General features: G+C 36.8%; 62 protein-coding genes and 1 pseudogene (1 of these 63 running past the window's edge). 22 read left to right on the forward strand and 41 right to left on the reverse strand.

What is annotated here, in order from left to right; translation table 11 throughout:
* Together NMG63_RS06625 and NMG63_RS06630 are read right to left on the reverse strand one after the other, a co-directional pair.
* Nucleotides 1-1,278: the 5' portion of a DUF885 domain-containing protein gene (locus NMG63_RS06625; protein ID WP_254006738.1), read on the reverse strand. It extends 441 nt beyond the left edge of the window; the window shows 1,278 of its 1,719 coding nt (coding positions 1-1,278); it begins with the start codon at nucleotides 1,276-1,278; its stop codon lies off the left edge, out of view.
* Between the two features lie 3 nt (nucleotides 1,279-1,281).
* Complete coding sequence (locus NMG63_RS06630; RefSeq protein WP_254006739.1) at nucleotides 1,282-2,088, reverse strand: alpha/beta hydrolase; 807 nt, start codon at nucleotides 2,086-2,088, stop codon at nucleotides 1,282-1,284.
* 179 nt (nucleotides 2,089-2,267) lie between these two features.
* Here NMG63_RS06630 and NMG63_RS06635 point away from each other — a divergent pair, with 179 nt between their 5' ends.
* Complete coding sequence (locus NMG63_RS06635; RefSeq protein ID WP_016357322.1) at nucleotides 2,268-3,029, forward strand: putative ABC transporter permease; 762 nt, start codon at nucleotides 2,268-2,270, stop codon at nucleotides 3,027-3,029.
* An 18-nt stretch (nucleotides 3,030-3,047) separates the two neighbouring features.
* Here NMG63_RS06635 and NMG63_RS06640 read toward each other — a convergent pair whose 3' ends face one another.
* From NMG63_RS06640 to NMG63_RS06670, 7 genes are all read right to left on the reverse strand, one after another.
* Entirely contained in the window at nucleotides 3,048-3,560 is a 513-nt protein-coding gene (locus NMG63_RS06640) for an ECF transporter S component (RefSeq protein WP_013853180.1), read from the reverse strand.
* A 93-nt stretch (nucleotides 3,561-3,653) separates the two neighbouring features.
* Nucleotides 3,654-4,676, reverse strand: a complete 1,023-nt coding sequence (locus NMG63_RS06645) for a LacI family DNA-binding transcriptional regulator (RefSeq protein ID WP_003775100.1) — start codon at nucleotides 4,674-4,676, stop codon at nucleotides 3,654-3,656.
* A gap of 92 nt (nucleotides 4,677-4,768) precedes the next feature.
* Entirely contained in the window at nucleotides 4,769-6,685 is a 1,917-nt protein-coding gene (locus NMG63_RS06650; RefSeq protein WP_254006740.1) for a heparinase II/III domain-containing protein, read from the reverse strand.
* 64 nt (nucleotides 6,686-6,749) lie between these two features.
* Nucleotides 6,750-7,565 carry a PTS system mannose/fructose/sorbose family transporter subunit IID gene (locus NMG63_RS06655; RefSeq protein WP_003775095.1) on the reverse strand — a complete coding sequence of 272 codons (816 nt, stop codon included), beginning with the start codon at nucleotides 7,563-7,565 and terminating at the stop codon, nucleotides 6,750-6,752.
* Nucleotides 7,552-8,349, reverse strand: a complete 798-nt coding sequence (locus NMG63_RS06660) for a PTS mannose/fructose/sorbose/N-acetylgalactosamine transporter subunit IIC (RefSeq protein ID WP_254006741.1) — start codon at nucleotides 8,347-8,349, stop codon at nucleotides 7,552-7,554. The genes NMG63_RS06655 and NMG63_RS06660 overlap by 14 nt, the downstream gene beginning before the upstream one ends.
* A 52-nt stretch (nucleotides 8,350-8,401) precedes the next feature.
* Nucleotides 8,402-8,890, reverse strand: coding sequence for a PTS sugar transporter subunit IIB (locus tag NMG63_RS06665; RefSeq protein ID WP_123171240.1), 489 nt, complete (start codon nucleotides 8,888-8,890; stop codon nucleotides 8,402-8,404).
* Between the two features lie 14 nt (nucleotides 8,891-8,904).
* Nucleotides 8,905-10,101, reverse strand: coding sequence for a glycoside hydrolase family 88 protein (locus tag NMG63_RS06670; RefSeq protein WP_013853183.1), 1,197 nt, complete (start codon nucleotides 10,099-10,101; stop codon nucleotides 8,905-8,907).
* Between the two features lie 272 nt (nucleotides 10,102-10,373).
* Between NMG63_RS06670 and NMG63_RS06675 the strand changes: the two genes are divergently transcribed.
* From NMG63_RS06675 to NMG63_RS06700, 6 genes are all read left to right on the forward strand, one after another.
* Nucleotides 10,374-11,351 carry a bifunctional 4-hydroxy-2-oxoglutarate aldolase/2-dehydro-3-deoxy-phosphogluconate aldolase gene (locus NMG63_RS06675; RefSeq protein WP_123171239.1) on the forward strand — a complete coding sequence of 326 codons (978 nt, stop codon included), beginning with the start codon at nucleotides 10,374-10,376 and terminating at the stop codon, nucleotides 11,349-11,351.
* Nucleotides 11,352-11,364: 13 nt separating this feature from the next.
* Complete coding sequence (locus tag NMG63_RS06680) at nucleotides 11,365-12,387, forward strand: sugar kinase (RefSeq protein ID WP_254006742.1); 1,023 nt, start codon at nucleotides 11,365-11,367, stop codon at nucleotides 12,385-12,387.
* A 14-nt stretch (nucleotides 12,388-12,401) separates the two neighbouring features.
* Complete coding sequence (locus NMG63_RS06685; RefSeq protein ID WP_254006743.1) at nucleotides 12,402-13,196, forward strand: gluconate 5-dehydrogenase; 795 nt, start codon at nucleotides 12,402-12,404, stop codon at nucleotides 13,194-13,196.
* 74 nt (nucleotides 13,197-13,270) lie between these two features.
* Nucleotides 13,271-13,912 carry an RpiB/LacA/LacB family sugar-phosphate isomerase gene (locus NMG63_RS06690; protein ID WP_013853184.1) on the forward strand — a complete coding sequence of 214 codons (642 nt, stop codon included), beginning with the start codon at nucleotides 13,271-13,273 and terminating at the stop codon, nucleotides 13,910-13,912.
* 388 nt (nucleotides 13,913-14,300) lie between these two features.
* Nucleotides 14,301-15,005, forward strand: a complete 705-nt coding sequence (locus NMG63_RS06695) for a helix-turn-helix domain-containing protein (RefSeq protein ID WP_254006375.1) — start codon at nucleotides 14,301-14,303, stop codon at nucleotides 15,003-15,005.
* Nucleotides 14,978-15,964, forward strand: a complete 987-nt coding sequence (locus tag NMG63_RS06700; RefSeq protein ID WP_254007443.1) for an IS3 family transposase — start codon at nucleotides 14,978-14,980, stop codon at nucleotides 15,962-15,964. Before NMG63_RS06695 ends, NMG63_RS06700 begins: the two co-directional genes overlap by 28 nt.
* A gap of 97 nt (nucleotides 15,965-16,061) precedes the next feature.
* Here NMG63_RS06700 and NMG63_RS06705 read toward each other — a convergent pair whose 3' ends face one another.
* The 4 genes from NMG63_RS06705 to NMG63_RS06720 all read right to left on the reverse strand — a co-directional run bounded on the left by NMG63_RS06705 (nucleotide 16,062) and on the right by NMG63_RS06720 (nucleotide 21,904).
* Nucleotides 16,062-18,179: a hypothetical protein gene (locus tag NMG63_RS06705; protein WP_254006744.1), complete on the reverse strand. Its 2,118-nt coding sequence runs from the start codon at nucleotides 18,177-18,179 to the stop codon at nucleotides 16,062-16,064.
* Nucleotides 18,180-18,271: 92 nt separating this feature from the next.
* On the reverse strand, nucleotides 18,272-19,399 hold the full coding sequence (locus tag NMG63_RS06710) for a hypothetical protein (protein WP_123171236.1): 1,128 nt from the start codon (nucleotides 19,397-19,399) through the stop codon (nucleotides 18,272-18,274).
* 106 nt (nucleotides 19,400-19,505) lie between these two features.
* Nucleotides 19,506-20,678, reverse strand: coding sequence for a BaiN/RdsA family NAD(P)/FAD-dependent oxidoreductase (locus NMG63_RS06715; RefSeq protein ID WP_123171235.1), 1,173 nt, complete (start codon nucleotides 20,676-20,678; stop codon nucleotides 19,506-19,508).
* A gap of 50 nt (nucleotides 20,679-20,728) precedes the next feature.
* A complete protein-coding gene (locus NMG63_RS06720) occupies nucleotides 20,729-21,904 on the reverse strand; it encodes a MalY/PatB family protein (RefSeq protein ID WP_254006745.1) in 1,176 nt (391 codons plus the stop codon).
* 97 nt (nucleotides 21,905-22,001) lie between these two features.
* Between NMG63_RS06720 and NMG63_RS06725 the strand changes: the two genes are divergently transcribed.
* Nucleotides 22,002-22,412, forward strand: coding sequence for a hypothetical protein (locus NMG63_RS06725; RefSeq protein WP_254006746.1), 411 nt, complete (start codon nucleotides 22,002-22,004; stop codon nucleotides 22,410-22,412).
* A 10-nt stretch (nucleotides 22,413-22,422) separates the two neighbouring features.
* A complete protein-coding gene (locus NMG63_RS06730) occupies nucleotides 22,423-22,629 on the forward strand; it encodes a hypothetical protein (protein WP_123171233.1) in 207 nt (68 codons plus the stop codon).
* Between the two features lie 90 nt (nucleotides 22,630-22,719).
* Here the strand turns inward: NMG63_RS06730 and NMG63_RS06735 are convergent, their stop codons facing one another.
* Entirely contained in the window at nucleotides 22,720-23,619 is a 900-nt protein-coding gene (locus NMG63_RS06735; protein WP_123171232.1) for a hypothetical protein, read from the reverse strand.
* Between the two features lie 69 nt (nucleotides 23,620-23,688).
* Nucleotides 23,689-25,041, reverse strand: coding sequence for a hypothetical protein (locus tag NMG63_RS06740; RefSeq protein ID WP_254006747.1), 1,353 nt, complete (start codon nucleotides 25,039-25,041; stop codon nucleotides 23,689-23,691).
* 154 nt (nucleotides 25,042-25,195) lie between these two features.
* On the opposite strand from NMG63_RS06740, the gene NMG63_RS06745 reads away from it, so the two are divergent.
* The 3 genes from NMG63_RS06745 to NMG63_RS06755 all read left to right on the forward strand — a co-directional run bounded on the left by NMG63_RS06745 (nucleotide 25,196) and on the right by NMG63_RS06755 (nucleotide 26,759).
* Complete coding sequence (locus NMG63_RS06745) at nucleotides 25,196-25,642, forward strand: hypothetical protein (RefSeq protein ID WP_254006748.1); 447 nt, start codon at nucleotides 25,196-25,198, stop codon at nucleotides 25,640-25,642.
* 88 nt (nucleotides 25,643-25,730) lie between these two features.
* Nucleotides 25,731-26,255, forward strand: a complete 525-nt coding sequence (locus NMG63_RS06750; RefSeq protein WP_254006749.1) for a signal peptidase II — start codon at nucleotides 25,731-25,733, stop codon at nucleotides 26,253-26,255.
* Between the two features lie 87 nt (nucleotides 26,256-26,342).
* Nucleotides 26,343-26,759 (forward strand): hypothetical protein, encoded by a 417-nt coding sequence (locus NMG63_RS06755; protein WP_123171228.1) that lies wholly within the window; start codon nucleotides 26,343-26,345, stop codon nucleotides 26,757-26,759.
* Nucleotides 26,760-26,776: 17 nt separating this feature from the next.
* On the opposite strand, the gene NMG63_RS06760 is transcribed toward NMG63_RS06755, so the two are convergent.
* The 12 genes from NMG63_RS06760 to NMG63_RS06815 form a co-directional block, all read right to left on the reverse strand.
* The gene (locus NMG63_RS06760) at nucleotides 26,777-27,385 is read right to left on the reverse strand and encodes a VanZ family protein (protein WP_254006750.1); all 609 of its coding nucleotides are present in this window, start codon (nucleotides 27,383-27,385) and stop codon (nucleotides 26,777-26,779) included.
* 72 nt (nucleotides 27,386-27,457) lie between these two features.
* Nucleotides 27,458-27,880 (reverse strand): GNAT family N-acetyltransferase, encoded by a 423-nt coding sequence (locus NMG63_RS06765; RefSeq protein ID WP_254006751.1) that lies wholly within the window; start codon nucleotides 27,878-27,880, stop codon nucleotides 27,458-27,460.
* A 35-nt stretch (nucleotides 27,881-27,915) separates the two neighbouring features.
* Nucleotides 27,916-28,413 (reverse strand): DUF3307 domain-containing protein, encoded by a 498-nt coding sequence (locus NMG63_RS06770; protein WP_254006752.1) that lies wholly within the window; start codon nucleotides 28,411-28,413, stop codon nucleotides 27,916-27,918.
* 112 nt (nucleotides 28,414-28,525) lie between these two features.
* On the reverse strand, nucleotides 28,526-28,819 hold the full coding sequence (locus tag NMG63_RS06775) for a hypothetical protein (RefSeq protein ID WP_254006753.1): 294 nt from the start codon (nucleotides 28,817-28,819) through the stop codon (nucleotides 28,526-28,528).
* Between the two features lie 14 nt (nucleotides 28,820-28,833).
* Complete coding sequence (locus NMG63_RS06780; RefSeq protein WP_254006754.1) at nucleotides 28,834-29,532, reverse strand: N-acetylmannosamine-6-phosphate 2-epimerase; 699 nt, start codon at nucleotides 29,530-29,532, stop codon at nucleotides 28,834-28,836.
* A 4-nt stretch (nucleotides 29,533-29,536) separates the two neighbouring features.
* Complete coding sequence (locus tag NMG63_RS06785) at nucleotides 29,537-30,370, reverse strand: carbohydrate ABC transporter permease (protein ID WP_254006755.1); 834 nt, start codon at nucleotides 30,368-30,370, stop codon at nucleotides 29,537-29,539.
* Nucleotides 30,371-30,382: 12 nt separating this feature from the next.
* On the reverse strand, nucleotides 30,383-31,279 hold the full coding sequence (locus tag NMG63_RS06790; RefSeq protein WP_003775043.1) for a carbohydrate ABC transporter permease: 897 nt from the start codon (nucleotides 31,277-31,279) through the stop codon (nucleotides 30,383-30,385).
* A 68-nt stretch (nucleotides 31,280-31,347) separates the two neighbouring features.
* Nucleotides 31,348-32,643 (reverse strand): ABC transporter substrate-binding protein, encoded by a 1,296-nt coding sequence (locus NMG63_RS06795; RefSeq protein ID WP_003775042.1) that lies wholly within the window; start codon nucleotides 32,641-32,643, stop codon nucleotides 31,348-31,350.
* Between the two features lie 197 nt (nucleotides 32,644-32,840).
* Nucleotides 32,841-33,662, reverse strand: coding sequence for a MurR/RpiR family transcriptional regulator (locus tag NMG63_RS06800; RefSeq protein WP_003775039.1), 822 nt, complete (start codon nucleotides 33,660-33,662; stop codon nucleotides 32,841-32,843).
* 1 nt (nucleotide 33,663) lies between these two features.
* A complete protein-coding gene (locus NMG63_RS06805) occupies nucleotides 33,664-34,539 on the reverse strand; it encodes an ROK family protein (RefSeq protein ID WP_003775037.1) in 876 nt (291 codons plus the stop codon).
* Between the two features lie 11 nt (nucleotides 34,540-34,550).
* Nucleotides 34,551-35,423: an N-acetylneuraminate lyase gene (locus NMG63_RS06810; RefSeq protein ID WP_013853201.1), complete on the reverse strand. Its 873-nt coding sequence runs from the start codon at nucleotides 35,421-35,423 to the stop codon at nucleotides 34,551-34,553.
* A 269-nt stretch (nucleotides 35,424-35,692) separates the two neighbouring features.
* Nucleotides 35,693-36,376 carry a YjjG family noncanonical pyrimidine nucleotidase gene (locus tag NMG63_RS06815; RefSeq protein WP_254006756.1) on the reverse strand — a complete coding sequence of 228 codons (684 nt, stop codon included), beginning with the start codon at nucleotides 36,374-36,376 and terminating at the stop codon, nucleotides 35,693-35,695.
* A gap of 104 nt (nucleotides 36,377-36,480) precedes the next feature.
* Between NMG63_RS06815 and NMG63_RS06820 the strand changes: the two genes are divergently transcribed.
* Entirely contained in the window at nucleotides 36,481-37,803 is a 1,323-nt protein-coding gene (locus tag NMG63_RS06820) for an MATE family efflux transporter (RefSeq protein WP_254006757.1), read from the forward strand.
* A 6-nt stretch (nucleotides 37,804-37,809) separates the two neighbouring features.
* Here the strand turns inward: NMG63_RS06820 and NMG63_RS06825 are convergent, their stop codons facing one another.
* A complete protein-coding gene (locus NMG63_RS06825) occupies nucleotides 37,810-38,592 on the reverse strand; it encodes an alpha/beta hydrolase (RefSeq protein ID WP_254006758.1) in 783 nt (260 codons plus the stop codon).
* A 26-nt stretch (nucleotides 38,593-38,618) separates the two neighbouring features.
* A complete protein-coding gene (locus NMG63_RS06830) occupies nucleotides 38,619-39,446 on the reverse strand; it encodes a hypothetical protein (protein ID WP_254006759.1) in 828 nt (275 codons plus the stop codon).
* A 145-nt stretch (nucleotides 39,447-39,591) separates the two neighbouring features.
* Between NMG63_RS06830 and NMG63_RS06835 the strand changes: the two genes are divergently transcribed.
* Nucleotides 39,592-40,089: a YbaK/EbsC family protein gene (locus tag NMG63_RS06835; protein ID WP_254006760.1), complete on the forward strand. Its 498-nt coding sequence runs from the start codon at nucleotides 39,592-39,594 to the stop codon at nucleotides 40,087-40,089.
* Between the two features lie 20 nt (nucleotides 40,090-40,109).
* On the opposite strand, the gene NMG63_RS06840 is transcribed toward NMG63_RS06835, so the two are convergent.
* Together NMG63_RS06840 and NMG63_RS06845 are read right to left on the reverse strand one after the other, a co-directional pair.
* Nucleotides 40,110-40,601: a GNAT family N-acetyltransferase gene (locus tag NMG63_RS06840; RefSeq protein WP_254006761.1), complete on the reverse strand. Its 492-nt coding sequence runs from the start codon at nucleotides 40,599-40,601 to the stop codon at nucleotides 40,110-40,112.
* A 22-nt stretch (nucleotides 40,602-40,623) separates the two neighbouring features.
* Nucleotides 40,624-41,946 (reverse strand): MATE family efflux transporter, encoded by a 1,323-nt coding sequence (locus tag NMG63_RS06845; RefSeq protein ID WP_254006762.1) that lies wholly within the window; start codon nucleotides 41,944-41,946, stop codon nucleotides 40,624-40,626.
* 149 nt (nucleotides 41,947-42,095) lie between these two features.
* Here NMG63_RS06845 and NMG63_RS06850 point away from each other — a divergent pair, with 149 nt between their 5' ends.
* The 5 genes from NMG63_RS06850 (at nucleotide 42,096) to NMG63_RS06870 (ending at nucleotide 46,400) form a co-directional block, all read left to right on the forward strand.
* Complete coding sequence (locus tag NMG63_RS06850; protein ID WP_123171210.1) at nucleotides 42,096-42,596, forward strand: YbaK/EbsC family protein; 501 nt, start codon at nucleotides 42,096-42,098, stop codon at nucleotides 42,594-42,596.
* Nucleotides 42,597-42,777: 181 nt separating this feature from the next.
* Nucleotides 42,778-43,557, forward strand: coding sequence for a hypothetical protein (locus NMG63_RS06855; protein WP_254006763.1), 780 nt, complete (start codon nucleotides 42,778-42,780; stop codon nucleotides 43,555-43,557).
* 39 nt (nucleotides 43,558-43,596) lie between these two features.
* The gene (locus NMG63_RS06860; protein ID WP_254006764.1) at nucleotides 43,597-44,193 is read left to right on the forward strand and encodes an ATP-binding cassette domain-containing protein; all 597 of its coding nucleotides are present in this window, start codon (nucleotides 43,597-43,599) and stop codon (nucleotides 44,191-44,193) included.
* A 543-nt stretch (nucleotides 44,194-44,736) separates the two neighbouring features.
* Nucleotides 44,737-45,441, forward strand: a complete 705-nt coding sequence (locus tag NMG63_RS06865; protein WP_254006375.1) for a helix-turn-helix domain-containing protein — start codon at nucleotides 44,737-44,739, stop codon at nucleotides 45,439-45,441.
* Nucleotides 45,414-46,400, forward strand: coding sequence for an IS3 family transposase (locus NMG63_RS06870; protein WP_254007443.1), 987 nt, complete (start codon nucleotides 45,414-45,416; stop codon nucleotides 46,398-46,400). The genes NMG63_RS06865 and NMG63_RS06870 overlap by 28 nt, the downstream gene beginning before the upstream one ends.
* 102 nt (nucleotides 46,401-46,502) lie before the next feature.
* Here NMG63_RS06870 and NMG63_RS06875 read toward each other — a convergent pair whose 3' ends face one another.
* The 3 genes from NMG63_RS06875 to NMG63_RS06885 form a co-directional block, all read right to left on the reverse strand.
* Nucleotides 46,503-47,201, reverse strand: coding sequence for a LytR/AlgR family response regulator transcription factor (locus NMG63_RS06875; protein ID WP_254006765.1), 699 nt, complete (start codon nucleotides 47,199-47,201; stop codon nucleotides 46,503-46,505).
* A 138-nt stretch (nucleotides 47,202-47,339) separates the two neighbouring features.
* A complete protein-coding gene (locus NMG63_RS06880; RefSeq protein ID WP_254006766.1) occupies nucleotides 47,340-47,912 on the reverse strand; it encodes an alkylmercury lyase family protein in 573 nt (190 codons plus the stop codon).
* Nucleotides 47,913-47,968: 56 nt separating this feature from the next.
* Complete coding sequence (locus tag NMG63_RS06885) at nucleotides 47,969-48,523, reverse strand: DUF1697 domain-containing protein (RefSeq protein WP_254006767.1); 555 nt, start codon at nucleotides 48,521-48,523, stop codon at nucleotides 47,969-47,971.
* A gap of 131 nt (nucleotides 48,524-48,654) precedes the next feature.
* Between NMG63_RS06885 and NMG63_RS06890 the strand changes: the two genes are divergently transcribed.
* Nucleotides 48,655-49,104, forward strand: a complete 450-nt coding sequence (locus NMG63_RS06890) for a hypothetical protein (protein ID WP_254006768.1) — start codon at nucleotides 48,655-48,657, stop codon at nucleotides 49,102-49,104.
* Between the two features lie 28 nt (nucleotides 49,105-49,132).
* Here NMG63_RS06890 and NMG63_RS06895 read toward each other — a convergent pair whose 3' ends face one another.
* From NMG63_RS06895 to NMG63_RS06905, 3 genes are read right to left on the reverse strand one after another with little or no spacing between them, the layout of a single operon-like run.
* Nucleotides 49,133-49,810 carry an ABC transporter ATP-binding protein gene (locus NMG63_RS06895; protein ID WP_123171204.1) on the reverse strand — a complete coding sequence of 226 codons (678 nt, stop codon included), beginning with the start codon at nucleotides 49,808-49,810 and terminating at the stop codon, nucleotides 49,133-49,135.
* Nucleotides 49,803-51,401, reverse strand: coding sequence for a hypothetical protein (locus tag NMG63_RS06900; protein ID WP_254006769.1), 1,599 nt, complete (start codon nucleotides 51,399-51,401; stop codon nucleotides 49,803-49,805). Before NMG63_RS06900 ends, NMG63_RS06895 begins: the two co-directional genes overlap by 8 nt.
* A 50-nt stretch (nucleotides 51,402-51,451) precedes the next feature.
* Nucleotides 51,452-51,769, reverse strand: a complete 318-nt coding sequence (locus tag NMG63_RS06905; protein WP_254006770.1) for a hypothetical protein — start codon at nucleotides 51,767-51,769, stop codon at nucleotides 51,452-51,454.
* A gap of 209 nt (nucleotides 51,770-51,978) precedes the next feature.
* On the opposite strand from NMG63_RS06905, the gene NMG63_RS06910 reads away from it, so the two are divergent.
* Both NMG63_RS06910 and groL read left to right on the forward strand, forming a co-directional pair.
* On the forward strand, nucleotides 51,979-52,269 hold the full coding sequence (locus tag NMG63_RS06910; protein WP_254006771.1) for a co-chaperone GroES: 291 nt from the start codon (nucleotides 51,979-51,981) through the stop codon (nucleotides 52,267-52,269).
* Nucleotides 52,269-53,882: a chaperonin GroEL gene (gene groL / locus NMG63_RS06915; RefSeq protein WP_254006772.1), complete on the forward strand. Its 1,614-nt coding sequence runs from the start codon at nucleotides 52,269-52,271 to the stop codon at nucleotides 53,880-53,882. The genes NMG63_RS06910 and groL overlap by 1 nt, the downstream gene beginning before the upstream one ends.
* A gap of 110 nt (nucleotides 53,883-53,992) precedes the next feature.
* Here groL and NMG63_RS06920 read toward each other — a convergent pair whose 3' ends face one another.
* From NMG63_RS06920 to NMG63_RS06935, 4 genes and pseudogenes are all read right to left on the reverse strand, one after another.
* Nucleotides 53,993-54,238 carry a hypothetical protein gene (locus NMG63_RS06920; protein ID WP_254006773.1) on the reverse strand — a complete coding sequence of 82 codons (246 nt, stop codon included), beginning with the start codon at nucleotides 54,236-54,238 and terminating at the stop codon, nucleotides 53,993-53,995.
* A 112-nt stretch (nucleotides 54,239-54,350) separates the two neighbouring features.
* Nucleotides 54,351-55,365 (reverse strand): annotated as a pseudogene (locus NMG63_RS06925) (IS3 family transposase).
* 379 nt (nucleotides 55,366-55,744) lie between these two features.
* Nucleotides 55,745-56,506 (reverse strand): nucleotidyl transferase AbiEii/AbiGii toxin family protein, encoded by a 762-nt coding sequence (locus tag NMG63_RS06930; RefSeq protein ID WP_164762400.1) that lies wholly within the window; start codon nucleotides 56,504-56,506, stop codon nucleotides 55,745-55,747.
* Nucleotides 56,507-56,589: 83 nt separating this feature from the next.
* Nucleotides 56,590-57,177, reverse strand: a complete 588-nt coding sequence (locus tag NMG63_RS06935) for a type IV toxin-antitoxin system AbiEi family antitoxin domain-containing protein (protein WP_123171198.1) — start codon at nucleotides 57,175-57,177, stop codon at nucleotides 56,590-56,592.
* Nucleotides 57,178-57,318: the final 141 nt, after the last annotated feature.

A 57,318-nucleotide genomic window follows, 5' to 3' on the forward strand; every position in this document is an offset into this window, starting at 1 on the left:
GTACAGTCGAATTGGATGCATCCCTTTAATACCACGCATATATTGTGTTTGATACATATGTCCCGGAATTGCTTCATGAGCAAAGGTTGTAAAGTTTGCAGGATCAAAAGTACTATTAATGTAGATGCGTTGCGTGTGATCTGGATTGCTGTCAATTGGCGGAACATAATAGAATGCCGGATTAGATATAGCCGCTAATGATGCATCGATATTATAAACTTTATAGGGTATTTCAGGAATCTCAGGGAAATCTCTTAGACTTTTCTTATAAAGGTCATCAATTAAAGCGTAAGCATCTTTGTAATCAGGTGCGGTTTGCTTGGATTCAAAGTCCTGGTATTCTTGAAGCTTGTTACTGGTTTCCACGGCTTTCAAACGTTGATAAACTTCAATACGACGGTTACTAATCCACATTTGAAATTCTGGAATTGTTAAATTTCGTCCACTTAATGATGGAATTAAGGTCTCATAGTAAGTTTTTCCGTTTTCAAGATGGGCAAGGCCTCGATTGGGTCGAGTCTTTACCGTTTTAAGATCGTTCTCCAACTTCACAAAAGCATTATAAAAGACATCTCGGATGGCTTCACGATTCTCTTGGATGGTTGCGGTCTTTTCGGATTCTTTAAGAAATTCTAGGGATGATATTTTTGAATCAAATCCTTTAATTAAGAAAAAATCATCGGAGAGGGATTGTTCTTTCATAACTGCTACGAAATCCGTTAACTTTTCATGTTCAAACTGAGTCATCATTTCTGTCTTATTATAAAATGCAATAGATTCATCAAAATACGTTGGTATTGAATCAATTAAAGAGAAATAGCCACGAATATCACTTTCAGTTCTAAAGGTAAACCCTTCGAGATATTGGGGAATGGCATCCAACTCTGGATCCACTTGAAATTGAAATGGTTGATAACCCGAGGCCATGCGTTCCAATTCATAGAGAAGCACACGCTTATCAATAATTTGTTGGTCTGATAACGTTCGATCTTTAAACTTACGGATATTCTTTTGAATATCTTTAATTAAGTCTTTCGACATTTCAAAATCTTCTTCACTTCCAAGTCGAAATGCGTAATGTTCAACATCCACATCATATTCTTCAGGATGTTCTAAGAGATAATTACTTGATGGGTCGGTTGATCCAATCATTGACACTAAAGCTGTATCTAATGCACTCTCAAAATCTTTGTTTGTGCCATCATTACTGGGTGATGATACAAATTGGCAACCAAACAAATTAATCAGTATGACTAGTATTGTTAGTGTTTTTTTCATATATTATCCCACCCTATTCAAATTTTCGAGCCATGTATTCGTTGCATCCATCACCATTTCCTTTTTTCGACTTTGAAATATATTATGACCTACACCTTCAAGGACTTTCAATGCTTTTGCACTGCTACTCATGCTTTCGTAAAACATTAGTGACGATTCTAAGGGAACAATTGAGTCGCTATCTCCATGGAAAATAAGACAAGGACACGCATAGCTGCTCATCCTGGACTTAAAAACTGTTGGTGCATGGATTAGGGTCTCTAAGACAAACGACTGCGTAACACGCTTAAACGGTCCTTTAGACAAAGCCTGTTCAATCATGCTTAATTGCCACAAATCATCTTCAATTAATGAAGTAAATAACGCTAAAACTGAGATTGAGGATTGGTCAAGTGAAGCCCATTCATCTTGAACACAAAGACCGGGTGCAAGTAAAATTTTCCCATCAATACGATGTCCATAATCCAGACCATATAACGCTGTTACCATCCCACCTAAACTAAATCCCATCGTATAGATTGGACAATCCGAATCAAGTGTTTTTGAATAAGAAACAAGTGTATCCAAATCTAAAATCAGATCACGATAATCGTTTAAATCACCCAAAGGTGCTCTTGTTCCACCATGACTTCGCATATCATAACGAATTACCGTATAACCACGTTGGTTAAGTCCGTAAGCTACCGAGTTATAATAAACAATTTGTTCTAAAAAGCCATGACTGATAATCACAATCCCTTTAGGATTTCTTACCTCACTCAAAGAAACTTTTAATTCCGTGTCGTCAAAGGCTTTAATAAATAATTGCATAAGTCACCTCAAATCCCACTTCTTTCTTTTATCATATTGGAATTTAGGACAAAAGTATAGGAAAAAGAGAACAAATTAAGCGATTTACGAAATATTCGTGGATAAACGACACGATTCAACGAACCCTTATTGAAAATATGGTATACTTTCAATATCGTTTAGAAATTTGAGGTAATTGTATGAATGAGATGATTCCAACGTTTTTTATATATTGGGTAATTTATGGTGTAATTGGATGGATCATGGAGACGCTATACTGCTCGATACCAGAAGGAAAGTTTGTGGAACGAGGCTTTTTGAATGGACCAATTGTGCCAATCTATGGATTTGGTGCATTGTTTGTTTTAAGCATCTTGAAACCATTTTTAGATAGTCCAATTCTAGTATTTGTTTTAGGGTTTCTCTTAACAAGTGTTTTAGAGTACATTACAAGTTATATTATGGAAAAAGCATTTGGGATGCGTTGGTGGGATTATTCCGACTATAAATATAATATTAAAGGCCGTGTTTGTCTTTTAAACAGTACAATGTTTGGTGTTCTCTGTGTTGTATTAGTTGAATGGATTCACCCTATTGTTACTAAAATTATTGCTCGCTTTAGTCCCACAACAATACTCTTAGCATCAAGTGTCTTAGGTGTAATTATAGCCGTTGATTTCGTTGTATCTGTTATATCTGTATTGAATCTTAAGAAACGTCTTAAGTCCTTGGAAGTATTACATACTGAAATGGCAGAACTGATTCATACATTTAATGAAAAGAGTACCTTGCGCATTGAAGAAATTAAAGAACGAATTGCGGAACTTAAAGCGGAATACAAGTTTACAGAACGTCGTCTTATTCGCTCATTCCCGACTATGAAAGCAGAGCAGTTTAGCGAGTTCTTTGAAGATGTGAAATCAGCTGCACGTTCCAAACGGAATAAAATTAAAAAAGATTAGAAAAAACACCTTGACGTATCAAGGTGTTTTTTTTGGATTTAAACTTGAAACAAGCTTTACCATTCTTGGATAATACAGTGTCGCTAATAAGGCTGCAAGAAGTCCTTGGAAGACATCACCTTTAAGAGCAATCAGCATCGCTGTCCAACTTTGCGCAAGCCATACTGCAACAAATCCGTACATCACCATCATCCAAAGCCCCGCCAAACCAAACGGAATCCAACGACGTGATGACTCCAAATGATTTCTGAATAAATATAAGATGACCACTTCACCTGCTTTAATACACAAGGTAAATGGAGCATACACGGCATACCCCGCCATTAGATCGGCTCCCGCACTTCCAATCCCTGCAGCAAACAAAGCGTAAGGAAAGGGTAAAACAGCTACTGAGATCATAATCACAAAATCACCAAGATTTAAATAACCTCCTGTTGCCGATGGAATTTTAATCATCATCGTAACAACGGTTATCAAGGCACTCATCATTGCAGTGAGAACCATCCATTTTAAAGTGTTTGATTTATCCATAACATCCTCCTCTTCTTTTTTTATTATACCACCTGTTTCATATGCCTTTAATTCCACTCATTCAATTTAATACAAATTAAGAAAAAAAGAGATCTACAGAAGATCTCCTTGGCATGTTGATTCTTGCCAGTTAATATTACATTTAAGAATTTGGTTGGGTGCTTCCATATAGTCCCCTTCAATACGATCAATGAGAATACGTCCGGCTTGATAGCCTTCATCATATGCTGGTTGAACAATTGTGGTAACAGATGGCGATGCGACATTGGTCCACTCTGTATTATCAAAGCCAAGTAAACCGATGGTTGTAGGAATTAGATTTCGTAATTCTTTTAACCCCATATAAACAATTGGTAGAAGCCAGCAATTGGCTGCAAAAATCAATGTTTTACGGTTTAGCATAATGTTATTACTGATAATTTCTGTAATTTCAGCAGGTGTTACATTATCCGATACGATTTGCATATTACATTGTTTACCATTAAGTGCTAGCGCATCAATAAAGCCTTGTGAGCGTTCTTGACGTGTTGAGAGGATGCTTGGATCTGCGGTTAGAAGAATAAACTCCTCATAGCCAAGTTTCATCATTTCCTCGGTTGTTTCTAAAACGGCTTCATAATTATTCGTTTTAACCCAAGGGTTGTTTTGAACATTTGTTTGTGAATCAATAAAAACAATTTCTTTATTTTGAGAACGAATTTTCTTAATCAACTTATGAAAACTTGTCGTTGGTTGGACAATAAACCCATCAACACCCATAGCAAGCATACGGTTGACATAATTTTCTTCATTTTCAATATCGTAGTTTGTATTCCCTACGATAAGTTGATATTTCCCCTCTTTCGCTGCTTCATCAATTCCTTTAACAATCTGATTCGCAAATGCATTCGTAATATCACCGATGATTACACCGATAAGCTTCATGCTTTTTGCATTCAATGAGCGTGCGACAACACTGGGACTGTAATTTGTTTCCTCAATTACTTTTTCAATGCGTTCGCGTGTTTCCGCACTCATTTTATCAAATTTTCCGTTCAAGAAGAATGAGATGGTGGTTTTAGATGTACCCGCCAACGAAGCGATTTCTTTAATCGTTAACTTCTTTTCCTGAGTCATGTTTAATTCCTTTCATCAACTTATTTTTTTACATCATAACGTACTTATTATATTACTAAGTAAACCGATTAACAAGTTGTTAACTTTCATAATTAAGCGCGCATAACCTTTTGTCCAAAGCGATTTGAGCGTATAACACATTTCGCATGGAACGGTTTGCCATTACAATACATAATTTTCTTACCTTGCCAGATCTCTTCATGAAGCACACTAACTTCAATTTCCTCGCCCTCTGCTTTAAAACTGTAAGCACAGCCACGAAGATCATCGATGGGCGTATCACCATTTTGAAGAATAGGAATTCGTTTAACATCCCACTTTGGATCTACAAATAATGTAACATTAACGCATTCATCCACAAAGCGCTGTTCTTGGACTAAAACAGGGTGTGTCGATGGTTTGTTGTAGGTGTATGCAATGACATCCGATGTAAGCTCAATTGCTTGCGTGCTTATGACATTCAATTTTGTTTCATCTTCGAACTCTATTATACCATTTTGATACACTAATGATTCATCTAAGTGATACTTCGTTGTAGCAATATGGCTTCCTTGAGCTTGTATCGCATCTACAATCATCCAAATACCGTCATCAATCACAATAAGCTTACGTTGATGCACCGAATCCTTCGCAAGAAGAGCACCCTCATAATAATGACAGTTTCCATCATGGCGGACATAATTTTTAAGTGGCTTATAAAAAGAAGCATACGTCCATGATGTATCCGGTACTGCGGATGGTTTCCCATCCAAAATTACAGTATTATGGCTTTCCATACCTTTTAAATGCATCCGTCGAGGATCATCTTCTCGATAGGTTAAACGACCGGGATCAACCAAAACGGGTTTTCCTCGGAAATACGTAGAAACATGAAGATTATCCGCATGTCCATGACCACTTCCTAAAGAACCATTTGTAAACATGGTGAAATGCGCATCCGTACCCCAGTGACTGCGAGTTGTATAAATACCACTATCCTCACCATCATAATTTAGTGAGATTGGTACTTCCATCTCAAACGCATCAAATTCATCTTGAGCTTGAACACCATAGGCATAACACACTTCAAAATCAAGAACTGAATTTGCACGTGATTTATAAAGCGGATTATCTAAAGCGACTGCGCACGTTCCCATGATACCACTCAATATCGTTCGATCACTATCACCATAAGCAATCATGTCATTATGAGGTGTTGCTTGATAATACAGGGCATAAGCCATTTTATCGAGCGTATGTTTTAATCCTTCTTGATTGTTTACGTATGGCAACGCTTTTAAACCATAATTTAAAACTTCAACATGATACATCGTTGATTGTTCCCAATGCATCCCATCGGGATAGACTTGGATTTCAAATTGTGTGCTGATTTCATCTTCAATCCATGCTTTGAACCCTGAATCCGCATCTGCTTGTAGCCATCCAAGATACTTCGCTAAAACACAAGTCTGAATACTTCCCCAATTACTTAAGGTATACTTAGTTAGATAATGATCTTTGAGATACAATGCTTGGGTTTCAAGACTTAATTCAATCAACTTAAAACTTGCCTCATCCAGAAGATTATAGACCTTTAAATAAGGGCATAAGTCCAACCAGTTATTCATACGCATTGCTGTGTCAAGCGTACGTGTTGATGGACCGGATGTAAGTGGTGTATGGGCACAGATCCAATTCGATACCAAATCGTGGCCATGTTTAATATATTTTAAATCATCCGTCAATACCGTAGCCATTACTAATGACGGAAGATAATCCATTCGATTCAACATAAATATCCACTCATCATCGCCATTTGGTGTGGTTGTCCACCCAAATGGATCTAAGGTGTAAGGTGTATCACACGGCTCCATATCCCAATCACGAGTGAATGTAAAGATATTCATCATCAGTTGATCTGCATAAGCGATCACATCATTTTTCTTAAAATCATATAATAATTTTAAACGTTCTAGATCAAGTTTTTGTGATTTATGTTCAATTGTTTGATATAAAGAATTCTTTACCATCTTATGTTCTCCTTATGAATAAAAAAGAGAACTACTTATCGAAGTAGCTCTCTAAAGTTAAATACTAAGCTAAGATTCCGAAGAAGCTTAAGGCAACACCAAGTACTACTGTAAGAATAACAAGTTTGTATGTATTCCAACCTTTTTTCTTAATTAGGTAGTACATTAAACCTGTATAAAGCATTGGTAACAATGCAGGAGCAACTTTGTCTAAAAGACCTTGGATGTTAACTGTTGATTGTTTAACACCTTCTTGGATTTCTCCAGCTGCGAATGAAATATCAACTTTCATCTTAACAAATGTAGCTGCAAGACCTGAAATAACTGTAACACCAACGATGTTTGCTGCTGTTGAGATTTGTTCCATCTTTTCACTTAATTTATCAATAATGCTTGTACCAACTTTATAACCATAAACACCCATTCCGTAACGAATACCGAATAATACAGCGTTAATAGTGATTAAGAATAGTAGTGGAGCAATTGCAACACCATCCATTGCAAGTGATGCAAAGATTGTTGAGAATAAAGGTGCAATCGCAAATTGTGATAATGAATCACCAATACCAGCAAGAGGACCCATTAAAGCCATCTTGATTGGACGAATTTCTGACTCAGGACGTCCTTCATCAGCCATTACTAAGTGTAATGATGTAATGAAAGGAAGTAATTGAGGGTTTGTGTTATAGAATTCACAGTTTGCACCAAGTGCTGCTGCGAAATCATCATCATTTGTATGTACTTTTCTTAATGCTGGGTATAGAACTAAAGCATAACCAAGACCTTGGTAGTTACTGTAGTTAAATCCGTTTTGTAAAAAGTATGAACGTGCTGTTGTTTTGAAATAATCTTTTTTCGTTAATTTATTAGATCCAGTCATCGTTACCTGCCTCCACTTCTGTTCCTGATACATTTACTGTGTTTTGTGAATCATTGTATTGTTTCACTGCAAAGATAGCACCTACTAAAGCAATACCGATTACTGGTAATTGGAAGTAAGCTGCACATACATAACCTAAGATTACGAATGGAATTAATTCTTTCTTAACCATTACAGATAAGATCATTGCGAATCCAATTGCAGGTAACATACCACCAGCAACGTTTAAGCCTTTTAATAACCATGCTGGGATTAATTCAACAAGTTGTGTTAAAAGTTCCATACTGTAAGCACCCAAGAATCCTAATAGGAAACCTACGATAGCAAATAGTAATACTGTAAAGTTTGTAGTCATACGGAATTTCTTGAAATCTTTGTTTTCTAATGCTTTTGCAGCACTCTCAGGAGCACCAGCGCGAATTGTGTAAACAAATGTTTGTAAGAATTGAATTGCAACAGCAAATGGAATTGACAATGCTAATGCACTTTCAGGTGTAATTGAAGGGTTTGTAATCGCCATCAATGTACCAATGATACCAGGACCGATTGGGTTAGGTGGAACAGTTCCTCCGGCTCCAACACCGAATCCCATAAATGCTAATTCAGAAATAGCACCTACTTGTAAAGCTGTTTGAAGTGCACCTGGGTGACTTCCGTTTAAGATTAACCCAACACCAAATGCTAAGAATAAAGCACGGTTTGAGTAGATACCCCATAACATACCTGCGTAACAGAATGCAGTCCATAGACCGATTAGTATCGCTTGAAATAATGTAATATTCATTATTAAATTCCTCTCTTTTCCTTTTAGAAATAAATAGTTATTGCCTTAATGCTTAAATATATTTACGGATGTCAACTGGTGCTGCACCGTCTCCACCATTAGGTGTTGTTTGAGTATTGAAAGTAATGTCTTTCGCTACCATTTTTCTGAGGCAGTCTTTATCCTCTTCACCTAAGAAGATTGAACGTGTGACTTTTTCTTTGCCTTCACAATTGTGAATGTTTCCAATATTGATCTCTGAAATTGGAACACCACCTTCAACTAAACGTAAAGCATCTTTTGTATCCTTAACAATCAAGAAAATTGTTTGTTGTGGTGACGCTTTATGAATAACTTCGATAACTTTGTCAACGGGGAAGAAACGCATTGCAACTGATTTTGGAATTACAGTTTTCATGAGAGTCTGAGCCATGACATCTTGTGCAGCTTCATCATTTGCCACGATAACGGTGTTAACGCCAAGTGATTTAATCCAAAGCTGACCTTGACCGTGAACGAGACGTTCATCGATACGTGTCATTACAATATTTGGAGTACTCATAATTTACCTCTTTCTTACCAATACAATTCCCAGTCTTTATAAAGACGCATCAGAGCTTCTAAATAATAGTAGTCGCCCCAGATGTTTCCTTCATCCACACCTTTTCCACTGTGCCATGAATAGACACCGTGATAAAGCACTGGATTTCCTGGTTCATGTGTTGTTTTTGTATAGTTGTCAATCAACGATCTTAAGATTGTGTGTGATGCTCCCTCATACACAGTTTTAAGTTCATCATTCTTCATATATTTGATCATTTCTAGCATACCACATACTGCAATTGCTGCAGCACTTGAATCGCGTGATTGATCATCACCATCTGTAAAGATGAGATCCCAATAACATACGAAATCTTTTGGTAAACGGTTTAAGAAATAATTTGTCATTCCTTCGTGTAGTGGGAACACTTCATCTTCATGTGTATAACGGTAGTTTAATGGAATTCCATAAACACCCCAAGCTTGGCCTCGTGCCCAGGATGACTCATCGTTATAACCTTGACGTGTAGCACCACGTACTGGACCACCTGTTTCAGGATCCATGTAGAATGTGTGGAACGCACTTGCATCATCACGAATTACGTATTGACAGCTCGTATAGAAATGACGCTCTGCGATATTCGCATATTTGTCATCACCCGTAACTTCTGTTGCCCAATATAATAATGGGATGTTCAATAAGCAATCAATAATGAAACGGTAATGCTCAGGATTGTTATACTCGCCCCAGGCTTGTATAAACTCACCTTTTTCTTGCCAACGGGTAATGAGCTTATCAGCCGCTAAAATAGCCGCTTCTTTCGCTTTTTCAGAACCTGTTAGTTTGTAACTTGCCACACATGATAATGAATATAAGAATCCAAGATCATGGTGATCAATTTCAATATCATTTACAACACGGTGGTGGAAAGAATCAACATTTTTATCTGCGAGCTCACGATACTTCTCATCACCTGTGTATTCATACGCCAACCACAATAGACCAGTCCAAAATCCGTCTGTCCATTCGATATTATCGATGATCGGATATTTCAGATCTTTTGTTGCTGACCATGGGAAGCGCTCACCAATGTGCTCCATATTGAGATCAATCTTCTTAATGGTATCTTCAATTGCTTGCTTCACTTCTTCTTTTGTAAGCAGTGTTGCATTCTTGAAAATATCAATATCGCGGATTGGCTCAATGGTCACTTGCTTAATATGCTTTTCCATGTAAGTACCTCCTTGAAAAACGTTTATAAACTGGTTTACTGGACATACGCATTATAGCCCTTGATTTTTGTCATGTCAACGGTTTTTTTTAATAAATCTAACCGCTTTCATGTGAAATTATCATTTTTTTCACAATTCAGTCCTTATATATAGGCGAAACTTTATTTTTTTAGTAAACCAGTTGACAAAACCGGTTTACTCGCCTATTATTGTCTTAGCTGGTTTGCTAGAGACCGACTGGACATTGGTCAAAATAAAAGGGAGACTACTATATGAGTGAAGTTTTAAATAGAGTTGAAAAAATCGGTATCGTTCCCGTAGTTAAAATAACTGAAATCGAAGATGCATTGCCAATGGCACAAGCACTTTATAACGGTGGCATCGATTGTATGGAAATCACATTCCGAAGTGAATTTGCGTTACCCGGAATCGAAATCATCGCTAAAGAATTACCAGATATGTTAATTGGAGCGGGTACTGTCTCATCAGTTTCCCAAGCCGAAACTGCAATCAAGGCTGGGGCACAGTTCATTGTAACACCTGGATTTAATCATGACGTTGTGAAATGGTGTGTTGAAAATGATGTTCTTGTACTACCTGGGATTTCTACAGCATCAGAACTTGAAACAGCAATCTCTTACGGATTGACAAACGTTAAGTTCTTCCCTGCAGAATCAAGTGGTGGAGCTAAGAAGATCAAAGACCTCAGTGCACCGTATGCTGACATTACATTTATGCCAACAGGCGGAATTAATGCTAAGAACATGCATGATTACTTAGCTTTACCTTGCATTAATGCTATTGGTGGTAGCTTCATGTTACCTGCTGATGCGATTGCAGCTAAAGATTGGGATACCGTTGAACGCCTTAGTCGTGAAGCAGTGGATGCATTGTTATCATATGAATTAATTCATATTGGTTTCAATAACAACACTAGTGAAGAAGCCAAAGAAAATGCTGAAGTATTATGTAATTTGTTTGGATTTAAGTATTATGGAAAACCTAAGAGTCATTTCGCAGGTCGTGGTTTTGAATTCCTAAACTCAGTTGGACGTGGTGAACACGGACACTTTGGAATTTACACCCCTTACCCAGAACGTGCTCTGTATCAATTAGAGAAAAAAGGCATCCATGTTGTAGAGGATACAATTACTCGCAACAAGAAAACAAACAAAATCAACTTTGCATACTTAGATAAAGAAATCGCAGGATTTGCCATTCATTTGATTAATCCTGACGTGAAGATGTAGAGAGGGTATTTAAATGAAAAAAGTAATTACATTTGGAGAAATTATGCTTCGTCTTGCTCCAGAAGGTTACCTCCGTTTCTCGCAAGCTGATCGATATCAAGCGACTTACGGTGGTGGCGAAGCAAACGTTGCTGTTTCACTTTCAAACTTTGGAGTGGACGCAGCATTTGTAACAAAATTACCAACCCATGCAATTGGACAAAACGCTGTTAATGATTTACGTCGTTATGGTGTCGATACAAGCAAGATCACACGTGGTGGTGATCGTGTTGGTATCTACTTCTTGGAAAAAGGTGCTTCACAACGTGCAAGTCAAGTTGTTTATGACCGTGCACATTCCGCAATCGCTGAAGCAAAACCCGAAGATTTTGATTGGGATGCAATTTTTGAAGGATACGATTGGTTCCATACAACAGGAATCACACCTGCTTTAGGTGAAAACGTAGCCGAAATTACATTACAAGCTGCAAAAGCAGCTAAAAAACACGGTTTAACTGTGAGTTGTGATCTTAACTTCCGTAAGAAGTTATGGAGTAATGAACAAGCAAATAAAACAATGGGTGAATTAATGGAGTATGTTGATGTTGTCATCGCAAACGAAGAAGATTCACACGATGTATTTGGAATTTCAGCTTCAAACACAGATATCACAACAGGTGAAATCAACCATGATGGTTATATTGATGTTGCGAAACAACTTAACGAGCGCTTTAACTTTAAAGCAGTTGCAATCACATTACGTGAAAGCATCTCTGCAAGTGATAACAATTGGTCAACAATGCTTTATACAGGCGATCAAGCATATTTCTCAAAGAAATATAACGTTCGTATTGTAGACCGCGTTGGTGGTGGCGATTCATTTGGTGCTGGATTAATTTATTCAATGCTCAATGATTATGCACCGCAAGATGCAATTGAGTTTGCTACAGCAGCAAGCTGTCTAAAACACTCTGTAGAGGGTGATTACAACCGTGTTACTGTTCAGGAAGTGGAAACACTTGCTAAAGGTGACGGTTCAGGTCGTGTACAACGATAGGAAAGGAATTAAATATGAGTAACTTTAAAATGGAAAACTTCCGTTTAGACGGAAAAATCGCTCTTGTAACAGGAGCATCATACGGAATTGGTTTTGCTTTAGCTCAAGGATATGCTGAAGCAGGCGCAACAATCGTATTTAACGATATTAATCAAGACCTTGTAAACAAAGGACTTGCAGCATACGAAGCAGAAGGCATTAAAGCTCATGGTTATGTATGTGACGTAACAAATGAAGAACAAGTATCAGCAATGATCAAACAAATTGAAACAGAAGTTGGAACAATCGATATTCTTGTAAACAATGCAGGAATCATCAAACGTGTACCAATGATCGAAATGTCAGTTGAAGATTGGCGTCAAGTTATTGACATCGACCTTAACGGACCATTCATTATGTCAAAAGCTGTACTTCCTTCAATGATCGAAAAAGGTCACGGTAAAATCATTAACATCTGTTCAATGATGAGTGAACTTGGACGTGAAACAGTAAGTGCTTATGCTGCTGCTAAAGGTGGTTTAAAAATGCTTACTAAGAATATTGCATCAGAATACGGTGAACACAATATTCAATGTAATGGAATTGGACCTGGTTATATTGAAACACCTCAAACAGCTCCATTACGCGTTGATGGACATCCATTCAACAGCTTCATTATTTCAAAAACACCAGCTGCACGTTGGGGTAAACCAGAAGATTTAATGGGACCTGCTGTATTCTTAGCTTCAGAAGCATCAGACTTCGTAAACGGACACATCCTTTACGTTGACGGTGGTATCTTAGCTTATATTGGTAAACAACCAGCATAGATTAAACATTTAAATGATGTATCGAACGCCACGTGGTGGACACACCACGTGGGTTATTAGAAAGAGGATTTAATATGAAAATCGCATTAATTAACGAAAACTCACAAGCTGCTAAAAACGGAATTATCTTAGCATCATTAACACAAGAAGCTGAAAAAGCTGGACACACAGTTGTAAACTACGGTATGTACAACGGTGAACAAGAACACCAATTAACATATGTTAAAAACGGTCTTCTTGCTTCAATCTTATTAACTACAAAAGCAGTAGACTTTGTTGTTACAGGTTGTGGAACAGGTCAAGGTGCTATGTTAGCATGTAACTCATTCCCAAATGTACTTTGCGGACACGTTACAAACCCATTAGACGCTTACCTATTCGGTCAAGTAAATGATGGTAACTGTATTGCAATGCCATTTGCACAAGGATTCGGTTGGGGTGGAGAATTAAACCTTAACTACACATTCGAAAAATTATTCTCAGAATCATTTGGTGGTGGATATCCTAAAGATCGCGTTATCCCTGAACAACGCAACAAAAAAATCTTAGATGGTGTTAAAGAAGTTACACACCAACCATTAATCAAAATTCTTAAAGAAATCGATCAAGACTTCTTAAAAGAAACAATTGACTACCCTGAATTCAAAGAATTATTCTTTGCAAGCTGTCAAGATGCAGAAATCGCTGAATACCTTACTTCAGTATTAGCTGCTTAATAAAAATAATAAATTTATACGGAGGCTCCACAAATCGTTCGTATAAACATTTCTCCAAATATTACACTGAATCTGTGTCTTACAACTTGTAATTTCTCCTTTATCACAATTCAGTGCCCTTCTACCGGCTTTCAATCGTAGAAGGTCATCTAAGCCTTAATTCTCCGATATAATTAAGGTTTAGATATGATAGCAGATAGACGTTTACGTCGCTCTTCCTTAATTACATCGCTATCAGTAAGCGCAATACTTCCTACTATATCCCGTCTTAGTAGAAAGTACACATAATATAATAAATGAAAAAGACCCTGCTTCTGATAAGCTCCCCTTAAAGTAGACACCCGAAATAAATAAAATCGGGCACTACAAAAAAGGAGGAGCTTTTTCTATGGGGAGAAAGAATAAATATCCAGCCGAAATAAAAGAACAAGCAATTAATGAATATTTGAATGGCATAAAAGGTGCACCAGAAATAGCTGAAGAATTATCTATTGATTCTAGTACATTACGTAGTTGGGTGAAAAAGTATCAAACTTATGGTATTGAAGTTTTTTCAGATAAAGATCGAAACAAAAGTTATTCGAAAGAGCTCAAGGAATCCGCAATTAGGGATTATCTTGAAGGCGCAGGTTCTCTTAAAGATATTAGTATTAAATATGGTATAAGTTCCCATGAGGTTTTGCGCGGATGGATAAAAAAGTATAATAGACTTGAAACTATAAAGGATTACGATCCTAAAGGAGAAGTCTATATGACAAAAGGTAGAAAAACAACAATTGAGGAGCGTCAGGAAATTGTCGCATATTGTATTGAACATGACTACGATTATAAGGGGACTGCTGAGCGCTATGAACTTTCTTATGCTCAGGTTTATCAGTGGGTGAAAAAGTATAACGAATTGGGAGATGATGGTCTTCTTGATAAACGTGGCAAGCGAAAACAAGAAGATCAACTTAGTAATGAAGAACGTTTAGAACGTAAAGTAAAACTACTTGAAAGACAACTCGAACTGAAAGAACGCGAGAACATTCTATTAAAAAAAGTGAAGGAAATCGAAAGGGGGCGATATTCTCCAAAGCAAAACAAGAAGTAAAGTATCTCGCAGTGCAGGAACTACATCATAAACATGGCTGGAGTATTCAGTGGATGTGTAAGGTACTTAAAATCGCAAGAAGTAGTTATTATAAATGGACGCATCGTGTTGAAACAAGCAATGAAATTGAAAATCATGAGCTTTGCAATCTCATTCTTGATTATGATGAACTATTTGGACATATCTTAGGCTATCGACGCATGACGGATTGGATCAATGAGTTGAATAGCGTTCAATATAACTCGAAGAGGATTCATAGACTCATGAAGATGCTAGGGGTGAAATCAGTGATTCGTCAAAAGTCTAAAAAATATTCACGAAGCACTCCTGAAATCACAGCTGAAAATATTTTAAATCGAAATTTCTTTGCCGCAAAACCGAATGAAAAATGGCTGACAGACGTCACAGAATTTAAGATTAAAGGTTCAAGTAAGAAACTATATCTCAGTGCGATTATTGATCTTTATGATTTAAGTGTTGTGGCGTATCAAATAAGTGATCGGAACAATAATCAACTTGTGTTTGATACTTATCATAAAGCTATCGCGAGATATCCAGAGGCAAAACCTTTATTTCACAGTGACCGCGGATTCCAATACACAAGTAGGGCATTTAGGAAACAGCTAGAAGATCAAGGAGTGATGCAAAGTATGTCTAGAGTGGGACATTGTATTGATAATGGTCCTATGGAAGGATTTTGGGGAACAATCAAATCAGAAATGTACTACCCTAATGAATTCAGTACAAGAAGCGAATTGAAGAAAGCAATTGAAGTGTATATTGATTTTTATAACAACAAGAGACTTCAGAAACGCTTCAAAAACAAAACACCAATGATGGTTCGAACTGAAGCGCTAGGAACAGAGACACCTGTAGTCTACGCGATTCCAACTAACAAGAAGATTGAAGCTTACTGGTCAAACATTAGAGAAAAACAAATGCAGTCACTTGTAGCATAAAAAAGATGATTCATCATAAAGTGATAAATCATCTTGGATATTTTATTTATTTCACCTGTCTACTTGACAGGGAGCAGTTCATTCCTGGGTCTTTTTTTTATCGTTTATGACGGAATAGGATTCCGAGAATGCAAAGTAAAGATCCGAGTAACCATGATGATTGCTCAGTCACTCCGGTTGCCGGTAGATATTTTGGCTTACTGTGAAGCGGTTTTAGATCGTCTTTTGTATTCTTTGAATATTCAGTGACCTTTTGGGCTTCATGTGAAAGAAGCGCTTGTGCTTCTAAGTCCTGATGATTTGGATCATTTAAATGTTCTACCGCCTGCTTATGCATCAAGTTCATTTGAACAGGACTTTCCACATCTTGCGGTATACTTTGTTTTAATGCCTGTGAACTACTTGTATTAACGTCCATATCTTTGTCTTCTTTAACTACATGATACATTAAGGAATCATGTGTTTTATCCGCAGGCTTAGAGTCTACGCACCTAGGACTTCGCATCAATATAGGTTCAGAATTATCCTGTTGGGTTGTTACGATTCCATCTTTATTAACTAGCGACTCAAATGGTCTAAATTTAGGCAATAGTTGTTCGAGATGTGATTGACTCTCAGGCATGACCTCCTCATTTTGAATCAACCGCTTCATTTTCATATCCATTGAAGATGATATCAATTTTATCTCTTTGTTCGGCTCTACTTGGGTAGAAACGAATGTTTTTGAAGCACTTGGTTTGGGCTCATTTGTTACGGTATTTGAAAACGAAGATTCTGTCTGCATGCCATGATTTTTCTCCATTATTTGCTCTGTGTCCTTTATCGGCCCTATTTGTATAGACTTGGACTCGCTTGGTTTTGAAGCATCTAATGTAACGTTATCTGGTAGATGTTCAGTTTGCAGGTCTTTTGTTTTTTCAGAGCTTAAGTCTGATTGCTGTTGATTATCAGACTGGATTTTCTCTACAGGAACTTTTACTTCTTTTGAACTTATCTCAGTTGATTCCTCAACATCCTTTATCACGTGCTTTGATGATTCCTGTTGCGGAAACTTATTAATCAGTTCAAAAGGGTAAATATTAAGGTCGTAATGCTCCATTAAATCCGCCAAATCTTGACTTGTTTTAACGTCATGTTTTTTGAATAAACTTTGTTTACTGCTTTCATCAAGTTGCTTGAATCGTGTCACCATCCGATTTACAATCGAATCTACATACTTATCATGTTTCTGTTTTAAATCCGTTAAACTACATCCATAGTTACGGTCATTGCTGTAAACATGGTGAACCATCGTTCCTCTTGGAGTGTTATGCTCTTCTAAAATACGAACTTCATCCAACTGAGAAAAATTGGTAGGCATACGCTTTGAATCAAACATATCAAATCGAGCTCTTAAACCCATTGGTAAATCGTTTAAAGGTTTGCTTGGGTCTTTTGTTATCGAAGCACCGCTTCCTTCCACCTCAAATTTAAGTTGACCATAGCCAAATGATCCATCATCAACCAAACGAATATGTTTCATTCCTTGTTCATGACTGACTTCAATTCGGCCTCCAACAAATGTGATTTTAGGTTTCGACTTTGTTAAGGTATACCGTTTTATCTCGGGTTCTTTGCCATCTTGAGCACGTATGACAGAAATCGTTACATCAACCAGTTCATTAAAAATTAGATTGTTGTGCTCATAATTTTCGATATGAAAAGGACTCAAATAAATATCGTAGTTAACCGTACCCTTTCCATCTTTTTGAACCCCGCGATAATCATCATTTACATCAATATACCATTGGGTCAAACCTTCATCTTTCTTAAGACTTCTAATTTTAAATGGAAGTCTTTTTGGACGAGTTACATCTAATTGAGGCATTGCAATCATCTGTTTACGCAAGATTCCTCGCATATCATATCGATTGGTACGAATTACAGGCTCTTCGCGCGCTGTATCAATAATGTAAGCGTAGTTTTGGTAATTATCAATCCCCTCATCCAAATCATCTTGTAAAAGCGTATAGTAATAGTCCAATTCAACTTTATCACAAACAAATGATTGCGATCCATCTTCAAATAGTTGAATTACCGGCCTAAAACTATCGGCTGGAATCGTGTATTTATCTCGTAAATGTTGGCGTGCAGCTTCATCCATCCCCTCATCTGCCGCGATAGGGACTACAAGTATTGCACAAAAAAACATCAATAATAGTGCTTTGATTTTCATTGTTAACTCCTTTCGACGACAAGTATAGCATCGAATTTCATTAATCAATCTTAAATCAAAACCGCTCGTGCAAAAAAAAATGCCCGAAGGCATTAAGAAGTTGGTGAACATGTAAGGTTATTATCTTGGAGTTCCAGCAATACATTTTCTAGTGACTGTTGATTTGAGACTGGTTGCATTGGCATCAACATCGACTCATCAATTCGATCACCTTCCAACATCAAATTCGTATAACCTGAAGCAATCGCAAACATTCGGTTATTGTACTCATATTGGTAAACAAACATTAGCGTTCCATTCACATACGCTTGCTGAGAATCTCGATCACGTGCATTCGCAATGTTCTTAGGGAGAATACCATAACATACATAAACCTCACCTACATCAGAATTAATAGTCTCCTCGACGCGTTTCTTAGCTTCAACACGAAGCACATCGAGATTATTAATTTGGTCAGTATTTTTAGGTACTTTAGCCAAGGTATCGACATCAAAAGCCATACTTGTTTGTGCTAGCATAATTCTATGTTCTAACATAAACGTCTTACCCGCAGTCGAAGGTTTAACTGTCACGGTTACGGAATCACCAATCGACAAATCACTGGGATTCACAATCGAGTATTCAAGCATCGAAAACAACTCCGTCATCATATCATCAGCTAAGGTAATTCCGGATGTATCCATCTCCGCAACACCTTCGCCATTGGAACCACTAAATCTCAACTTAAAACCGTCAAAAGGGTCGAAAACAACTTCATTATGAATTTCTTGGACGACAAACACTTTCTCTGTAACCGTAAATACGAGTTTATTTGAATCCATGAAACGTTGCGTAGATTCTGGTACCTTCGCCTTCAAAACAACACGATCTCCAATTTTTAAATTTTCATTTGGTTCAAGAGAATACTTAATTGCCTTATGAACACGATTCAGTTGCGGATCTGATTCAATTAACTTCTTATTGATTTCAATAAAGCCCGTCGCACCTTCACCATCACCTTGAAACCGAACATTCACATTCTCAAATGGGTCAATTTTGATGATACGGTAAACGTGATCCCAAAGAAAATAACCCCCTACTGAAATAAAACCAAGAATCAATAATACGATAATCCAACGAGTTCGATTCTTATTTGATTCATTGGGTAAAAAGGTTTGTGTCTGATCAACAGATGGTACAGGTGCACCATGCTTCTCCTGATTTTGATTTTGTTGTGACATACGGCCTCCTTTTCTATAATAATAGCATGGAATGAATTGATATTGTACCTATATACTGTCCTTTACAATACTTTTAATGAACAAAGAAAAAGTACACCGTAGTGTACTAATCTTCAAGTGCAAAAAGTCCTGCTGTATAACCCGTTGAAAATGCTGATGTAATGTTGAATCCACCTGTATATGCATTATAATCCATCAATTCACCACAGAAGGAAATCGTGGGATTAATCTTAGAACGCATCGTTTTAGGATCAATTTCTTTTAGATTCACACCACCGTTCGTCACAAATGCATGAGCAAATCCGCGAGTAGCATAAACTGTCATCGGGAATTTTTTTAGCGTTTGAAGAACTTCATGGTCTCCTTTGCAGAATGTTTTAAAATAAGCAAGCAATCGTTTCGGAATTCCTTGTTCTTGAACAAACGCTTCCCAGTCTTCTTGAGCTTGTAATTGCTCTAACGAAATCTTCGGTAAAAAATCAATACTTAAATTTACAGGATTTTCTTTATCTAAGATACGCATCACATAAAAACTTGCACGTAGTGCTGCAGGGCCCGAGATTCCAAAATGCGTAAACAAAAGATCATGAGTAATACTGTGTTTAATCTTAGTACCCTTATACACGTGAACCGTTACATCATGAAACGATAAACCTTGTAACGTTTTCTCTTGAACAAAAAGATCATTAGAAACCAGAGGAACTTCTGCAGGAACAAGATCTGTAATTGAGTGACCCAGTGATTTAGAAAGTTCATAACCGTTTCCATCCGAACCCGTTCCAGGAAGTGTACGACTTCCTGTTGCAAGAATTAGATGATCGTATTGGAATTTTCGTGTCTCAGTAAGAACAACCTGACTTCCTGTATCAATCCCTGTTACAAAAGCATGTAAATGAACTTCAACATCTGAATTTAGAAGTTTACGATTTAATGCATCGACGATATCTTGCGACTTATTACTTTCCGGAAACACACGATGATGATCTTCAATTTTTAGAGGACAACCATTTTCAGGGAAAAAGGACTGAATGCTTTGAGGGTTAAAATTTGTTAAACTTGAAAACAAAAACTTTCCGTTTTTGGGTACATGTTTAATAACCTCTTCATTGCTAACATTTGCCGTAACATTACAACGACCTCCTCCGGTCATCCGTAATTTCTTACCTAATCGTTCGTTTCGTTCAAGTAAAATAACATGTGCTTGAGGATGATTTTTCTTAGCAGAAATTGCAGCCATCATCCCCGATGGACCGCCTCCAATAACAACAATATTTTTCATATAAAACTCCAATCTTTCTCTTATTATACATAAAAAGAGTGATGAATTCATCACTCTTGAATTGCAGATTGGATTCGCTTCAGTCCAGCCTTGAGAATTGACTGAGGACAAGCGAGATTCATACGCATAAACCCATCGCCAGAATCTCCAAATTTTGACCCACTACTTAAAAACACATCGTGCTCTTTCAATCTTTCTACTAATACTTCTTCAGAAAAACCAACATCTCGGAAATCAAGCCACTGAAGATAAGTTCCTTCGAGTGGGAAAACACGAATGGGAAGCTGTTCTTTCTGTACAAAATCGCGAACTAGTTTATGATTCTCAGCAATTAGCGCTACAAATTCATCAAACCAAGATTCACACTCAGTATAAGCAATTTGTGTTGCTGCCAAGCCTAAAATATTGGTGCTTAACGAACCACCGTCACGAGAAACATGTTCTTGATACTGATCTCTTAACGATTTTGAGGCAATAATCACATGTGCATTTTGAAGCCCTGCAAGATTAAACGACTTACTTGCGGAAGCAAACGTAATCGTATGACTGCAGGCTTTATCGCTTAATGATGCATACGGAATAAAGGTATAGCCTGGCATGATCAAATCACCGTGAATCTCATCTGCAAACACTAAAACATTATGTTTCGCGCAAATTGCTTCAATGCGACTTAGCTCATGATGACTCCATACACGCCCAACTGGATTATGCGGACTGCATAATAAAAGCACTTTCGTATTTTCATCTGAAGCCTTTGCCTCAAAATCCTTGAAATCAATCACCATGACATCATCCACTTCCACAAGTTTTGTCTCAACAAGCTTGCGATTTAAATTTTCAATACTACGCTTAAAGGGATAATAGACTGGCGTCATAATCATGACACCGTCTCCTGCTTGGGTAAAAGCCTTGAGCACATTATTAATCGCTACAACAACACCGGGTGCTTGAAGAATCCATTCTTGTTTCAGATGCCATTGGTGGCGTCTTTGATACCAACGAATAACAGCATCATAATACGCATTACTTGGTGCAGTATAACCAAAAACCATATCCTCAAGATAGTTTTTCAATCCTTCTGTTAATGCTTTAGGATGAAAGAAATCAACATCTGCTACGGTAAAAGGGAACGCATCGTCACCGTGATGTGGAGCACTTTTGTCCATCTCCATCCACTTATAGGAACGGTCATCACGTCGATTGCGTATCGTTTTGAAATTTTCCATTCGAACCTCCTGTTCCTACTTTAACAATATCTTCACAATGTTGTGTGAATAACAGCAAAAATCTTATGGTATAATACCTTTATAAGGGGTGATTCTCATGCAACAAAATCTTAGTGATGAACTCATGCGTGTAGGTAATAATTTAAAGAGAGCACTTGAAAATGCACTCTCAACGATGGATGGTGCTTCAAATTGGGGCTTGTTGGATCTTTTAAGCGGAAATTATTATATGACATACACAAAATATCATAAAATTGAGTCCGCTGAAGCAAATCTTGCCCATGTAAAAGATTTAGCACGTCAATTTGAATGTGAACTGGAGACCTTCAATCAAAGCAGGCCAAACTTAATTGATCCTAAACCGTTTCATATCATTTCACATTACTTCTTTGATAATCTTTATGCTGATTTCTTAATTCAAGGAAATATTGCAGAAGCAAAGGAAGCATTGCGAGAAATGTTGCGTTGTATTGAGAATATTATAAGAACGATTAATCAGCAATCTTAGAGGAGGTTTTATGATTAAAACTAAAGTTTTTCATGACCACAATGGTTTAGACGAAGAACCATTGGATGCCTTAAAACAGATGGAATTATTTATTAATCAAGATGAAATTGAGTATCTTGGTCATTCCCATGCAAACCGTACCTCTCGTGAGCGTTTAGCGGGTTGGACGGCAAAGCATTATGATCGCGAAATTATATTGGTTTATAAGCAAAAATAAACCGTCAAGTTCTCAATTATAAACCCCCCTATTCAGCACGTAAGTGAATAAGGGGGTTTATTATTATGTAAAGACTATGCCTGACCGGTTTTACTCTATAGACTTTTCACGCAATAAACGTAAAATGCCAAACGCATCTTTTCGTTGAATCAGTTTATGATAAGGTGCTTGTTTCGATGTGTTCTCGGCGCTTTGAACTTGATAAGCATATACATCCAAACCTGAACGATTAACAATCAGAATCTCATTAAAGGTATAGGCAAAAACAACCAGCATATAGATTGGGGATACACCTGTAACTGCAAACGTTCCATCTTCAAGAACATCTTTCAATGTTTTCTCGATACTTGCTTGAATCCCTTCGAAATGATTTTCAAGTGTATGATGATTCAAAAGTTCTATAATTTGATTTTGGGGAACGTTGTGACGGATAAAGTGTTCTAATTTCTGAGAAGGTATCTCAATCTCAAGATGATCGTATTGAATAAGGTCAGCATAGAGGGTTAATACAAGATTATCAATGGGGAAATTCGGTGCAGTTAAAACCATCGCTTGATAAAGCGCATGCATGCGTTGCAGACCAAATTCTGAAACATGATTCATTTGATCTACAAACATATTGAGAACCCGTGTACGTGGGTCAATCTCCACATGGCGTAATAAATACACCGCACTGAGTATTAGTAGGCCAAGCCATAGACTGGTGAATATTACAAGATGATAGCGTGAGAGCATCGCCAAATTACCGCCAGTAATCCCGATCATTATCAAAATCGAGGACGCTCCGATGATCATCCGTTCACTGAATTTAAATGTTAATTTACGTTTTTTATATAAAAATTCAAAATAACATTCTAGAAAGAACCACGAGAGTAAAACCGCGAAAAATGCAATTGGAATCCCTGTTTCGGGTGACTTATAGAAAAATGAATAATACGCATAAACAAGTGCACTGACTAAAAGAAGCCATTTAAATCTAAATTTTCGCATATAAGTCCTCCTTAATCTTCCTCATTATAACAAGTTTTATTTCTGTCGTCTTTGATAATCATCTTAATTTTAAGGGTTCAATGCGTTTTCTTGCCATTCTTTAAGATACAAGGTCTCAAATGACGAGAGTGTTGTCGAAAAGCGTAATAAATCCCACAGCGAAACGGAAGTAAGCTTCGATGAATGCTTCATCATCATCGCCCATTCAAATGCAATGGTAGATGCTTGTTTGGAATCTTCTAAAACCTTATCGGTCACTTGTTTCGTCATATTCGCAAACAAGTCCAAATCTGCTGTTGTCTGATAATCCCAGGTCAATGGCTTTTGTTTTTCAAAAAACGATTCAAGAACGATTCCTAAATAATGCTCCGTTACACCGGGTAATGCATCACAAAACAGTTCCAATAATTCACGCTTCCTTTGTGCACATATCGTATCAAGAGGCTTTTCGGTTTTATAATTTTCTAAAAGAAAAACGCCCAAATCCGATGTGGAATAGATGTGTTTACCCATACGATCCATTATAAAAATGGCATTAATCGCATAAGCGACAAACGTAGAAACTAAGATTTGATTGGTGAGGCTATGCTGCGTAAGATAGCGTTTTCCATCATGGTTGTTGGTTAGGATTTCATTCAATAAGGAAAAACTTGAAACATCACACATAATAAATGCTTGTCTGTATTCAAAATCATTTTGATGTGAGTGGTATGTTTTTTGAAATTCACGGTATACATCTTTATTCAAATTCCGCTTTAAGAACCTTAAAATATCATTCCATTCAATCGCACGATTAAAGCTCTCCAAATCTTTCGTTTTCTTATGTGCAAGTGCGATGGTTACAACGAGTTGATGGAGTGGAAATTCATCCAAGCCTTTCGCTTCATGATACGCATAAAGTCGTCCAATATGAATCAAACTCGATGATGATAAGTCTTGATATTCCAAAACGAACTGATGCATGAGACGTTCAAGATCTGGGTGATGAGAATCTGGTTCACAAAGCGATGCTGAATGATCATTATGCATCTGATCTTTACGGGGTAATTTAAGTTCCCGAGACGAATGTGTTTCTGCACGACGTTTACGTCGATACTCAATGCGAATCCCAAAGAGTTTTTTATATGTAACCCATAACACCCAGAAAACAAGAACGAGTGTTCCCAATTCACGATATGTCGTTATATTTCGGTTTTTATAGGCGATGAAAAGCAGAACAGCTTTTAACGTTGCTTCGTGATACCATGGATCTTGCGTCCCATATTCCATCTTGAGTTCAAAAACTCCTTGCGGAATAAAGCCTAAACTTAAAAAGATGATTGCGAAGTAAAATCCTGTAATCATTCTTTCCGGTATTATAAGCCAAGTAAAACCTCCTGAAAGCACTGCAAGAAAAAACCAAATATGTGTTGTCTTCTTCATAAATATCCCCTCAAATATTAATTCTATTATACCAATATTTTGTTTAACTAGGAGATTGTAAACAAAGGATGGGTAATAATTTCATCATTTTTCAAGCTTTTCACTCATTGTTCATGTTTTAATCCGTTATAATAAATAAAACAAGGAGACCAATATGGCAAATTTAAAAGATTTAGTAAAGCAATTTTTACCGCAGGATGAAACAACAGATGCTTTGATGGATAACTTCGATGTGAAGTCCTTGATGGGTCTAGCAAGTAATCCTTCCGCAATGGTTACGGAGATATTGAAGAAGACAGGTCAAGAAGATTTAGTCCAGAATCTGATGAACCAAGCCCTTTCTCATTTCACGAAAACTGATAGTAAACAAGGAAATCAATTTTTTGATGTGATCATTCAATCTATCACTTCACAACTCAGTGTTGATACAGGCGTTAAAGTCGTCAAAACACTGATGGAAACAATGATTGGTAATAAGTCCTTTGATGTTGTCAATGACTTGAATCATGCTTTGTCTGCACAAGATGTAAAAGAAGAAACACGTGGTTCTATTATGGATACCATAACTCAAAAAGCCTTTGATTTGGTTAAAGGCGCATAAGCGGCACTAAAGTACGACACTTTAGTGTTTTTTTGCACACAAATATCACACGTCCCCCCTATAATTTACATACATAGGGGGGATTTTTATGAAAACAATGCTTTGGGTATTAGGCTTCCTGATTGTTGATCAAGGAAGTAAGTATTATGTCGCATCAACTTTAAATCAATCGACTCTGTATCTGTGGGGTGATTCACTACAAATTCATCCACAATTCAATCAAAATTTAAGTTGGATTAATCATTTCATGAAAGATACATTTAATATTAGTATGTCAGCACATTTTATGTTACTAATGCGTATTGCACTTTTCATTTTTACCATCATGTATTTAATCTATCATATGGGTATTGATAATCGCCGTTTAGACAGTCACTATCGCATTAGTGTTGCACTCATTACCAGTGCTACTTTGGCCTCGATTCTTGATCAAACCTTATGGGGTGGATCTTTAAACTGGATTCAATACACCACACAATCCCTATCTCAATTTTCTTTTGATTTAAAAGATGTTTTCTTAGATGTGGGATTGATTTCACTTGTCGGCGCTATGTTGATTAATCACGAAGGACGCTTATCTGAAATTATATTCTTACGAAATCGGGTCAATTAGGACGATTATACGTCGATTAAGCACACTCCATCCCTTATCTTGACCCTTATACGGTATACTCAAGCTATACAAATTGGAGGCATGGTTATGGCACAACAAAACATAGAAATACGCGAAGCAATCAGTGCTGGAGAGCAACTCCTCTATCAACTGGAACAATCTCGTGCTCAACTTAAGAAAGCATCTGATTGGGGACTTTTTGATATGTTTGGTGGTGGGATGTTTGTGACGATGATCAAACATAACCGTATTAATGAAGCAAAACAACATATGAGTGATGCACAGTTTCTACTGCAACGATTTAGTAAAGAATTACGAGATGTTCACGGTACCTTTGATGACCTCGGTGATTTGAATGGTTTCTGGACTTTTGCGGATTATTTTATGGATGGATTTTTTGCGGATTATATGGTTCAAACAAAAATAAACAATGCCCTTTCAAAGCTTGATGGTTTGATTCATAGCGTTCGCGGTATTGTTAACGATTTACATCACATGCAATAAAAAAAGACGCTAAGCGTCTAGATATTATGAGATCTTCGTTCGGGTATTAGGGCGAAGATTTTTTCAATTGCAGGAGCACATACAATGTACAAAGACCAGCCGAGCATGCCACCGAAGGTATTGGATAACAAGTCATTAATATCTGCTACACGGCGTGTATATAAGGTAAGCTGCATCATGAGTTGTGTCATCTCGATACATAGAGAGAATGTCATACTTAAAAGCACAATCTTTAAAAAACTTGGTTTTTTAAGCTTATAATTCATAAGAAATCCAAACGGTACTAACATGACAATATTTGGAATAAGATAATCCATATAACTCGAGTACTGGCTTACAAATAAATCAATAAAAAAAGGCTGTGTATTGTAGTTTAATCCAAATTTGAGTGCTTGATTTGCAAGGATTTGTTTATCATTCATGGGAATGGGTAACAGTGCTACCTCAAAAACACCACAAAAATATATAAAGAGCAAGATATTGATGACACTGTCATTACGCTCTTGTTTTCTAAAATATATAAAATAACATACAACAAATAAAGCAATGTAGAGATAAATTCCGGTATTTAGTTGAACAGGACCATTGCGAAGTGCATCCAACCATGTACTGATTAATATAATCACCAAAGACTCCTTTACGGGTTACGTTGACTGTCATTGTATCATATCTATTCCAATAGACCAATGCGGTAAAACTTAAAGGTTCTTCACAAATTTTAGGTGTGTCGATTCAAATCCATGTGATCGATAAAATTCATGTGCGCGGATTCGTTTTTTGTTGGTTGTCAGTTCAATTTGAAGCGCACCTTTTTCAGTTGCATATGCTACCGCATGTCTTAATAACTCAGCCCCGTATCCTCGACTTCGAGTCGATGGATTCATCACAAAATCATTGATTTCCGCGATGAGTCCACTGTGATGGAGTTGGACATCGATTCGCATATTTAGACACCCTACTACCGCCTTATCGACCTCATAGACAAACATATGCATGTACGGATTGGAAAACACGGATTCATAGGCATTACAAAACAATTCATAAGGAAATTCTGTATCTTCCAAGTCATTCATTAACTGCCAAATTGAGGATAAATCATCCATTTGAGTTTTTCGTATCATTCTAAGCCTCCTTATAAAAAACAGGCATAAGCCTGCTAGATGTTGATGAGTTCAAGAGAACCCTTTTTTAATTTTAATAACACTTGTATTGGACGTGTTAATACTAAAACAGCAATCACAATACTTAAGCAAACAGTTGCATCGATTCCAAATACTGTATGCATTTGTGTAATTTCTAAAAAGAACTGATGTCTAAAGAAATAACCAGAGAACGCATAAAGTACACCAAAATGAATCAATTGACTAATCACTTCCACAAGTTCTAAACGATGACAAATACCTTTAAATTCACATTGGATGAGTATTGCTTTCATTAACTCTAATATAAAGTGAACAAAAACCATAGCCGCAACATAAACCCAAGCTTCTCCATCAAACATAAACGCAAACACTCCAAATACAATCGCATGGACACTAATATGTGCAATTAACCATAAAAATGATGAGCTCTTGTTCTCAAACATTTTATTGGATTGTAAATGAAAATCCGCAAGTATATGTAGAATGGTAAAATATAAAAACAAATTAATCATAACCTTCTCCATTCGTTCCCACTTCATTAGAGTATACATGAAATGATTTTAGAATATCAAGTATTTTTTACAAATAAAAAAGGCAAATGGTGACTTTGCCTTTTTAGGAGAATTATTTCATAAAAATACGAATGCGATCCACTGCGACAAGTGATCCATTATACAAGACACTTGCTGCAACGACAGGCATATAAATAAAGTATAATGCATAAGCTTGTTGGTTCGACGGTACAATTCCCTTCGCTGCAAGTCCTAAAAGCAAGAGGATCGATACCGCATTAATAATCAATGGCGGTAACCATCGTTTTGTCGTTACTTTGTTTAATAAGAATGTCGCTAATACGGATAAACCCATAAACACAATACCGTAATAGAACCACCCAATAATTAATTGACTTAATGTCATCAAACCAACTCCTTCTATTTAACGTTCATCGCTTTCACAAAGCGATTTGTAATCTCTTGTGGTCGGGTAATTGCGCCACCTACAGTAACACAGTGAACGCCACATTCAATAGCCTTGCGTGCAGCTTCTGGAGAATGAATCCTTCCTTCCGCAATCACAGGTATCGAAAGTTGTTGAACTAAGTCTACCATAAGTTGGTAGTCCGGTCCTTCCTGTTGAGGTGAATAATCGGTATATCCACTGAGTGTTGTGCCCACACAGTCCATACCAATTGCTTGACAATGCAAGCCTTCTTCTAATGTTGAAATATCACCCATTAAAATACAATCTGGATATTTTGTCTTAATTTCTTGAATAAATGCTTCGATGGATTTTCCATCACCTCTTGGTCTTAAGGTTGCATCAAGTGCAATGATGTCACAACCTGTTTCGATGAGAGCATCAATCTCCGTCATCGTTACCGTAATATACTGTTGGTAATTTGGATAAGGTTTCTTAATAAGCCCAATCACAGGAAGATCAACTGCAGCTTTTATTTGCTTGATATCCGTAACCCCTTGTGCCCGAATCCCTACAGCTCCTGCTCGTGCAGCTGCTTGAGCCATTAAAACCATGATCCCACCCTCTTCACGATAAAGGGGTTCATCGGGAAGGGCTTGACATGAAACGACAAGACCCTTCTCGAGTTGTTTAAAAATACTATGCTTTTTCATATGCTTATCCTTTCACAGCACCTACTGTAACACCTTGTGTAAAGAAGCTTTGGAAACAGAGGAACACAACAATCATCGGTAAGGATGCAAGCAATGCCCCTGCCATTAGAAGTCCGTAGTTTAATGAGAACTCAGCAGACTGTGCCATGGAAGCAAGGCCTAATGGAAGTGTCTTCATAACTTCCGAGTTTGTAAAGACAAGTTGTGAGAAATAATCATTCCAACTTGAGATAAATGTAAAGATTGCAAGTGCACCAATTCCTGGTTTCACAATTGGAAGCACAATGTGCCAGAATTTCTTAATTTCACTACAGCCATCGATGTCCGCAGATTCTAATAATGAATCGGGAACGGCATGAGAGAACTGTTTCATTAAGAAGACACCAAAGGGCCATCCAACAGCGGGAAGAATTAAGGCCGTATACGTATCCATTAAACCGAGTTCAGTAATAAAACGTAGAAGCGGGATTAAGATTACCTGTTTTGGTAGAGCCATCGCTGCAATAAAGATTGCGAAGATCAGCTTAACCCCAGGAAATTTTTTCTTCGCTAAAGCATAACCAGCAAGCGAAGCAGTTGTACATACTAACAATGTTGTCGTTAAGGACACAAACACGGAGTTAAAGAACCAGCGTGCTGTTAGCGGTTGTAATAATAATTTATAGTTATCAAATGTTGGATTTAAAGGAAACCACTCAGGTGGTAATGCGATCGCAACATCTTGTAATTTAAATGAACCGGATGCAATCCAGTAAAATGGAAAGATAAAGAATATTGTGAGTGCTACTAAGAATATCATTGAAATGATATTAAAGAGTCCAAATTTTTTAAACTTCATATATGTTCCCCCCTAATAATTAACGTCATCGGACAAGAATTTAAATTGTAAGGTCGAGATAATTGCGATAATTACCGCAAGAATAACACCCATCGCTGACGCCTTTCCATATTCCTGTAGAATAATCGCCGTTTCATAAACCAGATACATTACAGTCGAAGTAGAGTAGTTTGGTCCACCGGCTGTCATTAATTGGATTAATGAGAAGATTTGGAAACTGTTGATCGTTGTCGTGACCACAATATAAAGTGTGGTTGGTTTGATCAGTGGCCAGATTATTTTTCTAAAAATAACCCAGTTCCCAGCACCATCGATACGTGCTGATTCTAATAACTCTTCTGGAACGTTTCCTAAAGCTGCGACATAAAGAATAATGGGTTGTCCAAGACTTGTGGTAATAAGGACTGCAATAATTGCATAGATTGCGGTCTTAGAGTTTCCAAGCCATTGTACATTTTCACTAATGAGTCCTACATTTTTTAGGATATAGTTCAAGATTCCAAAATCAGGGTTATAAATCCATAACCAAACAACTGTAATGGATACAACGGATGAGATTGCAGGAATATAGAATACACCTCTAAAGAACGAACGAACTGCAGCGTGTTTATTATAAATATGAATTGCGATAAAGAGTGCCAACATTACCACAATTGGAACAGCAACCAAGGTAATAACTGCTGTATTACGCATTGATTTTAAGAATATATCATCATGCATTAAGTTTGCGTAATGATTGAGTCCATAGAAGACTTGGTTACGTCCTCTAAATCTGAAAAATGATAAGTAGATCCCTTTGACCATGGGATATAAAACGAATGTCACGAAGAATAACAATGCAGGGAGTAAGAATAAATATCCACTTGTATCAATATGCTTCTTTTTAATTTTCTGTTTTAATGCCTTCATACATATCCCCTTCTAATAAAAATGGGAGATGAAACAAACATCCATCTCCCATCACTATGATTGATAACCTATTGTGCTTCTTTTATTGTATTATTTGCTTTTTCTACAAATGCATCCGCTGCGGCTTTCGGTTCTGCTTCACCACTCATTACAGATTGTAACATTGGGAACCAGTAAGGACGCATTTTTGCATAACCTTCAATGGTATTGTAGTAAGGACCAAATTGAGGTGTTAGTGATTCTGCGAATTTAAGTTCTGCATCATCATATAATCCAGTTTGACCTTGTTGTGCTGAGAAGTTTCCTGTTGCAAGAAGTGTACGTTTACCCCATACTTCATCATTGATCATGAAGTCTGCGAATTTTTGAGCTGCTGCTGCTTTCGCATCATCACCGTTGTCAAATACGGCTGGACCTGCAACTAAGAATTCATATTTAGGTGCTTTCGCATCATTTGGATAAGGTAAGAAACGTGCATTCATGTCTGAACCTTGCATGTGTTGTGTACGAAGTCCTGGAGATGAAAGAATTGAAATTGCGGTTTTATTGGATTTGAAGTATTCTTGACCATCTTTTGATTCAAGACCCTGTCCACTTCCAAGTAATCCCTCTTTTGAAGCTTTAGCTACCCATTCTAGACCTTTAACACCTTGTTCGTTATTAATGGTATATTCTGAGATTGCTTCATCTGTAATCCATGAGCCGTATAAGTTTGAAACAAAGGCACGAGGACCTTGATCCCCTGCAGCTGATTTCGCATAAAGTAATGTCGGAATCATTTCTGGATCTTTTTCTTTAACTGCTTTTAAGAATGTTTCAAATTCATCAACAGTCCAATTACGTCCTGGATTATCTTCTTTATCTAATGGAAGTAAATCTGTAATTCCTAACTTATCTGTTACATTGGTATTTACTGCCATTAAGAACGGTGCAATCCCTTGTGGGTAAAGATAGAGTTTATTATCAAGACTACTTGCTTTTACTGCAGATGCATCAAGTTGTTTTGTATCAACATCTGCAAATTCTTTGAGGTATCCTTTTGAAGCCCAGTCAATAACACGACCTGGAGCATCATAGATTACATCTGGATTTGTTTTTGATTGAATTGCAGTTTCAACTTTTGCAGGACCATCTGTAAAGTCAATTTTTTGGTAATCAACCTTAATGGTTGGGTTTTTTTCCTCAAATGCTTTAATAAGCGCTGCATCGTAATCTGCTGAATCTGGAAATTCTTGATCATTGGTAAAGTTTGGGAAGTTCCAATACTTAATGGTTACTTCTTCAGAATCTTTCTTCTTACCACATCCTGTCAACAACAACGCTAATGCTGCTGTTGTGATAACACCTTTCGTAAATCGTTTCATGCTTTTCCTCCTCTAACATGCATATCAAGCATTTGAATATGCTGTACGTAATTTCATAATAGCATCTATTTGTATCTTTGCAAGCGTTTTCATAAAATTATTTACAATTTCATAATTCATGAAATTCATTTTCGTAAACACAGTTTAGATTTTGCTTTTATTAAAACAGTTTTCGTAAAAAACGGCTTTAAATTACCTTATTCTTCCATTTTTTCATTTGCTTTTTTTATAATCGCATCCACAGTTTGACTCATAACATAACTGTATTGATCATCTTCCAATAATTTCATGGAGATAATATCAACAAGATACATAATCGCAAACTGTGAATTCACAAAACGTTTATTGTCGATAAATAAACTGTTGTATACAAACATTTGGTAATCACTAATATGCGCTAATTCACTTTCTGAAAAACTGGTCATGGATAATATTTTTGATCCATTATTTTTAGCTGTCTTTACAGCATTAAGTACTTCAATTGTTTTCCCCGATGTGGAGATACCAATTACAAGATCTTTTTCTTTGGTAATGGTTGAATTAATCAACATCATATGGGAATCGGTAATACCGGAGACATTGAACCCCATACGTAATAATCGTTGCGTCATTTCCATCGCTGTGAGCCCTGAACTCCCAACGCCATAGATAAAGATTCTCTGAGCATCTTTTAAAGCTGTAATTACACGTTCCAACTCTTCTTTGTCAATGTTTTTCTTTGTACGATCAATCACGCGATTGTAGTAAGAATAAACACTATCAAAGATATCCGAAGACTCAAGTGGTATCCCATCTTGTTCTGCTGCAGAAATTTGAATTTTCATATCAACAAAACTCTCACACCCAATTTTGCGACAAAAGCGTGTAATCGTTGCACTGGAAGTTCCCGTTTGTTCTGCCAGTTTGCCAATATTTATATTTTTAATTTCATTATTCTTTTGCAGAATGTACATGGCAATTTGTTTCTCTTTCTGAGAAAAATTGACATATTGTTTTTGTATTTCATCGAGGATATCCATGTTATCCTTCCTTTCTTCTTAAAAAGTGATAGAGTGCACCAACCATGCCCGCATCATTTTTAAGTTTTGCAAACTGGATGTTTGCGGTATTAAAGGATGGGATCATGGTTTCTTCAAGTGCAGCTTTGATCATCGGTTCAAGATAAGCTTGCTGTGCCATAATTCCCCCACCAAGGACAATTACCTCCGGGTTGATTAAGTATTGAATGGTAGCAAGACCTTGAACTAAATGATCTACAAATCGTGTAAGTGCTTGTTGGCAAATAAGATCCCCTCTTTTTGCATTGGCAATTACCAATCGTCCATCAAATATTTGATCACTGGGATGATGTTTCATCACATCTTCGACCAATGCGGTTGTGGACGCTAAATCTTGAAAATATGCGTTCTTTATTGGAATGTACCCGACTTCCCCTGCCGTACCGCTTGCACCATGCCAAAGATTTCCTTCAAACATTAATGCACCACCAACCCCTGTACCAATGGTAAGGCATACCACCGACGATGCACCACGTGCAGCACCTTGCCAATACTCACCCATACAGGCACAATTCACATCATTCTCTACGAAACATGGAATGTGATAGGTTGATTCGATAATTTCTTTAAGCGGGGTTCCCGTGTAATCGGGAATGGTATACCCCGCATATTGAATCGATCCGGTTTCTAAATCCACAACGCCGGCCGTTGAAATCGCAACACCATCGACATCTAAATCCTGCTTTAAAATTTGATGCAAGGTATCAACAATTTCATGATTACCGGCTGTTTGTTTTACAGAAAGGGTTTCAGTTTCAGTTAACGCCTCACCCAACTCGTTATAACATGCATGTTTTATCGATGTGCCTCCGATATCAATGCAACGGTAACGCTTCATGACAAACCTCCTTATGCCTTTACATACATCTGGTGAATTTCAATTGCACGTTTACGTTGTGCATCTTGAGGTGCTTTCATCGGTTCGCGACAAATACCTGCATGAACCCCTTCCTCCGCTAAAATTAATTTTAATGTGTTATAAAGGCCATTATCTAAGACCGCACTGATTAAATCGTTAGTTTCTTTTTGGAGTTGTAATGCAGTTTTTAAATCCCCTGCATCCACGGCATCCATGGTTTGACGAGCTTTTAATGCATTCACATTAAAGGTTGAACCAATTGCACCATCAACACCCAATGCACATGCTGGCAACAACATCTCATCAAAACCTGCATAAATTAATTTTTCTGGGAATGTTGTGCGCATACGTTCAAGAAGATAGAAATCTGCTGCCGTAAACTTAACACCCTTAATTTTCTCGTTTTCAAAGAGCTCTGCAAATTGATCCAATGAAAGGGATACACCGGTTAGATAAGGAATTGAATAAATAATCATTTCAGTATCGATATCTTCTAAAATGCGGTTGTAGTAGTTTTTAACTTCCTCGAAATCAAATTTGTAATAGAAAGGCGTAACGGCTGAAATTGTTTTATATCCGAGATCAGTTACAAATCGAGCCAATTCTTTTGCTTCTTTAAGGTTTGTGGAACCTACTTGCGCAATTAAATCACAAGCACCTTGAGTTTCTTCAAAGGCAATCTCGAAGATACGTTTTTTCTCTTCCGTAGAGATTAAGAAGTTTTCCCCCGTACTTCCTCCGACATAAAGACCATCGACCTTATTATGATCGATATTGTAACGGACAATTTCACGTAATCCTTGTTCGGAAAGATCTCCGTTTTCATCAAAGGCAACCAGTAATGCTGAATATAGTTTTTTCATTTTCCACCTCTGCGATTATATTGGTATCGCTTACATTTGGAGTATAGCATCGAAAATTGTTTTAATCAAGATGATTTATTGAAAACAAATACCACTAACGTAAGCCCTTTCATCGTGGTGTAAACTATCTTTAACTTTGTAAATGATTACCAAACGCAAAAAGAACCACTTTATAGTGGTTCTTTGGTTTGTTTTCTTAATTCCGTTTCTATCCGAAAACATTTTTCATTAAAATCATTTTCGTAAATATATTTTTTATCGGTAATCGATTATTTAATAATATCAAGGAAATCAAGCAGGTTTTTAATTTCAAAATCGGGTTTAATATCCGTAGGGTTTGCGTTCCCTTCTGGGTTATACCAGCATCCTGTAAGTCCGGCATTCATGGCACCATAAACATCGGCTTTAATATTATCACCCAACACAATTGTTTCTGCTGGATTAAACGGTTGCATTTCTTTGGCAACGATTTCAAAAAACTCGATCATCGGTTTCGCATACCCAAGTTCTTGAGAAATAAAGATATGACCGAACCAATCACGAATGTTTGCGTGATCCAATCGTTTATACTGTGTATCGGTAATCCCATTGGTCACAATGCCCAAACGATAATCATCCTTTACAGCTGCAAGCAATTCCATTGCCCCTGGCATAAAGATATTATTTTCTTCAATCAGTGTACGAAACATTTGATCCATCTCACGACCGCTATACGGTAAATCAAAGGATGCAAGGGAGACACCAAAACGCTCGTCAAGAATGGTTTGTTGATCAATCTCGCCACGTTCATGGGCTTCCCATAACTGATGGTTCACGTCGTAATAGTAATCTAAGACTTCTTTTGTATACGGTACCTTAAGCGTTTCAAATAACTGCTTAAGTGCGATAGTCTCAGATTCTTTAAAATTTAACAGGGTATTATCAATATCAAAGAGTAATGTAGTATATGTCATAATGTCCTCCAAATCCTATTTATTCTATCATAAATTAGTACCAAACGTGATATGATGACCATAAATTGAGCCATTCTTGGTACATTTTCTTTTGGAGGTCTTTTATGAATACAATACCCACACGCAAGCAATTGCGTCACAATCTCGCCCGTTACATCCTTCCCTCAATCGGAGCGATGATCTTTTTTTCTTTATATACTATGGTTGATGGGATGTTTGTCGGTAAAGGGGTCGGTCCGCACGCTCTCGCTTCCGTGAACCTCTCAATGCCTTACATCAACATGATTTTTGCGTTTGCCTTAATGATTGCGGTCGGTGCCTCAACGCGCATCACCTACTACTTCGGTAAAAAAAGCATTCATGAAAGTAACGTCATCTTCTCACTGGGTTTTTGGTTTTTAGGGCTTTTTTCGCTAGCTTTAGCCATGATAACAGGTCTTCTCCGCGACTCCCTAATTATTCTGTTAGGCGCAACACCGGATACTATGCACTATGTTTCTCAATACTTGAGTATGATGATTCTCTTTAGTCCTTTTTTTATGTTGACCTATTACCTTGAGGTATTGGTTAAAGCAGATGGTGCTCCCGGATTATCGTTACTGGGTATTATCTTAAGTGCCTTTGTGAATATTGTTTTAGATTATCTTTTCGTAATTCAATTTCAATGGGGCATCCAAGGTGCCGCACTTGCAACCGGTATTGCGCAAGTCTTTGGCTTTATCTTCTTTTTAACGTATTTCCTATCTTCTAAATCCACACTCAAATTTATCAAACCCACATGGAATATTAAGACCGTCATGAACATGATTCGAATCGGCATTCCAGATGCCTTAACGGAACTCTCGTCTGGATTTATTACCTTCGTCTTTAATCTCGGAGTTGCCTTTTATTTTGGTTCCAATGGTCTTGCTGCCTTTGGCGTCTTAATGTATCTAACCAATCTTGTTACGGTTACCATGATTGGGATTAATCAAGGAATTCAACCCTTAATTAGTTTTTATCACGGTCAAAAACAAACAAAACTTATGGATTGGATTTTAAACGATGCACTCTTTATCAGTGTGCTCTGTGGTCTAGGATTCTTTATCCTTTGTCAGACTTTACCCGAAGTTCTTGTAAGTGGGTTTATTAATGTGAAAAACATTGAACCTTTTAACCTTGCGGTTAAAGCATTACCCATCTTTAGCTATGGTTTCCTTTTATCTGGAATTAATATTGTCTTAGCCGGCTATTTTACTGCACTGGAACGTATTCGTCCGGCAATGCTTATTTCAATGATGCGTGGCTATCTTCTTGTAGCGCTGTGTGTAATCAGTCTTCCTTACTTATTCGGTGCAAGCGCGATTTGGTTGGCTCCCCTAACGTACGAATTGCTTACCCTAGTCGTTTCATTAATCCTATTTAAACACTATAAAAAAACAGCCTAGGCTGTTTTAGAAAAAATGTTTAAACGCATGATAGGTTCCATACTCCCAAAAAGGCCAGGAATGATCCCCATCATCAAGATAATGAACATCGACCTCTGTATAGGCCTCTAAATCGGCGACAAACTGCTTTACATCCGCAATTGGGACCGCTTCATCCATACCTCCTGTCATAACCAAAAAAGACACAGGGAGGTTTTTTGTATGGTATGACGCAAGGCTCGCACTTGGATGTTGACGAGTCCAAAGTTCATGATCAAATACATCATTTTGATCCCGGAATACATGCCACTCATAGGTTACGGTCGTTGGTGTCATGGTATACCAAACCGCCGGTGATAAAGCCATCACTTTGGAAAAATACTCAGGATAACGAAGACCTAAGTTGCTGGCCCCATAACCGCCCATGGATAACCCACCAATAAAGCGTTTTTCTCGGGTAGGATGAAGTCCTAAACGCGCTTCAAGTGTTGGAATAAGATCTTCAATTACGGCTGTTTCCATTTGGAAACAACGACTGTTTATATAAAACGAATTAAAACCATCTACAAAAATCACAACACATTTACGACATTCACCCAGTTCCATAGACTCATCAAGAAACTCCGGTAATAAAAACCGCTCTGTCATATTGCGATGGTTTCCGGTTGCCCCATGTAAGAGATAAACAACAGGAAGTGTACTGAGCGATTCATTACTGTCTAAATATGGACAGTATTCACTGTAATTCCAATCAAATCCTAATGATGGTGAATAGATTGTGCCATCGACCATCTCACCGCTTTTTCCCATAGAACCCCTCTTTTCTATTTTAAATACTAGTCGATATTTTTAACGTCAAAACCACCTAAGAATTCCTTCCAACCTTCAGCGGTCTTACCATTATCCGCTACGAAATAACGACGGATACCATTTGAGTTCGTTTCACTTTGATTCGAACTTGTGAACACATCACGACTTTCCTTAATATTTTTATTTAAAACATCCCAAAATGCATTGTTCTCATCTTGAAGAAGTTCCTTAAGGGCGTCACGATCTAAATATCGAATCATGCCTCCTCGTGTTTTTGTTAAATCGATTACATCTTCAAAATCACGCTTTGACAGTGAGATACTTAATAAGTGGTCCATCAATTCGTCAAACATATAGATTGAGTCTACATAATTCGTATCTTCATCGTATTGAAGTAAGACACGCTTACCATTCTTTAACTCAAGAAACTCATAACCTGTTGAAAAGGGTGGCATCTCCGTCAATTTCTTCAAGGCAATGTCATTAGACTTTTTGATGTTTTCCGTAACAAAAAGCCCCCCTGTATTGTTTCGATGATTCAACATATGAACCTTCTGCATTCTAAGATTTTGACCGTTTAAAATCGTCACGGTACCAACGACCAAATCACCTTTTGTATTTTCTTTATAATAAACACGATCATTAAGATCATCCATATTCCCATAGGCATAGTCCAAGGGATTTAGATAAGAATCCAATTCACTCGATGACTCCATGTTCGAGATATAGGCTGTATAGGTCTTTCCCGCAAAAAAAGCGTCAATTGCTTTTTGTTCCGATCCTTGCGAATTCGTGCCACACCCCACCAGCACAAGACTTAACATCACCAGGATGATTCCATATATTTTTTTCATAACTTCCTCCAATATGTATGAAAATAATAGCTTAGGCACTTATTAAAAGCAATGAGTTCACGCATTTATCATACTTACATGGTTGAGCCTTGAAACCTGTTTCAAAATCACTTATGATGATTATAAAGAAACAGGAGGGGTTTTTATGAATCCACAACCATATCAAGAAGAAATTTATCACTTACTCCATGAATTAGACATTTCTTATCGCGAAGATCATCATAAACCAATCTTTTCCGTTGAATCCGATGATCTCGATATTCCAGGTCCACAAGTTAAATATCTATTGCTACAACCTAAGAAAACGGATGAATATTACTTAGTCGTTGCCCACGATGAGACACATCCTGATTTAAAACAACTTGCACAAGACTTAGGAACTAAGCGTCTTTCATTCCCTTCGAATGAAGCGATGAAAGATTTATTAGGGATTGAGTTTGGTTCTTTGACCTTGCTTTCACTTATCGCAGATACCAATCATAAAGTCACCCCGATTTTTGATACCGCGATTGACCGTGATGATACCATTGGTCTTCTCGCCAACAACAACACCATCACCTTAACTTTACAGGTTCGTGATGTGGAAAAATACCTCAATCATCTTGGGTATACACCCCGTTATCTTGAATTAAAACAAAAATAAAGACCTCCTAGGAGGTCTTTTTAATGATATACAAGCTCAAACTCAATAAGTTCTTGATCTTGCATCTTTACGGTAAAGCCAAGATCTGTTAAAAGATGAATGGCCGCCGTATTATGTGGGATGGAATAGGCAACAATTCGTTTTAACGCTAAATTTCGAAAACCATACTCAATAAGAGCTTCACTAATTTCACGACCGAGGCCTTGTTTTTGAGCACTTTGACGTAAGATCCAACCCATCTCATACGTTTTAAGATCATCGCCCACATCTTCTGTTTCCAGTTGATGAAAAATCACGTGTCCAATGGCTTCTTGAGTTGCTCGATCTTCAATCGCAAACAAAGGTGGATTTTCAATTAAACAATACGTCTTCAGGAATCCTTTAATGGTTTCATCATCCATTACCGGTTCAATAAACTGCATCACCGTGGAGTCTTTAAGCCATGTTTTCGCATAATCAAAGTCTTCCCGACAAAAAGGCCTAATAATACATTTGTGTGTTTTGAGTTCCATAATTCACCTCACCAATATCATATCAAATTCGTTTGGATTCTACGTGAAAATCTTGTTTGTATTGATTTACCTGTTTCCAATACACCACCATGGAGTACAGTAAAACACAGTATTGGGCAAGCGGTACAGAAAGCCAAACCCCTTTTAGTCCAAGCATGAAAGGTAACACCCACAATAAGAGAATTGTGGTAAGAATGGGTTCACTGTAAATGAGACGATAGGCAGTGTGATTGTCCCGTGTAGCATAGGCATAAGATGTGGAAACACGCAAGAATGCGATCGGGATTAATCCGAGTAAGAATAAAGGCATCACTTCTGCGATCATCAACGCGACTTCCTCTGAAGCACCAAAAAACCCTGGAATCATAAATCTTAAACTGTATAGAATTACCATGCAGGTCAATGCAACGCCTAATGCAAAGCGAATCGCAATGGTAACAATCTCATGAACTTTGTCCATACTGTTATTACCATAATAACGGCTGATTAAAGGTTGACAGCCATCACCAATTCCCTGAAGTAATAATTGAACACTAAAAACAACATAACAGATGACACCATAGCTTGCAGCTGCGACATCACCACCATATTGAATGGCCGATTGATTTAATACAATAATCATGAGATTAGGGGATAAGATTAATCCAAAAGGTGATAACGAAACCTTCAGGACTTGAGCAATCGAACCGAGTGTAACTTTGATTTTCTCAGTTCCACCAAATGGAACATGTTTAAACATATAACCAACACATAAAAGCATGGTTAAGGCTTGACCAATAATTGTAGCATAGCCTGCTCCTGCTGTGCCTAACTTAAGAACCGATACAAAGTAACCATCCAAAATGACATTAGTGATAAAGCCTATAATCATTGCAACCATTGCAAAAAGGGTGCCACCGTAATTACGGATAATGGGAACTAAACCGGTTGCCATTATTTGAAATATCGAGAATAGGATAATTATGCGAATATAATCGGCCGCATAATCGAAAAGACGTCCTTGTGCACCAAAAAACGCCAAAATCTGTGGATAGGTTTTAAAGAGTAGAAGAAAGGCTATAAGTGATGCTCCACCAAGCAGATACATCGTTGTTTTAAGATAACGTGCCTGTTCTTCATGATCATTTGAACCCAGTGCAATCCCTATTTGAATCGCACCCGCAAGGCCAATTCCCGTTCCTAAAGCCTGTATAAAGGACGTAATCGGATAAGCTAAATTAATTCCAGCAATTCCTAAATCGCCTACATTTTGACCAATAAACCATCCATCGACAATGGCATATAAACCCGAAAATGCGAATGCAAACATCGCAGGTAACACATTGCGATAAAAATCTTTACGCATATCATAAACCTCTGTTATTTTCTAAACATAATGATAAGTATAGCAGATTTTTTTTACATCGCAAGACACACCACTTAGCAAGAACGTTCCTTGTAATCACGTTATATTTGCGTTACGATTGAAGTACAAGTAGAAAAAGGAGCAATAGAATGAAAAATCAATACGGACAACAGATTACAGACTTATTGCACGAACTGAATATTGAATATCGTGAAGATCATCATGAACCCATATTTTCAGTAGAAGTTGAGATCCCCGAACTTCCTGGACCACAAATTAAATATCTTCTTGTGAAACCGAAAAAAACGGAACATGAGTTCTATTTAATTCTTGCGCATGATGAAAAACATCCCGATCTAAAAGACTTACAAGCTCAACTTGGAACCAAACGCTTAACCTTCCCGACCAGTGAAGAGATGAGCGATTTAATTGGCGTTGAATTTGGAAGCCTTACTGCAGCTTCTGTAATTGCGGATAAGAATCATGAAATTACCGTGATTGTGGATGAAGCCATTGATCGTGATGATACAATTGGAATTCACCCAAATGATAATTCGATTACGTATACCATTGCCTTTAAAGATCTTGAACGTTACCTTGATCATCTTGGCTATACACCACGTTACATTCCATTATTGGATAAAGAATAATTATCCGATAGCACATGCGAAAGCGTGTGCTTTTTTTTATGCTTTGAAGCCTTCGATATTGTTTTCTTAAATAATATTAATAGCGTTGAAATTACGTGTTTAAGACGGTTTAATTAGGGTGACATGTCACTTTTTTCAGAAGACATGCTTCTGATGCTTATTTTAAATTAGAGGAGGAACCATGATTAAACGAAATTTTCTCTTTTTTTCTGTACCGATTTTTGTTCAGGTGCTTTATATTTGCACTACAGAGTGCTTCCAATTTCCAAACGGACTGCTTAATTTTTATTTTGTATTTGATGGCCGAAATGCTATTTACATTACAATCTATGCATTTATGCTTGTTCTTTATGCAACAGACTTTGACTACACGATCATAAACAATCATTTTGATGACTTTGCACGCATCCGATTAAACAATGCGTTCTTATGGAAACAAATACTTAGGGTTATATTAAAATCACTATTATTTGCATTAACAATGATGCTTTCTGAGATGGTGCTTCTACACGTTTTCAAACAACCACTTTTTCCACTGAATGCACCCATCGAGCATGACCACCTACAAATTTTACCTTTCACAAATGACCCTATATCAAATCAGGTGGTTTATTCAGGTTTAAGAATTCTAGGTTCAATTATTATTTCATTGTTCTTCTTTAGTCTAAGCCGTTTTATAAAACATCGTTACCTCTATGTTGGACTTATTCCTACACTTATTATCGGATTAATCTGTTTCTTGGGAGTCTTAGGTCCGGTGTGTTTACGCACCTTTGGCTATGAAGGCATCTTACCCAAAATTTTATCAACTACGATGATTGGAAATCTCTTTTCAGCTGGAATGTTTCAAATGCGTACACCACGTATCTTTGCAGGTCTGGCATCTTCAATATTCTATTTAGCGCTCACAGTGATTAATTTGTATGTAAGTAATCATCTGCGAAAAAAAGGAGTGGTTTAATTTTGAAAAGGACCATTTTAGATACAGAAAGGAGTTTATATGATTCAACTACACAATGTATCCAAATCATTCCGAGATCAGGATGTGCTTAAATCCGTTGATCTTACGATACAAAAAGGTCAAACCATCTATATCAAAGGCGCAAACGGTTCAGGAAAATCAACTCTGCTTAAAATCATTGCGGGATTGATCAATCCTGATGGTGGAAGTATTTCAGGTGTTTCAGGTTTAGACGTGGGTGCTCTCATCGAAAATCCTAGTTTTATTGAAGAGCGACCCCTCTTAGATAACCTAAAATTTCTTTATAAATTAAAACAGAAGTATGACTATGATGCGATTAAAAAATATTGTGACCGTCTGCAACTTGACATCACCAATCCTAAACCCATGCGAAGCTATAGTATTGGAATGCGTCAGAAAGCAGGTATTATTCAAGCAATTATGGAACGTCAGTCACTCATTCTCTTTGATGAACCTACACGAGGCTTAGACCAAGAATCTGTAGATGTCTTTATCGAACTCATACATCAAGATCTTAAAGACAGAACCATCATCATCTGTGCCCACGAAGGGATTCAGAACATCCAGTTTGATCAACGCTATGAGCTTAAAAATGGGATTCTTACAACGTTCTAAGTTTTTAATTATTACTAATCTCGTTTCATTATTTATAACTTCACTAAGCAATGATTCAGATGAGTACCTTCGTATGCTGTGTCTACTGCCAACTGAAAACAGCCCTTATGTCAACACACTTGCTTCACTCCTGTTAACCCTCTTGCATATTTTGACAGTGAGTTCTTACATTTCTTATATGATTGAAATGCGAGCGATGATTCAAGTTCGTATTCAAAAATACTACTGCATTCGTTTAATTCATGAAGTCATACAAATTAGCCTTCTTCTATTAATCTGCCAGAGCTTATCTTTTAATCTTTTATGGAGCTATGACGTCTTATTCATCTTCACTTACTTTATGTTCGTTTCGAGTTGTCTGATTATTTTATACTTTAAAACATCTAAACTTTGTGTCTTACCTACATTTTTATTTACACTTATTTTCAGACTTATTTTATCCCTCACATACACTTAAAAGACATGCATCATGATAAGCTCCCCTTAAAGTAGACACCCGAAATAAATAAAATCGGGCACTACAAAAAAGGAGGAGCTTTTTCTATGGGGAGAAAGAATAAATATCCAGCCGAAATAAAAGAACAAGCAATTAATGAATATTTGAATGGCATAAAAGGTGCACCAGAAATAGCTGAAGAATTATCTATTGATTCTAGTACATTACGTAGTTGGGTGAAAAAGTATCAAACTTATGGTATTGAAGTTTTTTCAGATAAAGATCGAAACAAAAGTTATTCGAAAGAGCTCAAGGAATCCGCAATTAGGGATTATCTTGAAGGCGCAGGTTCTCTTAAAGATATTAGTATTAAATATGGTATAAGTTCCCATGAGGTTTTGCGCGGATGGATAAAAAAGTATAATAGACTTGAAACTATAAAGGATTACGATCCTAAAGGAGAAGTCTATATGACAAAAGGTAGAAAAACAACAATTGAGGAGCGTCAGGAAATTGTCGCATATTGTATTGAACATGACTACGATTATAAGGGGACTGCTGAGCGCTATGAACTTTCTTATGCTCAGGTTTATCAGTGGGTGAAAAAGTATAACGAATTGGGAGATGATGGTCTTCTTGATAAACGTGGCAAGCGAAAACAAGAAGATCAACTTAGTAATGAAGAACGTTTAGAACGTAAAGTAAAACTACTTGAAAGACAACTCGAACTGAAAGAACGCGAGAACATTCTATTAAAAAAAGTGAAGGAAATCGAAAGGGGGCGATATTCTCCAAAGCAAAACAAGAAGTAAAGTATCTCGCAGTGCAGGAACTACATCATAAACATGGCTGGAGTATTCAGTGGATGTGTAAGGTACTTAAAATCGCAAGAAGTAGTTATTATAAATGGACGCATCGTGTTGAAACAAGCAATGAAATTGAAAATCATGAGCTTTGCAATCTCATTCTTGATTATGATGAACTATTTGGACATATCTTAGGCTATCGACGCATGACGGATTGGATCAATGAGTTGAATAGCGTTCAATATAACTCGAAGAGGATTCATAGACTCATGAAGATGCTAGGGGTGAAATCAGTGATTCGTCAAAAGTCTAAAAAATATTCACGAAGCACTCCTGAAATCACAGCTGAAAATATTTTAAATCGAAATTTCTTTGCCGCAAAACCGAATGAAAAATGGCTGACAGACGTCACAGAATTTAAGATTAAAGGTTCAAGTAAGAAACTATATCTCAGTGCGATTATTGATCTTTATGATTTAAGTGTTGTGGCGTATCAAATAAGTGATCGGAACAATAATCAACTTGTGTTTGATACTTATCATAAAGCTATCGCGAGATATCCAGAGGCAAAACCTTTATTTCACAGTGACCGCGGATTCCAATACACAAGTAGGGCATTTAGGAAACAGCTAGAAGATCAAGGAGTGATGCAAAGTATGTCTAGAGTGGGACATTGTATTGATAATGGTCCTATGGAAGGATTTTGGGGAACAATCAAATCAGAAATGTACTACCCTAATGAATTCAGTACAAGAAGCGAATTGAAGAAAGCAATTGAAGTGTATATTGATTTTTATAACAACAAGAGACTTCAGAAACGCTTCAAAAACAAAACACCAATGATGGTTCGAACTGAAGCGCTAGGAACAGAGACACCTGTAGTCTACGCGATTCCAACTAACAAGAAGATTGAAGCTTACTGGTCAAACATTAGAGAAAAACAAATGCAGTCACTTGTAGCATAAAAAAGATGATTCATCATAAAGTGATAAATCATCTTGGATATTTTATTTATTTCACCTGTCTACTTGACAGGGAGCAGTTCATCACGCATGTCTTTTCTATTTTTATCGCTTCAACATTACCTTAAGTATCTTTGGATAACGTCCTCGCGAAATAACAATCGCCTCAGGATCGTTCTTTAGAAATAATGTTTTCGGATTCAGTTGAGAAATATAATTTACATTCACAATCGTCCCGTGATTTGCCCGTACAAAACGTGCGGCATCTAACACTTCTTCTATTGATTTTAAAGATTGGTTCATGACCGTATATGTTCCTGTCTCGGTATAAATAACGGGATGACGCTTCTCATAGATGATTGCTTTAATTTGATTTTGTACCAATCTTACCATACCTTCTCGTGTTTTAAAGATGATGCTTTGATCACAGTTCTCAATTTTTAAAATCGCAGCCCGTAATGTTTCCTCTAAAGTTGATTCTATATTTTCTTGAAACATTAATCCATAAATATTTGTTCCATAGACCGTATGCATTACATCATCAAGTGACGATATAAAAATTACAATAAGATTTGGATTCAAACGTTCAAGCGAATGGATACATTCGATTCCGAATTGATCGGGTATGGCTACACTGATGATTAGAATATCTATCTTTAAACATAATGGGTCTGTTTGAAGATCTACAAATTTTTTATATAAGAAACACTCGTTAATGCTATGTCGTTTTTTTATCCGTAAAAGACTTTGGAAAAGCTGGTGCCTAACATCTTCACACTCATGAACAATTGCAATATGATACATCTGTTTCCCCCCTTAGAATATTACTTAATACGCTATAAACATATAAAACCCTTAAAAATTTTATACACTACTTTTTAAATAATACGGAGAAACAATTCAATTGAGTAGTTCATTTGTACGAGTGGTAAAAAAAAGATCTCATGAAACTGAGATCTTCGCTTTAATAACATCAAGTGCATAATCAAAAAGTTGGACAGACAACGCAAACGCCTCTGGTAATGTATAACTCACGCCTCCATTACATGGAACCTCATCTTTAGCAATGAATTTGATTGAACTGCACGATTTAGAGGCAACACAGCAACCGGACTTCGCATTGGGAACCCATACCTTCAGTGGGACGTCTTGGAGGTTATCACGTGTGATTTTGGTGCCATCAAGGCAAATTATTTCCGAATTGTTCAGTGATAAGAAGCACATGGCATCAAATGCACACATTGCGTAGACTTCCTCAACACCGGGTATTGAAACTTTAAAAGCGGTTTTCTGACCTGATATTGGGTAACATGCCTTACAAGATGCATTAATTAGGTCACAATCGTACAGTGCTGGTGAACATGATAACCATGCTTTATCATCAAGTTCCCCTTCCAAAAGTCGCGACACAAATGCTTGATATTCTTTCTGCAGTTCAAATGAAAGAGCTTGATACCGTTCATTAAAATCAGGATCTAAATCCAACTGTTTTTTTAAGATTTCGTATTGATTCATAGCATACTCCCTTCGCATTTATTTTATTCTAATTGCGAATGATTTGCAACAACTTTCTAATCCTTCAATTTTTGAGAGAGTTCTAAAAGCTTGTAAACGGTATTGGCGGTTCGGAGTGTTACACAATTATTAATTGATGTACTCGCAGTTTTGGACCAACGGGATTTCGAATAGTTTTGAAGGTCTGCGGACCAATAAATAACATCCGGTCCCGATTGAACCGATTCAAATTCCGCATTCGCTTCACCCATAACTTCAATAATATCATCTTGTCGTGCTGGTGGTATTATAAAAATTGCAGTGTGATAATAGGCTTTGTTAGTCTTATCCCACCAAGCAGGGGCTTCGTTTAAAACTTGTTCTAGCTGCTCAAGCGTTATAATCACAAGCGGGATTTCAAATCGAAAAAAATCTTTGAGGGCTCTTTCTAATGCTTCTTGCATTGATCTTAATGCTTCGTTTTCACTCTTAAAAATAACATTTCCACTGTTTATGTACGTTTTAACGGAAGTATAACCCAGTGATTCAAAAATCTGTTTTAAGTCAGCCATTGGAACTTTATGCTTCCCGCCAACATTAATACCTCGTAATAATGCGATATATGTTTTCATAAGCACCCTCGTTTCATCTTTGATTATACGCGTAAACATTTGACCCTACAATCCAAGACGATTTCAATAAAATTTTATTTGTCTTGTTTAACGATATGGTATGCTTAAGAAAAGCGACTAAGGGGGATGTTATGAATATCCGTACATTTCAAAAGAATTTTAAGATTAAACACGAAGAAACCATTCTGGCTTGGATTCACGATGGTCTTATTCCAGGTGCCTATTTTGATAAACCGAAACAAACATGGGTACTTCCCGATGCAGCACGACCACCTTACACAAAAGCACGTGCTAAAAACACTTCTGCTATTTACGTAAGTATTGTAAGAGGTTGTATTGATCGATATCATGTCCTACCTCAGCTTTATCATCTTAGTCAACAAGAGTTTGATGTTTACATCCAACAACTTCTTAAAGCCAATTTAATTTCCGTTGTCTATCATGATCAGATTGCTTACTATTACGCGACACCCGAGAGCGAAGCTTTTATTGCATCCAAGAATCCGTTGCGTTACCTTGAAACACTCTTAGGTGTCGCAGTGAAAGCGGCAACCGAAGGAACCATTAAAAGTATGTTTTAAATGAAAAAAGCCAAGGAAACTTGGCTTTTTACGTTTTAAGGACTTCTTTGAGATAACCATCTTGAAATATAAGTTGGGTTGGACATGTAACTGCAAGTGATTGGGCATGGGTAACAAGAATGATGGTGACACCTTGTTCATGAATCGCTTTGAGAATACGCATAATCATCTGCGCATTCTCAACATCCAATGCACCTGTAGGTTCATCTGCAAGGATAACCTTAGGACTTTGAATCAGTGCTCTTGCGATAGCGACGCGTTGTTTTTGCCCCCCTGATAGTTGGTGGGGATATGCATTTTTTTTATCTTTGATATTTAACATTTCAAGTAATTGTAGTGCTTTTTCTTGATGTTCTTTTCGAATTCGTTTTACGGGCAGTAATACATTTTGAGTCACCGTCATCGTTGGAATTAAACCAAAGTTTTGCATAATGTATCCAATGGATTGATTGCGATAGTTAGCACGTAAAGCATCATTCCAATCAAGGATGTTTTTCCCTTCAAACAAGACGCTTCCCTGTGCATCTTCAATTAAACCAGCAAGGGTATTGAGAAATGTCGTTTTTCCTGAACCGGATAATCCCGTTACGGCAACAAAATCACCGCGTTTAATCTCAATATTTACATTATTTAGAGCATGTACCTTCGCATCATGATCTCCATACGTTTTTGAAAGTGATTTAATGGTATAAATTGTATCAGACATTTTCTCCTCCAATAATATTTAAAATTTGAATTGCGGTAATGCGTTTGGTGATAAATTGACTTAATAGGGCAACAAGTACGATTAAGATTGAAATACCAATGCCAAGCACAGTCCACGTTAAGTCGAGGGTAATGTGCATCGTTGCAATTCCAATCAACGTCGATATCAAGATAAGCCAAAATATCGATTTTAGATATGAACGGATAAGATATTGTTTCGAGTATCCCACAACTTGATATAAGGCAAAATCTAGAGAGCGGTAATGAATATCTACGAATACCGCGCAAATCAAGCCAAATAAGCTGAAAATCATATTAATCATTCCCACGCCGAAATAACTCGCCAACATTAACATTTTCTGATGATAGAATCCTTCTTGAATGCTTTTAATCGAGGATACTTGGTACTTAAATGTCGGTTCATTTAAGTCATTCCTGATGTGTTCCACCTCATCTTCTAAAAGATTCATAAAAAAGAGTTCATCGATAAAATTACTGTTGGTTAATTGGAGATGTTGATTAATGTTTGAGATATCGAAATAAGCAATTAGGTAGTCCTTTGACGACAATTCTATATAGTCGCTGGGACCAAGGATTGTAAACGGCTTTTCAACTACTTCCGCGATGACATAGTTTAACCCTTCTGATTGAATTTGATCCCCCACAGTGTATCGGGAGTTACTTGTAATGATTGGAATCGCATCAGTATTCTGATAGCGTTTCACGGACTTTGTATTCATGTTATTAAGTTTTAAAGCCGTTTCGTTTAGGAATACAAGATTTCCAAGTGTATTTGATGAGTGGGAATCGAGATAGAATACAATCATATGATCGTGGTATTCTTCGTAGGTGGTAGCGATTTTATTGAGGATCTCACCACGATAGAGCTCAGGATTTTGTTCGATTTTCATGGTTTCTTGAAGCGATTCCGGATACTTAGCAGACACGGACCAGGCTGTATCTAATTGAGCATAGTTTTTATAAGGTGATACTTGCCGGTTTAAATCCTCAAAAAGAATGAGCGATACAAACAACAACATCAAAGAGGTCGAGAATTGAAATACTAAACCCACTTTCTTGGTGATATTAAGACCAACACTTTTATTTTTCCTATATGCCCTTAAACATCTCCAAAACAAAATATTGATGATCAATCCCATCACAAGAATCATGATTGTTCCCGCTATGATAATTGGCACTCCAATCGGCAATTTAAAATAGTTCAAAAAAGGGACTGACAGAAGTGATGAGAAGAGAAACGTTGCGACGAGTTGCACCATATAATCTAAGGTGAAAGAGCGTAGTATTTCTGAATAAGTAAAACCTACAATACGCTTAATTTTAAGTATTTCTTTAGATACAAAAATCCAATATTCTGAAACATAAAAGAGGTTCAAAACAATTGAAATGAGTACAATCGAAAATAAAACCAATAAGAACAGATTATCTTTGATGAAATAAATGAAATTCGATAAATTGGAAACATTGTTTTTCGCTATATCACAATATTGATTGAAAAAGAACGAAGTACATACAATCATATACAGTGATAAAAGCACATGATAAATTGTCAATAATTTTTTTTTATTCATATTTAACACCCCTTATAATAACTCCCTAGTTTATTAGGGAGTTCCATCGATTAATATGCATTACCCCAGGTATAGCACGTTTCGTTGTATCCTGAAAAAGCAACTGCATGAACCGATGTATATGGACTTGGACTGTAAGCATGTTTTTTAGTTTGCTTTGATCCTATTTTTGCTGTCGCCGACATATATGAATATTTGGGTTCATCAAAAACGGTAGTTTTTGAGTTACATGCCTTCGACAAAAAATTTGCGCCTGACCAACCGACATTTTCCCAACCTACTTTGGCGAGTGCGGTTGCCTGTGCGCCGAGAATCATCAGTCCAAATAACAGCATTGTCCATACTGTGTTCTTAACACTTCGTCGCAAAATATCCCCCCTTTCACTTTGATTTTATTCTTTGTTTAATAATTTTCAAGTCAATATGATTACATTGCAATCTTTCACGATTACTTTGTAAAGAGACCTGATAATTTAACAAATGGGGATTGACAAAATTTGAAGTCAATCCTAGAATATAGGTGTTGGCACTCGTAGCAATAGAGTGCCAGAGGTCGAAATAAAGGAGGAAACGCATCATGATTAAACCATTGTATGACCGCATTTTGTTAGAAGAGATTCTTGCAGAGTCCGCTACTGCAAGCGGAATCTTATTGCCGGAATCCAAAGAGAAGCCTTCTATGGCACGCGTTGTTGCTGTAGGAGATGGAACGAAAGATAAAGAAGGTAATACACTTCCCATGGATGTAAAGGTTGGGGATTGTGTCATCTATAAAAAATATGCAACAACAGATGTAACTTATCAAAACAAAGATTATTTAATTATCGACATGAAAGATGTACTTGCAATTGTGGAGGATGATAAATAATGGCTAAAGATGTACGTTATGGACAAAACTCAAGAGATCTACTCTTAAAAGGAATGGACACACTTGCTAATGCGGTAAGTGTAACGCTCGGTCCTAAGGGACGTAATGTTGTTTTAGAGCGTAGTTTTGGTTCACCGCTCATCACTAATGACGGTGTTACCATCGCTAAAGAAATTGAACTTAAAAACCCATTTGAAAACATGGGGGCAAAGTTGCTTTATGAAGTGTCCAATAAGACCAATGATGTGTCTGGAGATGGAACAACAACCGCTACATTACTTGCACAGGAAATGATTCATAAAGGATTAGTGCATGTTGATCGTGGCGCAAATCCCGTATTAATGCGTCTTGGTATTGAAAAAGCATCGCGGGCAATTGCTGACTACCTGCTTGAAAACAGCAGTAAAATAGAGACAAGCAGCGATATCGCAAACGTTGCCTCAATTAGTGCTGGTAGCGAAGAAATCGGTACAATTATTGCGGAAGCAATGAAGAAAGTTGGAAATGATGGTGTCATTACAGTAGATGAATCCAATACATTTGAGACTGAATTAGAAGTTGTGGAAGGACTTCAATATGACAAAGGTTATATTTCACCTTATATGGTTTCAGATCGTGAGACCATGGAAATTGAGATGGAAAACCCTTATATCTTGGTTACAGATCATAAAATCTCAACAATCCAAGAAATCCTTCCCCTCTTAGAACAAATTGTTCAACAAAATAAACCATTCTTTATTATTGCTGAGGATATTGACAATGATGTTGTCTCAACACTTGTAGTCAACAAACTCCGTGGAACCTTCAATGTAGCTGCAACAAAAGCACCAGGCTTTGGAGACAATCAAAAAATGATGCTAGAAGACATTGCGATTGCGACAGGCGCAACATTCATCAGTAAAGAACTTGGAATGAACATCAAAGAAACTGAAATCGAACAACTTGGAACGGCTTCAAAAGTAGTCATCCGCAAGGACGAAACAACCTTAATTGGTGGAGCTGGAACCAAAGAGGCCATTGAAGAACGTGCAAGCGAAATTCGTTCTCAAATAAACAATGTAAGCAGCGACTTTGATAAGAAAAAACTTGAGGAACGTCTTGCGAAACTTACAAATGGTGTTGCTGTCATAAAAGTTGGAGCAGCAACTGAATCCGAAATGAAAGAGAAAAAGCTACGCATTGAAGATGCACTCAACGCAACCAAAGCTGCGGTTGCTGAAGGTGTCGTGCTTGGTGGTGGATATGCCCTTGCTCGTGCCTACATGGATCTAAAAGATAACCTAAGTTCAGAAAATCAAGACGAAAATAGAGGTATTAAAACCGTCTTTGAATCAATCCTAAAACCATTATGGCAAATAGCTGAAAATGCCGGATTTGATGGAGACGAAATCGTTACAAAACAACTTGAATCAGAGTTGAATATTGGATTTAACGCAAAATCAGGACAATGGGAAAACCTACAAGAATCAGGAATCCTTGATCCTACACGCGTAACACGCAATGCACTGCTCAACGCTGCATCGATTGCATCCCTCTTCCTAACAACAGAAGCTGCAGTTGCATCGTCAGTTGAAGAGAAACAAATCACACCTGAAATGCCGCCAATGTATTAACAAATCAAAAGGAAGCCCATAACAGGCTTCCTTTCTCTATTTTCAAATTTCAACAGCACCACTTTCTCAAGTTCGTACTATACATGTGTTAATCAAACTAACTTAGATTATCATTTATTCTTGTTTAATTTTCTAAATAAAACAGCACCAATTCCAGAAATAAAGAAGCCAACCACTATCAAAGTGATTCGTACAACTAAATCCAATGTCCCCAAATTACTTTGTACATTTAACATTTTATGAATGATTATATCTGTAATTATAAAACTGCCTAAGGTACTGCCTCCAAAAATAACGATAGCTAAACCTAAAAAAATAAAAATAAATGAAAGTGTTTGCTTTGTACTTTTACTCATCAATATTCCTCCTTCAAAAAACACTTGAATATTAATATATTAACATTATTTAAGTAAACTAATAAATCCGAAACTACATTTTCTAATCCACTACTGGTATGGCAACACTTTTTTAGACAAAATCACTAGTTGGTCTTTGTTGGTATTCGACTGGGCTCAAATAACCCAGAGTCGAGTGTATGCGTTTGTGATTGAACCAATAAATGTATGTTGATAATTCTTCCTTTAACTCATCGAGACTCTCAAATGATCGTCTCCTTACAAACTCGGTTTTAATAATCTTGAATGTGGCTTCCGCTACTGCATTGTCATAAAGTGTACCCTTCGCACTAAGTGATCGTGTAATCCCAAATGCTCCAAGCATTTCATCAATGCTGTAATTCTTTAACTCTGAACCTCTATCGGTATGAAAATATTTTATATTAGATAGATTTCGTAAAGGCATCCAGGACAAGAGATGGCGTTTTCCTTTCACCACAACTTGATCCAATTATTTCTCGCGCATGAAGGTCTAAAAGTATGCAAATATAATTCCAGTTATTCCCAACTCTTACATAAGTCAAATCATTGACAACAACCTGCAACTTACTTCTATCATTGAAATCTCGGTTTACTAAATTTTCAGTTTTTGATTCGTTGACATCAGATGAATGATTTTTATACTTCTTTTTAGTATAAACTGACACCAGTTCATGTTTTCTCATAATTCTTGATATCCTGCGTCGTGATGTATTGATTCCTTTTCTTCGAAGGTCAGCTCTAATTTTACGACTGCCATATATCGAATGACTCTTATAAAATACATCAATAACTTCATCTTCAAATTGATCGATTTCTTTTGTCTTTGGCCTGTATGAATAGATCGCGCTGCTTGCTTTAAAATATCATTTTCCATTTTTAACTGTTGGTTTTCTTTTCGAAGCTTTATAAGTTCATTTTCTTCGTCAGTTATATTAACAGCAGCTTTGAAAGATCCTGATGTAGTCTGTTTTTACCCATCGGTACACCAGCTGTTCATTCAAATCGTAATCGCGAGCTAGGTCACCTGCAGATCTTTCTCCTTGATACAATTTCACAATTTGTGTTTTAAACTCATCAGTAAATTTCCTACGTATTCTTTTTGTCATAATAACATCCTCTTTCTGTTATTCTATACTAACTAACAGATTTGTCTATTACATTGTAGCCGCTCCAGTATCCATCAATGGAAATCAAGTCTCCATACATGCAAATGCTAATTCACCTGAACAAGCTAAGATAACCTTCAAGAAGTATGGAAACATCACAAACAATTCTACTACCCCTATTCTATATACACATCCAAGCAAACAGGATATCATCAGTGGTGGTAATCCCGATCCTATTCCATTTGTTATTAATTTTGAAGTTGAATATAAAGGAACACCGTTAATCGGAAAAGTCAATGAAGAAACGCAGGGAAAAATTCCGGATATCTTTAAACATAAACAGTCGTACTCTACAATTACATGTAAAGAATTATTAAAATCATTTATCATCTAAGTTAAGTAATTCTAAGATATTACTAATAACTATAAGTATATTTTTAAGCTCTATTTCTCGTGCATATGCATTTTCACTCTGATATCTTTCCCATGATGTAATGATAGTTCTTGAAGTTGATATATCTTCCATTATTTCCGAATAAGCATCAATCTCATCCAAGGAATCTCTATTTGTTCCAGTCGCAATCAACGCCTCTTTAAGATCACTAATATCTACCTTTTCCCATTGTGTATTATAAAGAAGATAGATGTCATAAAAATCTCGTGCTCTGGTATTGGTAACGTTTCTACTCAAAATTGTTTCTAGTTTTTCTGCCAACACAGTTTCAATTGGATAGGAATATATAGAAACTGTTCTTCCTTCAAATGAAAGATAATAATCATATGCTATTTCTCTTGGCGTAATTGCATCGCCTGTTGTAACATCAATTTTTAAAGGTACACGTATTTCTTGATATGTTGCTTCAAGTTTGATTGTATAGTTGCTGTAATCGTCATTCTTTCTTATTGGGTTCAAACCAAGAAATTCAAACTGAATTCCATCGTCTAGTTCGACTTTAATAATATCTTCAATCAATGTTTCCATTGACTCCTCAGTTACTGGATATCCAACAATTGTTGTATCCATATCCATAGTTGTTCGCTCATCAATACCAATCAGTGATGCAACGAGAAGTCCACCCTTTAGCACAATATGGTTACGATATTCAGACAATGATAATCGTTCAATTAGTCTTTCAAACATGAATATCTGTAGTAATTCCTGAGCAGAGATATTCTTCTCCTTTGCTAAATTTCTTAAATAACCTTTTAGTTGTTCTGATGTTCTCATCGTAATACCTCAATGTATTTCATAATTTCATCCTCAATTTTCATAGCCTTTGCGTACTTCATCAATAGTCTAGAATTGATTTTTTTATTACTAAAATATTGGTTTATTGCATCTGAAAATATTTGCGGATCCATTTTATTACGTTCTTTGATAATATCACAAATTGTTCTTTCTAAATCATAACAGCGAACTTCCATGCCTTGAGGTGATTTAATTGCGGTAAGGCCAAGTTCAAATAGTTCATCACTACTATATCTAACATTTATTTTTTTCGTGTCAATTCTATGCACATTGTAACCTTGCTTTACTGTAATTGAGAGCACATTTGGAACTCGATTGGAATAACCGTGAAAAAACAAAGCTGTTCCTAATGAATAGATAAGTTGTGGTGCTTTTAATTGAAATAAATAATATTCATCGATGATTTCATCTTTGAAACAATATACCCCTCTTTTTAATCTAACAAGATCCCCTGACTTTACAAGATCACTCAAAACTTCTTTTCTAATATTGTATTGAGTTACATCTTTAGTATAAATCAAACCATTATTATTTTTTGATATCCATTTAAGTTTATCTATCATTTTATCCCTCACTCCTGTACTAATGTGCTTTAATTATATACTTTTAACGCACGTTAGTACAGATAAAGATATTAATAATACTGAATATCTTATTTTAAAATGGAACCTCAGCTTTAAATAATTAATATATACTTATAAAGT

It is taken from the genome of Erysipelothrix amsterdamensis (genome assembly GCF_940143175.1).
Classification (GTDB): Bacteria; Bacillota_I; Bacilli_A; order Erysipelotrichales; family Erysipelotrichaceae; genus Erysipelothrix; species Erysipelothrix amsterdamensis.

Bases quoted from the DNA above. Each gene is read 5' to 3' on its own strand.
- NMG63_RS06675 (WP_123171239.1), top strand. From the start codon at position 10,374: ATGAGTGAAGTTTTAAATAGAGTTGAAAAAATCGGTATCGTTCCCGTA.
- NMG63_RS06680 (WP_254006742.1), top strand. From the start codon at position 11,365: ATGAAAAAAGTAATTACATTTGGAGAAATTATGCTTCGTCTTGCTCCA.
- NMG63_RS06810 (WP_013853201.1), bottom strand. From the start codon at position 35,423: ATGAAAAAACTATATTCAGCATTACTGGTTGCCTTTGATGAAAACGGA.
- NMG63_RS06650 (WP_254006740.1), bottom strand. From the start codon at position 6,685: ATGGTAAAGAATTCTTTATATCAAACAATTGAACATAAATCACAAAAA.
- NMG63_RS06830 (WP_254006759.1), bottom strand. From the start codon at position 39,446: ATGAAAAAAATATATGGAATCATCCTGGTGATGTTAAGTCTTGTGCTG.
- NMG63_RS06860 (WP_254006764.1), top strand. From the start codon at position 43,597: ATGATTCAACTACACAATGTATCCAAATCATTCCGAGATCAGGATGTG.
- NMG63_RS06660 (WP_254006741.1), bottom strand. From the start codon at position 8,349: ATGAATATTACATTATTTCAAGCGATACTAATCGGTCTATGGACTGCA.
- NMG63_RS06755 (WP_123171228.1), top strand. From the start codon at position 26,343: ATGGCACAACAAAACATAGAAATACGCGAAGCAATCAGTGCTGGAGAG.
- NMG63_RS06835 (WP_254006760.1), top strand. From the start codon at position 39,592: ATGAATCCACAACCATATCAAGAAGAAATTTATCACTTACTCCATGAA.
- NMG63_RS06765 (WP_254006751.1), bottom strand. From the start codon at position 27,880: ATGATACGAAAAACTCAAATGGATGATTTATCCTCAATTTGGCAGTTA.
- NMG63_RS06725 (WP_254006746.1), top strand. From the start codon at position 22,002: ATGCAACAAAATCTTAGTGATGAACTCATGCGTGTAGGTAATAATTTA.
- NMG63_RS06790 (WP_003775043.1), bottom strand. From the start codon at position 31,279: ATGAAGGCATTAAAACAGAAAATTAAAAAGAAGCATATTGATACAAGT.
- NMG63_RS06745 (WP_254006748.1), top strand. From the start codon at position 25,196: ATGGCAAATTTAAAAGATTTAGTAAAGCAATTTTTACCGCAGGATGAA.
- NMG63_RS06635 (WP_016357322.1), top strand. From the start codon at position 2,268: ATGAATGAGATGATTCCAACGTTTTTTATATATTGGGTAATTTATGGT.
- NMG63_RS06775 (WP_254006753.1), bottom strand. From the start codon at position 28,819: ATGACATTAAGTCAATTAATTATTGGGTGGTTCTATTACGGTATTGTG.
- NMG63_RS06815 (WP_254006756.1), bottom strand. From the start codon at position 36,376: ATGACATATACTACATTACTCTTTGATATTGATAATACCCTGTTAAAT.
- NMG63_RS06865 (WP_254006375.1), top strand. From the start codon at position 44,737: ATGGGGAGAAAGAATAAATATCCAGCCGAAATAAAAGAACAAGCAATT.
- NMG63_RS06930 (WP_164762400.1), bottom strand. From the start codon at position 56,506: ATGTTTGAAAGACTAATTGAACGATTATCATTGTCTGAATATCGTAAC.
- NMG63_RS06920 (WP_254006773.1), bottom strand. From the start codon at position 54,238: ATGAGTAAAAGTACAAAGCAAACACTTTCATTTATTTTTATTTTTTTA.
- NMG63_RS06690 (WP_013853184.1), top strand. From the start codon at position 13,271: ATGAAAATCGCATTAATTAACGAAAACTCACAAGCTGCTAAAAACGGA.
- NMG63_RS06705 (WP_254006744.1), bottom strand. From the start codon at position 18,179: ATGAAAATCAAAGCACTATTATTGATGTTTTTTTGTGCAATACTTGTA.
- NMG63_RS06825 (WP_254006758.1), bottom strand. From the start codon at position 38,592: ATGGGAAAAAGCGGTGAGATGGTCGATGGCACAATCTATTCACCATCA.
- NMG63_RS06875 (WP_254006765.1), bottom strand. From the start codon at position 47,201: ATGTATCATATTGCAATTGTTCATGAGTGTGAAGATGTTAGGCACCAG.
- NMG63_RS06935 (WP_123171198.1), bottom strand. From the start codon at position 57,177: ATGATAGATAAACTTAAATGGATATCAAAAAATAATAATGGTTTGATT.
- NMG63_RS06740 (WP_254006747.1), bottom strand. From the start codon at position 25,041: ATGAAGAAGACAACACATATTTGGTTTTTTCTTGCAGTGCTTTCAGGA.
- NMG63_RS06885 (WP_254006767.1), bottom strand. From the start codon at position 48,523: ATGAAAACATATATCGCATTATTACGAGGTATTAATGTTGGCGGGAAG.
- groL (WP_254006772.1), top strand. From the start codon at position 52,269: ATGGCTAAAGATGTACGTTATGGACAAAACTCAAGAGATCTACTCTTA.
- NMG63_RS06910 (WP_254006771.1), top strand. From the start codon at position 51,979: ATGATTAAACCATTGTATGACCGCATTTTGTTAGAAGAGATTCTTGCA.
- NMG63_RS06900 (WP_254006769.1), bottom strand. From the start codon at position 51,401: ATGAATAAAAAAAAATTATTGACAATTTATCATGTGCTTTTATCACTG.
- NMG63_RS06770 (WP_254006752.1), bottom strand. From the start codon at position 28,413: ATGATTAATTTGTTTTTATATTTTACCATTCTACATATACTTGCGGAT.
- NMG63_RS06800 (WP_003775039.1), bottom strand. From the start codon at position 33,662: ATGGATATCCTCGATGAAATACAAAAACAATATGTCAATTTTTCTCAG.
- NMG63_RS06840 (WP_254006761.1), bottom strand. From the start codon at position 40,601: ATGGAACTCAAAACACACAAATGTATTATTAGGCCTTTTTGTCGGGAA.
- NMG63_RS06730 (WP_123171233.1), top strand. From the start codon at position 22,423: ATGATTAAAACTAAAGTTTTTCATGACCACAATGGTTTAGACGAAGAA.
- NMG63_RS06630 (WP_254006739.1), bottom strand. From the start codon at position 2,088: ATGCAATTATTTATTAAAGCCTTTGACGACACGGAATTAAAAGTTTCT.
- NMG63_RS06685 (WP_254006743.1), top strand. From the start codon at position 12,402: ATGAGTAACTTTAAAATGGAAAACTTCCGTTTAGACGGAAAAATCGCT.
- NMG63_RS06845 (WP_254006762.1), bottom strand. From the start codon at position 41,946: ATGCGTAAAGATTTTTATCGCAATGTGTTACCTGCGATGTTTGCATTC.
- NMG63_RS06795 (WP_003775042.1), bottom strand. From the start codon at position 32,643: ATGAAACGATTTACGAAAGGTGTTATCACAACAGCAGCATTAGCGTTG.
- NMG63_RS06640 (WP_013853180.1), bottom strand. From the start codon at position 3,560: ATGGATAAATCAAACACTTTAAAATGGATGGTTCTCACTGCAATGATG.
- NMG63_RS06855 (WP_254006763.1), top strand. From the start codon at position 42,778: ATGATTAAACGAAATTTTCTCTTTTTTTCTGTACCGATTTTTGTTCAG.
- NMG63_RS06880 (WP_254006766.1), bottom strand. From the start codon at position 47,912: ATGAATCAATACGAAATCTTAAAAAAACAGTTGGATTTAGATCCTGAT.
- NMG63_RS06820 (WP_254006757.1), top strand. From the start codon at position 36,481: ATGAATACAATACCCACACGCAAGCAATTGCGTCACAATCTCGCCCGT.
- NMG63_RS06710 (WP_123171236.1), bottom strand. From the start codon at position 19,399: ATGTCACAACAAAATCAAAATCAGGAGAAGCATGGTGCACCTGTACCA.
- NMG63_RS06720 (WP_254006745.1), bottom strand. From the start codon at position 21,904: ATGGAAAATTTCAAAACGATACGCAATCGACGTGATGACCGTTCCTAT.
- NMG63_RS06670 (WP_013853183.1), bottom strand. From the start codon at position 10,101: ATGGAAAAGCATATTAAGCAAGTGACCATTGAGCCAATCCGCGATATT.
- NMG63_RS06645 (WP_003775100.1), bottom strand. From the start codon at position 4,676: ATGACTCAGGAAAAGAAGTTAACGATTAAAGAAATCGCTTCGTTGGCG.
- NMG63_RS06665 (WP_123171240.1), bottom strand. From the start codon at position 8,890: ATGAGTACTCCAAATATTGTAATGACACGTATCGATGAACGTCTCGTT.
- NMG63_RS06805 (WP_003775037.1), bottom strand. From the start codon at position 34,539: ATGAAGCGTTACCGTTGCATTGATATCGGAGGCACATCGATAAAACAT.
- NMG63_RS06735 (WP_123171232.1), bottom strand. From the start codon at position 23,619: ATGCGAAAATTTAGATTTAAATGGCTTCTTTTAGTCAGTGCACTTGTT.
- NMG63_RS06785 (WP_254006755.1), bottom strand. From the start codon at position 30,370: ATGAAGTTTAAAAAATTTGGACTCTTTAATATCATTTCAATGATATTC.
- NMG63_RS06895 (WP_123171204.1), bottom strand. From the start codon at position 49,810: ATGTCTGATACAATTTATACCATTAAATCACTTTCAAAAACGTATGGA.
- NMG63_RS06890 (WP_254006768.1), top strand. From the start codon at position 48,655: ATGAATATCCGTACATTTCAAAAGAATTTTAAGATTAAACACGAAGAA.
- NMG63_RS06715 (WP_123171235.1), bottom strand. From the start codon at position 20,678: ATGAAAAATATTGTTGTTATTGGAGGCGGTCCATCGGGGATGATGGCT.
- NMG63_RS06750 (WP_254006749.1), top strand. From the start codon at position 25,731: ATGAAAACAATGCTTTGGGTATTAGGCTTCCTGATTGTTGATCAAGGA.
- NMG63_RS06780 (WP_254006754.1), bottom strand. From the start codon at position 29,532: ATGAAAAAGCATAGTATTTTTAAACAACTCGAGAAGGGTCTTGTCGTT.
- NMG63_RS06655 (WP_003775095.1), bottom strand. From the start codon at position 7,565: ATGACTGGATCTAATAAATTAACGAAAAAAGATTATTTCAAAACAACA.
- NMG63_RS06695 (WP_254006375.1), top strand. From the start codon at position 14,301: ATGGGGAGAAAGAATAAATATCCAGCCGAAATAAAAGAACAAGCAATT.
- NMG63_RS06850 (WP_123171210.1), top strand. From the start codon at position 42,096: ATGAAAAATCAATACGGACAACAGATTACAGACTTATTGCACGAACTG.